Here is a 57671-nt window from a genome sequence, read left to right as displayed (position 1 = left end):
CTGACTACCTATATGGCAGATTATTATTATAAAGAACTCAAGGATAGTAATTCAGCGGTAACCGAACAGAATGATCTCCCGTTATCAAAATTTACCGGTAGAATAGACCCGATAACCCAGTCTGTCGGATACGGAAAGACAGCAATGGTATTCCATATGTTAAGACGCATGGTCGGTGACGAGTTGTTTTATACAGCCTTGAGGAATTTTTATAAAAACAAGATCTGGCAGCAGGCCAGTTGGAAAGATATCCAGCATACGTTTGAAGATATCGGCAAGACAGATCTGTCCTGGTTTTTTGAACAATGGGTCAACCGGAAAGGAGCGCCTTTTATTGAATTGGGTAAAACAGAGGTAGAGAAGGTTAGTGACGGCTGGTTGGTAAAGGCAGAGATCTTGCAAAAAGATACACCATACCGCCTCTCCATACCGGTCATTCTGGAATTGGAAGATGGAAATTTTTCTACAACTGTAGAACTAAAAGAAACATCGAATACCTTTTCCATACAAACAAAATCTCAACCTAAATATATTGCTATAGACCCTCAGCATGACGTATTCCGGCGTTTACATCCTGGAGAAATTCCTCCCACCATAGATTTAGTACTGGGAGATTATGAGAAGGTTATTGTATACCCAACAGGTGGTGAAAGCGCTTCGCAGAAGGCTTATAAAAAACTAGCAGAATCGATAGCAGATAACGAAGGAATGGTAAAAGCGGATACAGAAGTCACAGAAACAGAAATAACTCAAAAAAGTTTGTTCATTTTGGGAGGGTTATCCGAGAATAAGCTAACAAAGATGCTTTTAGGAGATTTGCCAGAAAATTTCTTGCTTGAAGAAAATGCTTTTACCGTAAACAGTACAACCTTTAATAATAAAGGTAACGCACTTCTGGTAACCTTGAGAAACCCCCAAAACAGAAAAAAAGGTATTGCCTTGTTCCTCACTTTCAATTCTGCTACGATTGATACCTTAGGCTTAAAGATTCCGCGCTACGGAAAGTATAGCTATCTTATCTTTGCTGACGGAAAAAATATCGATAAAGGAACCTTTACCGTAACAGATAGTCCATTACAACGGGATCTTCGAATCTTACTTTTTGGTAAATAAAATTATATTATGAAAACACCATTTCATCCATGAAATTTCTTATCTATAATCTCATGATAATAAAGCACATATTTATTAATATTTAAGTGGCACTGAAATTTACTACTTAGAAGATATTTTACGTTTTTTTAGTTTTTATTACCAAGTGGAACGTCTTTTGTTTTCTTTCTAAGGATTATTATTATTTATGTATTTAAAAGCATACAAAGTTTCATGAGACAATTACTTTCTTTTAGCGTTTTACTTGGACTCTTAAGTTGGAATATTATATCTTCAAAAGATATAGTAGCCGGTAAGAGTTATACCGAAACAGAAGTTGTAGATGGTGGCACCATTGAGGGAAATGTGAAATATGAGGGTGATTTGGCAGCGCAATCATTAAACCTGCAAGGTGGCTGGGAACTACCTGATGTCTCCAAAACTGTTTCTGAAAAACTTGTCGTAAACAAGGTCAATAGCGGCCTCAAAAATGCGGTTATCTCAATTACCGATATTACAGAAGGTAAGAAGAAAGAAATACCAGCTATTCATCCGATTATAGATCAACAGAAAAATACCTTCATCCCTCGTGTAACTGCGATTTTAGAAGGAACTACCGTAGACATCTTAAACGGGGATGAAGAACTCCATACGGTACATACCCGATCGGTTAAAAACCAACCCTTTAATCTTGGCACAACGTATAAGCAGAGAATATCAAAGAGATTTGATCATTCCGAGGTTATTAAATTATCTTGTGATATTCACAGGAGTTCGTATGCATGGATTATCATCCTGGATAATCCCTATTTTGATATAACAGATAAACATGGATATTTTGAGATTTGTGACATCCCCCCCGGAATATACAAATTAAGAGTGTGGCATGAGGAGTTAGGAAATCTAGAGAAGGAGGTAACGGTTAAACCCAAAGAAATTACAAACATAGAGTTGATGTATTCTCAGGATTAGAAATGTGGTAAAGAGTTGTAATAGTTAAAAATAGTTACATTTATAGTTAGGTTTGTAAAATGCAATCGAAAGGAGGAGGGCAGATATGAGACCTAAGGTTTTATTGGATAAGGTTGGCTTATGGAGCACTACGGCAGTGGCAAGTATAGCGCTGGCGCTAAATATTGCACCGACTACTGCTAAAGCAGTTACTATACCAACAGAGGTCACAGAATTGGGTAAAAATACCTACAAGAAATATTGTAGCGCCTGTCACGGTGAAGAAGGGCATGGGGATGGACCTTTGGCAAGATCCATGCTTCCAAAACCACGTGATTTTACCCGAGGAGCTTATAAATTTAGAACAACCCCCAGCGGTTCACTCCCTACAGATAATGATATCTATAGAACGATTTCCTTTGGAGTACCGAATTCGACGATGATCCCCTGGGATATTTTATCTGAAGAAGAGCGTGCCTCAGTAATTCCGGTTTTAAAGAGTTTCTCAGAGGCATTTGAATTCAGACAACCAGATGCACCTGTGAATGTCGGATTAGAGGTAAGGCCGACAGAAAGGACTATTGCAGAGGGAAAAAAGATTTATGAGGAAAAGTTAGAATGCTGGAAGTGTCATGGTGTTGAAGGGCGTGGTGATGGCCCCAGCGCAGCAGAACAAGAGGATGATTTTGGATTTCCCATAAAACCTTTTGATTTTACTACGGGAAAATTCAAGGGTGGAAATTCATCCACAGATATATATCTCAGATTTACTACCGGATTGAATGGCACTCCTATGCCATCTTTTGCCAAGGAGCTTACAGACGAACAAAGGTGGTATTTAACCCACTACGTAATGTCACTCGTAAAACCAGAGGAAAATCATAAAAATAAAGAATGTAAATAACATTTAATATGTTGATCATAGGGAGGTAAAGAGATGAAAAAATTAGGGTTAGGCATATGTTTGTCTGCAACATTGGCGTTTACTTCTCTGGCGTGGGCTGCTGACCAGACTCCCCCCAAGAAGGACACACCACCAGATTTATATGAAGGACTGCCCGATTGGTATAGGGCCACGTATAAAGATAATGTTGGCATGAACGAAGGCTCTGGTCCGTTTAAGGACTATTTCAAGCCACAGATGCTGGATATGTACTGGCAACCTAACAGGCACTATGTACCAATGGAAAATTTTGATCACGCTATCTTTATTGAAAAAGAAAGAAGAGACTTGTGTGTAACATGCCATGAGGAGGCAACACCTGGTGTCGTGAGAGATTGGAGAGAATCGGGACATAAAAATCCTAAAAGTACCCCCTATCTTTCCAGCAGAACAGCAGAAATCGAGAAGAACACAGGCAGGATTTTAGATGAGGTTCACTGTTTTGATTGCCATGCCGATACAAAAAAGAAACAAATCAGAATGCCAACAGGAGAAGTATGCGGAGAATGTCATAGAAAACAGTTTGATGATTTCGTGAGAGAACGGGAAGTAGGCCGTCCTAACCACGTTCAATCATGGGAAGCAAACACCATTGTACCATGGTATGCAGAGGCTGCACGAAGGGGTTACCTCTACGGACAGCATGGTTGTGATATGTGCCACTCCGGCGCAGAAAAATGTGACGTATGTCATACCAGGCATAAGTTCAGCGCTGCTGAAGGCAGACAGCCGGAAGCCTGTATCACCTGCCACATGGGTCCGGACCATCCGGATGCAGAATCTTATGGTGAATCAAAGCATGGTGTAATTTACCATCAGGAAGAAGAACACTTCGATTTTACCAGACCGTTATCTGAAGTAAGGCCTGGCAAGGATTATCGCACTCCAACATGCCAGTACTGCCATATGTATGAGAAACATGGACGGTTTATTCATAACCCGGTCATGAAAGGTATCTGGCGTATGGGTACAATACCGCCAAAGAATATAGAATATACCTCTTCCTTGAAAGATTACCCATATGGAATTAAGATCATCGGTGATAAAATCGATATCTATTCAGAAGAAAATATTGCGAAGAGATCGTATTGGTTAGAAGTCTGTGCAAAGTGCCATAGCGACCGGTTTGCTGATACCTATTTAAAATCATTAGATCAATTTATGTTCCAGGCACATACTTTAGCAGATCAGGCACAGAAGGTAGTCGAAGACTTAATTGCTGATGGGGTCTTATATCCCGATGCTTCAAAAAGGGACCCATACCCATTGAGCGATGGAATTGAAAAGATGCTCAGTCCGGCATTCCTTGGCGAGCCTGTTTACAATGCCTTTAAGACTCTGAAAGGTAAGTTCCCTGTAGTTGGTCCTATTCTCGGTGTTTATGGTATGTTCTTACAACAACAAGATAATCCATCCACCATCGAGAATATGTACAACAGGTTATGGTTCTGGTACAAACTGCAGGGTTACAAGGGAACAGCACACGCCCAGCAGGACGTTTCCTGGTGGTGGGGTCAAGCACCTATGATGATGGAGTTTACCAAAATACAGGCAGAGGCTGCCCGTTTACGAAGAGAGGCTGGTATCGAAAAAGCTGCTATGAAATAGTGGTTTTATAAAAGTTTTACGTTACCTTAGTTAAAAAAAGCCCATGATGTTTACCATCATGGGCTTTTTTATTTATTGCAAGGGTCAACCATAATTGTAATGGGTATCTTTACTATGTTATGCAAAATTAAACCACTATCGGCACATCTCTCCGCAAATTCACGTTATTTCATGTAAGATTTACACCAGGACTCAGTTATTTTTTTATAAAGAAAAATTTAGAATTGTGTATTTACCGGAATATACCGTTGCAGTTCCATATTTTACGTTGCGACCAGGGGCTGTTGCCTTGAGGCTGTATGTATTGGGCGGTAATGATGTTAATTCGTATTTACCACTTGAGTTTGTCTCATCATAGCGGCCAGTAAACGTGCCTTTCGTTATAGTAACTTTTGCCTTATAAATGCCTGTTTTTGTCCCAGACATATATACAAATCCTGTTATACCTCCCGGTGCCCAGACTATGTATAAAATTTTATCATTTAATTCTTCAGTAGCTTCATATACTGATTTCTGCACTTCACAATCAATAATCCAATCATTCTCGTCTGGTAACCCAAATACTTTACAACCATCTATTTTAGGTAAGATGTTATTTTCTAACTTATTTAAGGCATTCTTATAATCACCTATTTCAATATTTTTTATTATGATATCAAATTCATTTAAGAATTCTTTCTGCATGGTAGGAATTTTAAATACTTCCGGATTAAAGGTTATAATCTGACTTTGGAGACTCTTTACAAGGAGTATCACCTCTTCCTGTGGCGTTACTACTTTTACCTTAATTATACTGGGGTTGCTGTTCACATGGCCATCGTTTACAATCAACGTTACTTCATAAGTCCCGGCTTTATCTGGAATAAAGGTAGTTATCGCAGCCTTTGGATTTGCTATTACCGATAGACTCCCCTCTGGAAAAGAGGAAAGTGTCCAGGTATACATAAGAAAATCACTATCCCCGTCAGTACTTCCAATGCCATTAAGAGTTACAATATCATCAACCTTTACCAACGCACCTACCGCGGCATTAGCTACTGGTTGTATATTTTTGATAATTGAATTACCATAGGTATTCAGGTTTATACCCGATATACCACCCAATAAAAATAAGACCGTCGCCAACAAAGAACAAAAATATTTGTTTCTCATAGTTAATTTCTCCCTCCCAAAATTTATTTACAGGAAAGCCGGGTTTATGACTCAGGTCATTCTCATTAAAAATAAACAATAATGGACGCCAGGAAGAGGTGTTCTGTAATATCGAAATGGGTATCTGTCAAACCAAAATCCTCACCGTCAGCATCACTTGCCCATCTGAACTGGTATGCACCGTCAATACTCAATCTTTTGAATGTAATACCACTTCCTATACTAAAGCCGTATATGTCAATGAGATCATCTAATGATGGACGCGGGTCGTAAAAAGCTCCTCCACGGATTGGAATAATTATCTTTTGTCTGAATATGAGATACTCAGTACCGAATCTTACAGCATAGGTATCATCAATTTCCCTGTCTGTAGATACACCACCCAAAGGACGAGATTTCTCTTCCGTATCTTCATTCTTTTGTTCAAACTCTGACCAATCGGTCCACGTCATATCCATGGAAAATAACAGGGCATCGTTATAACGGAAGCCAAAACCAGCGCCGGCAGACATGGGATAATCCACCGTAAAAGATTCCCTCCTGTGATCTGAAAATCTTTCCGAAGAAATAATAAATACATTATCAGTAACGCGATCTACCGTCGCTCTGTATGGGGTATGGTAAACGGCGCCAAAGGTAAGACGTTTATCTTCTTTCTCCCATATATCCAGGAGCAAACCTGTTGTCACATTGACCGCCTGAAAGTTTTTAAATGTTGAATTAGCATCAATTGTATCTATGGATTCTGGATTTGCTACTATTACTTGTGTTTTTTCTTTCCATGCAAAGTTACCAAAAAATTCATCGGTATAGAAATTAACAGCTACGCCTATGGATAATTTCGGTAGAACAAGCATAGAGACAGCAGGGGTCAACGCGCCTACTCCGCCTTTTGACTCGAAATCGATTTCTTGTTGCGTAATTGATTGATCGAGCGGGTTTACAAGCGTTTGATCAAAATCTATTTTCATGTGGAAATCAAATTTCTGCTGATAGCTTAAGGCAGCAACCAGATTTTTCCCAAAGACTTTGAATGGATAAGCTATGCTGAAGTAATTTAAATCACTACGGGACACATCTTCATCCCCTAATGAGAAACCAGTATCCCCCGGATCAAAATCCTGATGTGTTGATAAAAAAGAGCCCACGACAGAAAGCTCCGGCCTTTCTAATTGTGTCAATGCGCCGGGGTTCCATGAAGCGGCTGTTGCATCGTCGGCAACAGCAATAAAGGCGCCTCCCTGCCCCAAGGCCCTTGCCCCTGAACCTATGGGAAGAGGAATGGCATTAATGGTAGTCTCTTGTGCAAAAGAAGGCGCGGTTAATTGCATAAAAATAAAGGTAAGTACCAACATAAAAAGAATATATCTTGGTCTCATATCTATCCTTGAACGCCTCCTCTTCGTTTCCTGCAAAAAATCATGATTTATGAATTACACTATTTTAAGTAATTACAAATCCAGTGCCAATGTACTTCTCAACTATGAGTACCTGAACATAAGTATTTGTATAAATACTCGAATATCAGTTTACATTGAGTGTTGCAAGTATGTAGGATATAAGGTTTCTGAAAGGCGTGATCTTAAAATTTTACCTTTGGCGCCTCTTTCTCAATTTCGGCGACTTCAAAATATTTTGCCTCAGGTACTCCAAGGCGAGCAGCAAAGAAGCGACCGAAGAAGCTCTTTGTATAAGTATTAAATTCTCTAACAGCGTCATTGTATCTCTTGCGTTCTACGGAAATGCGATTTTCACTGCCTTCTAAGGTGTCCTGCAGCTTAAGAAATGATTCGTTTGCCTTCAAATCAGGGTATGTTTCACGAAATGCAAGCAGGCGGGATAGAAATCCTTCAATCTGTGTTGCAGCCTCAGCTTTTTTTTCTACTGTCGGAGCAGTAAAATAACCTTTTCTTGCCTCAGCAAGATTCTCAAATATTTCTTTCTCGTGGGTAGCATAACCTTTTACTGTCTCTACGAGGTTAGGGATAAGATCGTATCGTCTCTTAAGCTGTGTATCAACTTGAGACCAGGCGTTTTTAACATTCTCATGCAGATTAACGACCTTGTTGTATCCCTTGACATACCAGACACCAAAGATAACGCCTAAAAATACCAGAATTGCGATAACGGGTAATATCTTTCTCATAGTTTCCTTTCTGCTTGCCCTTACTCCTACTACCTATAGGCGTTAATCTAAAAAGCAGTAGAAGTCTGAGCAAATCAAAGTTAAAACTTGTTTTCTAATCTAGATTACCATCCATTACCAACGTCCTGATGCCCCTCCACCACCGAATGAGCCACCTCCACCACCGCCAAAACTGCCAAAGCCTCCGAATCCACCAGATCCGTGTGAACCAAATCCTCCCCGGCCACCAAAGATAATGGGAGGACCGCCCCACCAGTTTTGTCGTCTGTTAAAGAAATAACTCAAAATAAATGGCAAGAGAATAAGCAGAAATACGAGTGAAAAAAGCGGATTTTCACGTCCCCTTGCCTTTTTTCTTAATTCAGCAATATTTGGCATTCCCGTGATCTGTAATCCGTGTTCTTCTGCAACCTTATGAACCATAATAACCACACCCTGGTATATGCCTTCGCCGTAGTTTCCCTTCCGGAAATTAGGTACAAAATACGTCCTTCCAACCGTACCACAAAAGCTATCCGGCAATGTGCCCTCAAGTCCATATCCAACCTCAATCCTGTAAGCACGGTCATCCTTTGCTATAACAACAAGGGCTCCATTATCTTTTCCCTTCTGCCCCAGCTTCCATTTTGTTGCAAGTTCTATTGCGTAAGTTTCGATGGGGATATCGCCCGTTGTATGAATCGTAAGAACAACAAGTTGTGCGCCTGTCTTCTGTTCTAATTCCTGAAGATAGCCGTTCAGATTCCTCTCTATCGTATCGCTCACGATACCAGCCCTATCTTCCACATACCTCTTAGGAACCGGAAGCAATCCCTGTGCCTGTACGATTGAACAAAGACACAGGAAAAATACCAATAATCCCGGATACAGGTAAAAACGCCTTTTATACACGCTCAATTTTAAATTCATCTATCCTTCTCGCAAGAGTATCTAATGTATGATACAGATTTTCAAAAATTACCTTCAGGGTTTCAACAGGAGGATAGATATTATTTGACTTCATTTCCAGGAGTTTTGTGAAGATGCCTGTATCGATGTCAAGATACTTTTCTAAAGCGCAAAGAACGTCGCTTTTTGCTTTAAGCGGTTTATGGTCATACAGGAAGAGTATCCCATGAAAGACGGGAAAATAACCAGAAACTGAACCTACAAACAAGTCTGTCAAGACCGTTTTATTGCCCATTGCTCTTATATAACCCTGACAGAGATTCTGCAACCTGCCTTTCAATTCCCGTTCGCATTCGAGTCGAACATGGGCCTTTTCAATCTTTATATCTTTTAAGACATCATCTCCGTACACCCGTTGATGTATCAATTTCATCTCCAGGAATTCTAATGGAAACTCCTGTAATGATCTGTTGATATAATCTAAAGTCATAACGAAAGGGGCGCGTATCTTCTTTTTACCATAACGCTTTCCTAACGTCGAAATAAAATCGAAAAATGAAATCTTAATCTCTTTTACGACAATGAGCGTATTAATATCAGAATATTTTGTATGGAAATCTCTTGTTACAGCGCTTCCAATGACATATACCGAAATAATATTCTCTTTACCATGCGATAAGATATCCTGGAAGAAAGGTTCTATAACCTTTTGTGCTTCTACGGGCATATTGGATAATACAAAACTTTCCATGTTATTATGTTATCTTCAATAAGGAATTTGGGAGGAATTACTTATTATTTCCCTGTTCTTCCAGTTTTTTTCTTAAGGCTGTATTCTCCTTTTTCGTCATGTCTAAATCAAAGAGCAGGTACTGTACGTTCAGCCGCAACGAATCGAGTGAATCCTGTAATACCATTAAACTAAGCTTGAGATCCTCATACTTCTTACCAAGTTCACCTGTCAACATCTCTAAACTCTCGCGCTTTATCTCTGGAAATCTTTTAATTTCTTCAATTAAATTTAACAATTTTTCATGGAATTTCTGATCATCCATTTTATAACCTCCGTAATAAATTATTGGCATCAAAAATAAACTTCATTCGCAATCTATCCATAATCTTAAAATGACACCATGAGAAAAATCTTTATTTTAGATAATTATATTTCTTAATACATTTAAAAATATAAGATTCATACCGTTAAATGTCAAGATTTAAAATATTTAGGAATACAGAGAATAAAAACCTCCCTTAAAAATTTCAAATTGACATTCATCCTTTTTACAAATATAATATTTAAGTTTGTAGTATTTATAGATATGATCAGTAAGTTTATGAAATAAATCGTTGATTTAAAAATTGCCTCAATTTTTTATTGTGGCAATTTTATTTTAAGGAGATTACTCTTGGAGTGGGATAAGTCTGCATCAATGCTGCTAGAAAAGGTACCTCCCTTTATACAAAAGATGGTTCGTGAAAAGGTTGAAGCCATTGCCCGTAATCGTGGAAAAAATTTAGTAACCGAGTCGGAGGTTCTCGCCGCAAAAGAAGGATTTATGGGTAAACCGAATCCACAGCCTGCTGTTACAAAACAATCCTTACCTATAAATAATGAAAAGCTCTCTATCCTCCGGAAGTATACCAAATATTTCGATAAAGATGGAAATCCTGTTCTTTATCAGGTGAAACCTTGCCGGGGCGCAGAGGTTAATTGTCCGTTTCTCATCATAGATTCCAGAATCTTAGCAAATAAACTCCAGAACAGGCTGGAGAAATCACATTTCACGGAAAAATTAATCGATAAGGTTGATGGACAAATTCTTCCCCACCATACGATGAAGCTCGCTGTATCGGGATGCCCAAATAGCTGTTCTATGCCACAGATCAAGGACTTCGGTGTTCACGCAATAGAACCTGTTTCCGTAGATACACATTCAAAATGTATTGAATGTATGAAATGTGTGGAGACCTGCCGGGAAAATGCCGTTACGGTAACCAATAATCAAGTTACTATTGACAAAGAAAAATGTGTACACTGTGGCCTTTGCGCTAAAGTATGCCCTACAGGCTCAATAAAAGCAGAAGAAAAAGAGTATCGGGTAATGATCGGTGGAAAAGTCGGAAGACACCCCAAATTTGCCATAGATTTACTCCCTCAGGCAGACGAACCCACCACATTAAAGGCTTTAGATGTTTGTGCAGATATTATCCTTTCAAATAAAACTGAGCACCGATTCAGGACGCTTATAGAACAACAAGGAATTGAGGAAATAAAAAAAAGAATATGATACTTTGCGATACCGATAGAAAAATACTTCACCGTTTACAATCCAACCTGCCTCTTGTATCAAGACCATTTCTGGCATTGAGCAAAGAACTTGATATCGATGAAGACACTATTATTGAACGTGTCAAGTTCATGATTGAGAAGGGATATGTAAGACGGCTTGCTCCAATTATCAACACACAAGCTATGGGCAGGGAGGCAACACTCGCTGCAATAAAGGTTCCGGAAGACCGCATAGAAGAAGTAAGTGCGATCATCAATGAATATAGTGGCGTATCTCACAATTACCTCAGGAAAGGGAGAAACACCCATATACCTTACAATATGTGGTTTACCATGTCAGCCAGGAACGACGAGGAGCTCCACTGTCTCCTGAAAGAAATTGAGGACAGGACGGGACTAACAGTCCGAAGTCTACCAACAACAAAGAAATTCAAAATCGGCGTACGCTTTAAAATTTATTAATCTTAATTAAAGGATAACATGAATAAAAAGGAAGTGGCAACCCGAAGGATCGTCTCTTCCGGATTATCCATGCTAACTTAAACTATGACAAACAAAAAAGAAGATATTGATGTAAAGCTCATTAAACATATCCAGGAAGGTCTGCCCGTCACCAAGACCCCATACAAAGATATTGGTCAGGCATTAGGGATGTCAGAAGAAGAGGTAATACAAAGACTTCAAAAACTTCTGGAATCCGGCAAGGTAAGACGGCTTGCAGCTTCCATTGCCCATCGTAAGATTGGTATTAATGCAAATGCCATGTGTGTATGGAAGGTGCCCAAAGAGCAGGTTGATGAAGTGGGCAAGATTATGGCTGATTTTGAAGAGGTCACGCACTGCTACGAACGGCCTATCTATTCCGATTGGGAATATAACGTTTTTACTATGATCCACGGTTATACTGATGCCGAATGCGAAGCTGTAATCCAGGCTATCAAAAAAAAGACAGGTTTAAATGACTACGTGATCCTTTATAGCGAGAAGGAATTTAAAAAGGTTGGGGTAAGGATATAACGTTAAACGGTGAATGAAACGAACCGATCCATCAAAATACGATTTTATTCCAAATCCATCTCATTCATAACCCATAACTGAAGGCTTTTTTAATCCCTGATCTGCTAAATACAACCTCTGCTTTATGGCATGCTGAAATGCTCTATAAAGCCAGCCCTTTGAGGAGACTTCAAATATAGCCATGCTTAACAGGGTTGTAATGTATGGAATTCATTATGAGTACGTGTATTCCTTTTGATTAGCTAAATAGCCTTTTCTCCCCTCTCACCGGTTCTGATACGGATAGCATCTTCGATAGGGCTAATAAAAATTTTTCCATCCCCTATACTGCCTGTTGCGGCCTCCCTTAAGATACATTTAATGATGTCTTTAACATCCTTATCGGGAACCACCATTTCCATCTGTATTTTGTTTACAAAATCAGTCTTAAAAGTCCTGCCACGCCATTGCTCGGTAATGCCCTTTTGACTGCCATGACCTTTTACCTCAGTAACCGTCATCCCCGGATATCCAATATCTAACAAGGCATCCTTTATTACAGCAAACTTTTCTTCCCGCACAATCGCTATAATCTTTTTCATATCTTATCCCCCCAATCATTCACTATAGGTTTCCTGCTGATTCCTTCGGAATTTACCAGAATGTCTGTGATGGATCCTTACCATTATTCTATATCTCCATCATCCAGCCGATAAGGAGCATTAATTCCAGGGCGGGAGACCAGCTTGCCTGTGTAGATAATGGTACGTCCTATTCTTATATCCATAACTTTTTCAAACATCTTCCAATCGAATATGACTTCCACTTCTGCATCTTTATCATTGTCATGACTTATCCCAATACGATTCCAGTCTACCCTTCCCATCCCTTTATAAGATACAATTCCACGCCATTGAACATATTTCCCCTTGTATTTCTTCCACAATTCATTCCTTTCGGAACGAGAAAGGGCACTCTCCCTTCCAAATTGCTTATCCATCTCTTCAAAAGAGATATGAATAAAGTCCTTGTCAGTTATCTCTGCAGGTCTTTCAGGCTTATCTGCAATCACAGCCTCTTCATTCGGTATATTTTCTGGTATAATCTGTTTTTCATCAGCAGTACGGGAATCAATTTCAGGTACAGAGGGATAGTCTTTTGCCGTCCTCTCATTTTGAGTTGCTGAGAGAGGAGCGACCTCCCCCTCAGTAAACAGCCGATAAAATGTATTCTTATAAACATGAATCTTATCAGGATCGTAGTAAAATAGCACATCGTTATAAATAATTCTATTCCGATAGGCAAGCCAATTATATACACCTATCGCCAGCATTCTATTATCAAATATAATAAAATCTTGTACAAGTTTATCGCTCAATTGCAAATCCAGAACCCTGACATCGAATCTCTTATCTATCAACGCCTTTGCCAGGAAGTCCTGTAAATTATTTCTGGTATGTTTTAAAACCACAACACGTACCTGAACGCCCCGATCCCTTGCAGCATTCAATTCTTTCTCAATATCCACTGCAGCAAAATCGTGAATACACATATCCAAAGAGCGTTGCGTATACTGAATCCCCTCTTTCAATTGCCCCTGAATGGTACCTTGAGGGGCATAATAAAGATTATTTGCTATACAGAGGGAGTTAAGAGCCAATCCCAGCATGATAATGAATATTTTTATACCCACATATTTTCCTTACAAACCTTCTTCACAGGCTAAAAACGCCTTGGGTAAACTATCGAGAATATCGGTAGCAATCAGTGAAATCTGACCCACCTCCTGTGCCGCAAGATCACCTGCCAGGCCGTGCAAATATACGCCTAACTGCGCTGCCTTAAAAGGGGTGTATTGCTGTCCTGAAAGGGCGGCAATTATACCGGTCAATACATCCCCAACTCCGGCAGTTGCCATTCCGGGGTTACCTGTCTCATTCAGATAAAATTGTTCTTCATTCATAACAATAGTCCTATATCCTTTTAATACCAGGGTCACATTCCGCCTGCCTTTAACAAACATCCGGGATATTTCCAGACGCCTCGATTGAACCTCTATCGTTGATACCCCAACAAGACGCGCCATTTCTCCGGGATGTGGTGTAAGAATAATGTGCCTCTTTATTTGATCTAATATTTTTGGGCTATCAGCAAGAGCATTAATACCATCGGCGTCTAATACAATGGGAATATCTAAAGACTGTAATAACCACAGTACCAATCTTTTTGTCTCCGGATATTGGGATAGACCGGGACCAATAGCAATTACATCAAATCGTTGTGAAAAATCGAGGATATCCTGACGGCCGAGATCGGATAAGGTTTTTACCTGCGTTTCCGGTAAGGGACGGGTCATGACGCAGGTCAACTGGGATGCTACAATCCCATAGAGACTTTCCGGAATACCCAGAGTAACAATCCCTGCGCCGGCACGCAGGGAGGCAGTACTGCACAGACATGCTGCGCCAGTCATGCCAATTGAACCCGCAAGCACCAATACTCGCCCGTAGTCGCCTTTGTGGGTGTCAGGCTTTCTGGAAGAAATTTTCGGTATATCGCAGATAATGAAACCAGACAAAATGAGCCAGGATTTCATTACACCATCACGGACAAACAAGTTTGTCCGTGCCACCCTATCTAAAATACTGTTCGGTTTTATCTATTGAGTACTATAGCATCGATAAGCATTCGAAATATCAGTATTCACAAGGAGTTTTGGATGCAAAAACAGGTTTGGGATAACTTCTCAACATAAGTCCGCTTTCTCATACTCTCTGGCGTCCTCTACGGCACACCATCATTCCCTTGTTCTATTAATCAAAGAGGCAACATAAGCAGCTCCAAAACCGTTGTCGATATTCACGACGGAAACCCCGGAGGCACAACTGTTCAACATAGACAAGAGTGGCGCAACCCCATAAAAACTTGCCCCATAACCAATACTGGTAGGCACACCAATAACAGGACAATCTACCAGCCCTCCCACTACACTTGCCAATGCCCCTTCCATCCCCGCTACTACGATAATTACATTGGCCTTGAGTAGTTCTCCATGACTTTTCATTAACCGATGAATACCGGCTACACCGACATCATACAAAACCTTCACCGTATTGCCCATAATCTCTGCTGTTACTTTAGCCTCCTCAGCTACAGGGATATCAGAAGTACCCGCTGTTATAATTAAAATCATTCCTTTGTGAGGTTTTCGGCGTGTCTTTTGTATCGTAATCGCCTTTGCCTGTTCATGATAAACGGCATCGGGAAACTCCCGGGAAACGGCATCATACATTTCCCTATCAGCGCGGGTCGCAAGCATATCATTTCCACCTGCAACGATATGTTCTGCAATTCTTACTACTTGATCGGGGGTCTTACCCAGACAAAAAATAACCTCCGGAAAACCGCAACGGATTTTGCGATGGCTATCCACCTTCGCAAAACCAATGTCCTTATAAGGTAATTCTTTAATTTTTTCAAGGACATCGTGTATCGGTACGTCTCCAGCCTTATAATTTTCTAATAACTTTTTTATTACATCAATATCCATATCTTATTTTCATAATTATTCTCAATACAACGGAAAAGCTATTAAATCTTATGGAATAGCTTCAAGAGTAAGATCGGCACTATTTCCCTCTAAATATTTCTTATAAGCCAGCCCTGCCACCATGGCAGCATTATCAGTACATAATCTGGCAGAAGGGTAATATACAGGGATACCTGTCTCTTCTGATTTTTCTTTTAATCTTTGGCGTAACCTTGAGTTTGCTGCCACACCGCCACCCACCAGTATTCCTTGAACATTATACCTGTGTGATGCCTGGACGGTCTTATCTACTAAAACATCAATGACTGCCTCCTGAAAACTTGCCGCAATATCGGCAATCTCCTGATTGGAGAGTGGCTTTGATTGAGAAACGTTTGCATCCTGTCCCCGATAGTAATATAATACTGCAGTTTTAAGCCCGCTAAAGCTGAAGTCAAGCGAGTCCTTTTCAAGATAAGATCTTGGAAATGCAATCGCACTTCGGTTTCCTTGCCTTGCAAGCTTATCAATAACAGGTCCTCCGGGGTAACCGAGACCTAATATTTTTGATACTTTGTCAAAAGCCTCACCCGCAGCATCATCGATTGTCCCTCCCAATGGAATATGCTTCGTCTCGCTTTCCGATAAAAAAAGGGTTGTATGCCCTCCGGAAACTACCAAACTTACTGTTGGATACTGTATATCCCCATGCTCGAGATTATTTGCATAGATATGGGAATGAAGGTGATTAATGGCTATGAGAGGTATATCCAGCGCCATACATAACGTTTTGGCAGATGTCACACCGATAAGCAAGGCGCCAATAAGACCAGGTGTATTAACAACAGCAATCGCATCGATTTCAGCAAGCTGCGCCTTCGCATCAACAACGGCATTGTTAATAACACTGATAACAGATTCCAAATGTGCCCGGCAAGCAATTTCCGGAACAACACCACCAAACTGACGATGTAAAACATCCTGGGATAGAATAATGTTTGACAGTATTTCATTTCCATCTTTTACAATGGACGCCGAAGTCTCATCGCATGATGTTTCAATACCAAGAATTAGCATACATAAAAAAAGCAGGAATAACTCCTGCCTTATCAAAATAATCTTAATGTAAAAATAACACAATAAATCCTTTAAGGAGTATTCGCGCCCTTCGCATAAACTTCTATACCTTTCAGAACATCAATAGCTCTTTCAAGCTGAACATCTCTATAGGGTGACTTCTCTTTTTTTACAGAAGAGCCTTGCGGTACAGGCTCTTTTCCCTTACCTTCGCTTTCCCTGACCTCATTAGTCTTTGTATCTCTGTCTATATCTATCATGGATAGATGTTCATGCAACGCCTTTGTCTCAGCAAAACTGAGGGGAACCTTAATATGCGGCTCAATCCCTTTCTCGTGGATACAAACCCCTGATGGAGTATAATATCGCGCAGTCGTTAATTTCAAGGCGGTTTTACCATCCCAAACGGGAATCAGGCTCTGCACTGATCCCTTGCCAAATGTTTTAATACCCAGTAGTAAACCCCGTTTATGATCCTTAATAGCCCCGGCAACAATTTCTGATGCGCTTGCGCTTCCGTTATTTACCAGCACCACTAAAGGAAACTTGGGATATGTCCCCTGTTTTCGTGCCTGGTACGTATAATTCTGTGTCGTATCTCTTCCTTTTGTAGAAACAATCAGACCTCTCTCCAGGAATTTATCAGCCATATCGACAGCAATATTCAATAACCCGCCCGGATTGAATCTCAAATCCAGTATCAGACTTTTCATACCCTTTTTCAACAAATCCTGAACGGCTACGTCCATATCCTTTGTGGTATTTTCCTGAAAATTTGTTACGGCAAGGTAGCCAATCTTATAATCATCATCTACTATTCTGGCGCCGCGTATGCTTTTTACATGGATCGTTGCGCGTTCCATAGTAATATCGACTGGAACTGTATCCCCCTCATGGACAACGGTCAGGGTAATTGTTGTTCCTAATTTGCCCCGGAGTTTCTTTATGGCATCTCTGACGCTCATGTTTTCGGTAAATTCACCGTCGATCTTAATAATCCGGTCGCCTACCAATATTCCGGCTTTAAAAGCCGGAGAGTCAATAATTGGAGTAATTACGGTTAACAGCCCTTCCCTTATAATTACCTCAATTCCCAGCCCCTCAAATTCACCCTCTGTCTCAATCTTGAGATCTTCTAATTCTTCAGAACTAAAATATTGACTATAGGGATCAAGCCCTGAAAGCATGCCGCGATATGCGTTGGTAAGAATGGTATTAACATTTATCTCATCAACGTATTTATCCTGCAATTCCTTTATGACTTTAATAAACTCCTCAAATTCTTCATAAATATCCTCTCGGGTCTCTTTAGCTTTTTCTTTAACTTCTGCATTAGGCTTTTCAAGAGGTTTATCTTGCCCGAACGAAACCGTTCTGACTGACAAAAGCGTTATACAGAATAAAAGAACATACACCCTCGTTTTCATTTTCTCTTACGCCCTATAGCTCGCCTGGCAGCTAAAACAATATCCTCCGGCTGGAGATGGTATTCCTTAAAGAGGATATCAGGTTCGCCAGATTGACCAAATCGATTATCTATACCAATCATCTCAACAGGCACAGGATAATTTCGGGATAATACGGATGCAACCGCGCTACCCAAACCACCATCCAGCACATGCTGTTCTGCAGTTACTACTGCATTTCCCTGTTTTGCAACACTCACAACAACATCCTGATCTATGGGTTTGATAGTATGCATGTTAACAACCGTTGCCTCGATCCCATCCTTCGATAATATATCAGATGCTGTAAGAGCATTGGCAACCAATGCCCCGCAAGCAACAATCGCCACATCTTTACCCGTTCTAAGAATATTTGCTTTTCCAATAGTGTAAGGATCCTCCTTTTTGGTAATTACGGGTACGGCCGCTCTGCCCAGGCGAATATATACGGGACCTTTATAATCTACAGCAGCCAGGATAGATTTTCTCGTTTCGAATGCATCGCAAGGTTCAATAACTGTCATGGTTGGTATTGTTTTCATCAAAGATATATCTTCTATACACTGATGTGATGCCCCATCCGGTCCCACAGATACACCACTGTGCGTGGCAACGATCTTTACATTCAATCCGCTATAACAAACGGTATTTCTGATCTGCTCCCATGTCCGTCCTGTAGCAAAAATACTGAAACTGCTCACAAATGCTATTTTCCCGCAGGTTGCTAACCCGGCAGCCGTATTCACCATATTCGCCTCGGCTACCCCCATATTAAAAAACCTGTCAGGAAATTTCTTGCCGAATTTAGCTGTGGTCGTGGATTTTGAAAGATCAGCATCCAGTACTACAATATCTTTATTCTTTTCGCCCAGTTCTACCAGTGCGTCACCATATGCCTGACGCGTAGCTATCATTTCAGCCATTGTATTCTTTCATCATTAAATTGTTCCTTATACACCCATTCATGAACTTCACTTCTTTTACGGTATCTTACATCCTTCCATACAAGCACACTATCAAAGCAATTTATCATAATATTTCTTCTTATAATAAATTATCTTGACGCTATACTACTAGTATCCGACTGTTACCTCATTTCAGCCAGCGCACGTTCGGTCTCTTCTCTCGATGGCGCCTTTCCATGCCAATCAACGTGGTTTTCCATAAAGGAGACCCCTTTCCCCTTAACTGTTTTTGCCACAATAACCGTAGGTTGACCTTTTATCTTCTCTGCATCATCATAAGCGGCTAAGATAGACTGGTAATCATGCCCGTTAATTTCTATCACATGCCAGCCAAAACCGCGCCATTTTTCAGGGATAGGGTGTGAGGACATAATCTCATGGATAAACCCATCAATCTGCAATCCGTTTTGATCTATGATTGCGCATAGGTTGTCTATTTTATAATGACTTGCTGCCATTGCTGCTTCCCATACCTGTCCCTCCTCAATTTCCCCATCACCTAACATAACATAAGTACGGAAATCCTTTTTATCCAGCTTTGCAGCCAGGGCGATCCCCAAACCAACGGAAAGCCCCTGCCCTAACGACCCGCCGGATATCTCAATTCCCGGCGTTGTTTTCATGCAGGGATGCCCTTGCAGAATACTGCCAAACTGCCGCAAGGTATCAAGGTTATCGACACTAAAATAACCCTGTTCGGCAAGGGTGGCATACAGCGCCGGACAGCCATGGCCTTTCGACAAAATAAACCTATCCCTGTCCGGCCAAGTGGGTAATTGCGGGTTATGTCTTAATTTCTTATAAAAAAGCGCAACCAGTAAATCTACTGTTGATAATGAACTACCGGGATGGCCGGAACCGGCCTTTGCTATCATCCTTATCACATGTCTTCGGATAACCTTTGCATGCTCTTCTAAAGATTGAATATCTAAATTTTGTAAATTCTTCATAATATAAATACCGATAAAAAAACAAAATATTCTAAGATATCATGGGTAATAAGTTTCGAGTAAAAATGGATCATCAAACAGGAAATGATAAAAAGGCGGGAGTAAACTACATTGAATAATTATCTTATAGGTGAAGTAGCACAAAATTTTGAGTTGATTATGTTAAACTACCATTCTCAATAAGTGGTGGGCAGAGGCGGGATCGAACCGCCGACACCAGGATTTTCAGTCCTGTGCTCTACCAACTGAGCTATCTGCCCTTTTTTATTCTCTCTGCAAAAAATATCTCTGCATAAGAAATACATTGTTTATTATTATAGAAATGAGGTAGAGATAAGTCAAGATTTTTTATTATCCCGTTCGTAAGGAGTACTTCCCCAATCCCAATCCTCAATTTTCTTGTAAAGATATTGATCAGTCAAATCGTAACGAAGAGGTGTAACGGAGATATAACCTTCATTAACGGCGCTGATATCCGTTCCCTCCTCGTGGTGAATGGATTTATTAGTACCTATTAACCAGTAATAATCCTTCCCGTTCGGGTCTTTGCGTTTTTCAAAGGTCTCCCTGAAATCATGAGCAAACTGCCGTGTTATCTTAACTCCTTTCATTTGACTGGATGGACAAGAAGGAATATTCACGTTGAGCAGCGATCCTTTCTGTAGTTTATGCCTGGTAATGCTTTCTATGACATTTCTCGCTACTTTTGACGCATCGTTAACATCATCATACCGCTCAGAAATATCAAAGGAGACAGCAATAGAAGGAAATCCCATAATAGCCGCCTCCACAGCCGCAGCAACTGTTCCTGAGTAGAGGATATGAATACCCACATTGGCTCCCATATTAAGCCCTGATATAACAATGTCCGGCCCTCCTCTCATAATTTCAAAAATAGCCAATTTCACACAATCAGCTGGCGAACCATTCACACCATAACCAATAAACTCATTATTTAAATGCACCTCACGAATGCGTAAAGGATGGCCGAAGGTAATCGAATGCCCTACACCGCTCTGTTCAATATCAGGCGCTACCACGGTTACTTGCCCCAGATCCTGAATACTCCGTTTTAAGGCGGCAATACCTGGCGCATAAATGCCATCATCGTTCGTCAATAATATCTTCATAATTTACCTCAATATTCATATCTGCCCAATAGGGCGGAACAATGGGTTATTCATCAATAATTGTTGTACTATTCTTTTTTACTGGTACTAGAAACAATTTACCCAGTAATACAATATTGTCAACAAAAATAATGGAAGTAGATTTTCTTAAAAATAAAGGTAAAATACAGTATTTAAACTATAAGCTTTGAGAAGTTTTAAGCTATCACAACAATCGAAAAGCGCGGATAGAGGGAGATTATTACATGAAAAAATGCATTGCTGTATTGGCAGGAGATGGGATTGGACCAGAAATAATGAAGGAAGGGCTGAAAGTGCTTGACGCCGTAGCAAAGAAATACGGCCATACCTTTGAATATAAAGAGGCATTAGTAGGCGGATGCGCCTACGATGCCTATGGTCACCCACTCCCTGATGAAACAAGAAAGGTCTGTGATAGTGCCGATGCTATATATTTTGGTGCGGTAGGCGGGCCGAAATGGGAAACGTTGCCAGCGGAATTGACCCCCGAGCGCGGGGCATTACTGCCCCTGAGGTCCATTTACGGCCTTTTTGCAAACTTGCGTCCTGCCGTAATTTTTGGCCCATTAGCAGATGCCGCGTCTCTGAAATCAGAACGGTTGAAGGGAGGACTGGACATCCTGATTGTGCGGGAGTTGACGGGCGGGGTTTATTTCGGCAGAAATAAGGTCACATCGCTTGCCCTGAAGGAAGGGACCGTTCAGGGAGAATACGCTGTCGATTACATGATTTACTCAGTACCGGAGATTGAAAGGATTGCCAAAGTAGCCTGTGAAGCAGCTATGAAACGCGGTAAAAAGTTAACCTCTGTTGATAAGGCAAACGTTCTTGAAAGCTCAAAACTATGGCGGAAAGTGGTTATTGATTACGTTCAAAAAAAATATCCGATGATCCAGTTGAATCATATGTATGTCGACAATGCAGCCATGCAACTCGCTACAAACCCGAAACAATTTGATGTTATTGTCACCGAAAATATGTTTGGCGACATCCTGTCAGATCTGGCATCGGCCATTACCGGGTCCATTGGCATGCTTCCCAGCGCCAGCCTTTCAGAAACAGGCTTTGGGCTTTTTGAGCCTATTCATGGCTCTGCGCCGGATATTGCAGGACAAGGCAAGGCCAATCCGCTGGCGCAAATCTTATCAGGGGCAATGATGCTCAAATACGCTTTCGGACTCAGTAAAGAATCAAACGCTATTGAACATGCTATTATGTCGGTGCTGGAGGATGGATATCGGACCGGTGATATTGCCTCTGCTAACACGCTAAAAGATAAAATACTTTCAACTTCTGGAATGGGAATCAAGGTAGCGGAGTATATAAGCAAGGTGGAGGGGAAGTAAAGCGAATAATCTCCCTCCATCAGTTCACCCGTAGCGCTGTGCACATACCACTCCTGATGAAAACGAAATTCATCTCCCGGATCAATCAACCGGTAACAACTCAACGCTTTCAGCATATTTAGCCAGCTTGGACGGCAAACGCAAGTCTGAGCTTGCCTTTAATGCGCCACAATCCGGCAATATACCAAAACAGAATTAATTCATGGAATGAATGCAGGGTAGAAGGACATCTATGATGGTTTATGAGATTGCTTCGGACAATACCCTCGCAATGACCCGCATTCCTACTTCTATCATGAGACTGAAGTTAATATGAAGTATTGGAGTAATGGTGATTTCCATAACAATAATCCATTACTTCATGCCGGTTGCTCCACAACTATAGCACTGAAAAAATGTGGATAAGAATGTGCAAAGATACAATTATACAATCCTCAAGACTATTGCATACAATAATTAATAGTATATAATATATCAATTTTAAAGAGATTGTTCTCGCATGATATCTTCAAAATACGATGAATTTTTCGGTAAATTATATGTAAAGGTTTTTTATGGAAATCAGGAAATTTAAAAAGCTTCTCGTTGCCAACCGTAGTGAGATAGCGATACGGGTCTGCCGGGCAGCGCATGAACTTGGTATTAGAACTGTAGCAATATATTCCCACGAAGACCGCTTTGCGCTTCATAGATTTAAAGCTGATGAAGCGTATCAGATTGGTAAGGGCAAAGAGCCTGTCAGAGCTTACTTGGATATAGAAGGAATTATTCAAATGGCTAAAGAGAAGGAAGTTGATGCCATACATCCGGGCTATGGGTTTCTCTCTGAAAATGCCAACTTTGCCCGTGCCTGTGAAAAGGCAGGTATTGCCTTCATCGGTCCCCGCCCGGAAATTCTTAGCATGCTTGGAGATAAAACCTCGGCCAGAATAATTGCTGAGAAAGCCCAGGTTCCCATACTTTCCGGATGTAACCATCCCATAAAAAGTCTGGATGAGGCTAAGTCCCTTTGCAATAAACTGGGATATCCGGTTATCATCAAGGCTGCCCACGGGGGTGGAGGTCGCGGTATGCGCGTGGTTCGCGGTGAGTTAGAGCTGAGCCATCGTCTGAACGAAGCACAGCGTGAATCCCTGACAGCCTTTGGCTCTGATGAGTGTTTCGTAGAAAAATACGTCGAAAAAGCGCGCCATATTGAGGTACAGATCCTTGGCGACAAGTACCATAATATTGTGCACCTGTTTGAGCGCGACTGCTCCCTGCAAAGACGCCACCAGAAGGTTGTTGAGATCGCCCCGGCACAGAATCTCGATAAAAACATCAGACAGAACATCTGTGATGCAGCCGTAAAAATATGTAAATCTGTGAGTTATGATAACGCCGGTACCGTAGAATTTCTTCTTGATACAGAAACCAATAAGTATTATTTCATCGAAATAAATCCCAGAATTCAGGTCGAACATACCGTCACCGAAACTATCACCGGTTTTGATCTGGTGAAGAGACAAATCTTAATCAGTGAAGGGTTTCCCCTCAATTCACCAGAAATCCGCATACCGAACCAGGAGGCAATTCATATCAATAGCATTGCCTTCCAGTGCCGGATTACCACAGAGGACCCCTCCAATGGGTTTGTTCCCGATTACGGACGTATCCAGCATTACCGTTCTGCCGGTGGCATGGGCATCCGTCTTGACGCCGGAACTGCCTTCTCCGGCGCCCTCGTAACTCCTTACTATGATTCTATGCTGGTGAAAGTTACAGCGTTTGGAACCTGTTTTGAAGAAACAGCACATCGTATGGACAGGGCATTGGATGAGTTCCGGATTCGTGGGGTGAAAACCAATATTCCGTTTCTCATTAATCTGGTTAACCATAAAGATTTCCTGGCAGGTAAATGCACCACGCGCTTCATTGACGAAAATCCGAGCCTCTTTCACTTTCCGCGCCGCAGGGACCGCGCTACCCTCATCATGCGTTTTGTGGGGGATATGCTGGTCAACGGCCATACTCTTATTAAGGAAATACCGAAGTCTGTATGCCGCCGTAAAGCGCCGGTTCCGGCTGTTGATCGTAAAAACCCCAGACCGAAAGGCGGTCGTGACCTTCTTCTGGAAATGGGACCGAAAAAATTTGCACAGCACATCCTCAGGGAGAAAAAATTATTGCTGACGGATACAACCTTCCGCGATGCACATCAGTCTTTACTGGCTACCCGTATGAGGACAGTAGATATGCTGAATATAACTGAGGCCTACTCGAGAAACCATGCTGATTTCTTCTCTCTTGAAATGTGGGGTGGAGCAACCTTTGACACTGCCATGAGATTCCTCTCGGAGTGTCCCTGGGAACGCCTGCGCTTCATGCGCAGACTAGCGCCCAATATACTCTTCCAGATGCTGCTCAGGGCCTCGAATGGTGTTGGTTATACCAACTACCCCGATAATGTCGTTAAGGCATTTATCAAACAGGCTGCGGAAAGCGGTATGGACATATTCCGTGTCTTCGACTCGCTGAACTGGGTTACGAACATGAAAATAGCGATGGATGCCGTTCTGGAAGAAACCAACGCCCTCTGTGAAGCTGCTCTATGTTATACCGGGGATATTCTGGACCCAAAACGGACAAAATACACGCTCGACTATTACGTAAAAATGGCAAAAGAGCTGGAAGGACATGGCGCCCATATCCTTGCAATTAAAGATATGGCTGGCCTCTTGAAGCCTTATGCTGCCTATGAACTTGTTCGTGCCCTGAAGTCCGAGCTAAAGATCCCCATACATCTTCATACTCATGATACATCAGGTGGTCAGATTGCCACCCTTATCAAGGCTGCAGAAGCCGGTGTAGATATTGTTGACGTCGCAATGGGGCCTCTTGCCGGCCTGACATCTCAACCCAATCTGAATACCCTGGTGGAAATGATGCGTTTTCATGAACGTGACACGGGTATGGACTTCAAGGCACTGGGATTGCTCTCGGACTATTGGGAAGTGGTCAGGGAGTATTATGCGCCATTTGAATCTATTCAAAAATCAAGCACTGCCGAGGTGTACCACCATGAGATACCCGGTGGCCAGTTTACCAATCTTTTCCAGCAGGCACACTCGATGGGGTTGGCGCACCGGTGGCATGAAATCACTGATGTTTATGCGGATGTCAACCAGCTTTTTGGAGATATTGTGAAAGTTACTCCATCCTCGAAGGTTGTTGGAGATCTGACACTTTTTCTGGTGACAAATGACCTCAATGCCCAGGATATCGTTAAAAATAACAGGGAAATTTCTTTCCCCACCTCTGTGGTAGAATTTTTTGAAGGTCGTCTCGGTCAGCCAACCGGAGGCTTCCCAAAAGAGGTACAATACAGAATTTTGCGCGGGGCGCCTGCTTTTACGGAAAGACCCGGCGCTAATCTGCCGCCTGTCAATCTTGACGAGATTAAAGAAGAAGTTGAGGGCCGGATCTCCAGGCCCATCACCAACGAAGAACTCATGTCCTATCTGATGTATCCGGATGTCTTCATTCAGTACGCTGAGCACAGAAAGAAATACGATGACGTGTCTGTCATTCCCACGGATGTATTTTTCTATGGTCTGCCCATGAATGAAGAGGTTGCTATTGACATCGAGGAAGGAAAGACCCTGATTTTCAAACTGGTAGCCATAAGCCCGTCAAATGTAGAAGGAAATTGTACCGTCTTCTTTGAGCTTAATGGTCAACCGCGTGAAGTAGTTATTGCCAATCGAAAAGCGGCAGCTTCAGTAACCAAACGTCCCCAGACAGAAGAAGGAAACACCAAACACGTCGGTGCTCCCATGCCAGGCATGATTGTCACGATAAAAGTGGCAGCCGGTGATAAAGTTGCTAAAAATGACCCGCTTCTCATCATGGAGGCCATGAAAATGGAAGCAACCGTTTACGCTGAACACGATGGTGAGATTGGACAGGTGTTGGTTAAGAAAAGAGACTGTGTTGAGGCAAGAGACCTGCTGATCGTTTATAAGTAATCATACAATTTCAGTAACTATTCAGCGTATTTTCGGTCACAATCGCTATGAGCGAACAAAATCGGGCAATTCGCCGTGAAACAGCATCCTTAATGCCTGACTTAAATTTACCTCTTGTTTTCGACAGGTCGAGAGATAACTGCGAATACGGCAGAACATCCTGGCTCCCTCCAATGAACGGAAACAGCCCGATATTTTCTGCTGAACCTTTGTCATCCGGATATCGTTTTCAGCCAAATTATTCGTGAAGGAAACGTTTTTATTGTCCATAAACCTCAGGACATCATCCTCATACTCTCGTAATCGTTCCAGAAGATTCCTGGCTTTTGTCCTTCTCAGCCGCCCCCTTTTCCCCTTACGGTTTGTTTCATCAGGGGGAGGGCTTTCTGCTTCTGCGTTTTGCAATATTGCCCGGTATCTTTGCCGGTATTTTTCAGACTCACCAGCTCCCAACACTCCCCCGGCATCGTTTGTTACACGATTTATCTCTTCAAGCAAGGCTTTCATCTCTTTCGTCCATTTCTGCTTATTGTCCTCTTCCCACACCCCCTCTAATTCTCTCATGTGGTGCGCATTACAGAGCACGTGCGTACAGGGATATGTGTAATACGACTTCAAAGGTCATGACAAAGAATCCCCAGAAATTGGGGCAATATCCCTATACTATCCATCGCCTCTGTCCCACGCTTTTGATGAGGGAAAAAGTATGTCCACCTGCTATTGGATGCGCTATGCAACCAATATCTGTCCCCATTCTTGTTAATACTCGTTTCATCCACATGCAACACATCTGACTTGGCCAGTTCTGCCTTGCTTTTCACCTCGAAAGTTCCCAGGTATTCGTAGGCTTCCTGATTAAAGTTGTAAAGGAAACCTTAACTCACCGGTATCGCCATCTGCTCTTCAAAATACTCCTGGATTCTTTTATAGGGTATCAATTGATACTGTGACATATATACTGCATGCGCCTTCAAATCCGCCCCATACTGTGCCGCCTTTGTTACTCCTTCAGGAAAGGGCGCAACAAATCGGTTCCCGTTCGTGTCCTCAACTATCTCTGCACGATACTCTGTTACCTCCCTTGAAATCTTCATATCAAACACCTGACGCGCTTCATAACCCACCTCCTTATATTCCCCACGCGGCAACTTCCTCCGGTCTACTTTTATCACTTCCACTTTATCAGGGTTCTCAACCCTTTCCAGCGTCACCCCCTCACGACCCTTTTGTCCTCCCGCCTTCCTCTCACCTTTCGCCTTACTTTCTCTCCGTCGGTTCGGATCGCTTGAGGGCGGCTTACTGCTGTTGCGACTGTTACGATTTAAACGACCAACCAGCAGCGTTATCAGTAATACCAATACTCTACCATGGACCTCATGGCTGGCGAGAGCCCTTTCTCTTCAGAAAGAAGCTTCTCTACTTTTTGGAGCGTTACCTCTATGTCTCTATTGTCTATCGTCAATGAATCCACCTGTATAATGAGCCACTCATTTATCTCCTGCAGCTATTATATCACAGGCTTTTTCATCCATTTTTTTGACGCTATAAGGCACGACAAAGGCACGAATTTCTCTTGCTGACATCAGTCCATCCATAGCTTTGCTATCGCCTCACATAGACTGTGTTAACCGCCTTTACAGGCCTTATATACCACAATCTATTCCCAATGCCTCTTTATCCCAAATTCCCTGTCAAACAAATTTTGAAATATTTTCGCTGAATAGCTACCAATTTCAAAAATTAATCAACATCTCTCAATACCCGTGAAAACCTCTTGAATGTCAGATTTAAGTGTCAGAATCGGGCTTAAAATCAAGGGATTCTACAAAAACTTTTCAAAAAATATATTTTTTTGACTATACTTTTTGATTTATTTATGTTGTATTTCTCCAGACTGCCCCTTGACATTACTAATTTGTACATATACTATATAAGTATAAATTATACATCTTATGTGGAGGTAATAGATGGGCTTACTAAAAAAATTGAATTTTTTTGTAGAAGAGGATATTCGTAAAGAGCTCGACGAATTAGTGCCAGCGGGACAGAAAAGTAAGATAATTAATGAGGCATTACGGAAGGAACTACTCAGAATAAGGCGAAAAACGGTTACAGAAAAGCTTGCATTATTAAAATCTAAAGGTCCAAAGGTTTCACAAAAAGAAATAGTTAAGCTTTTGAAGCAGGACAGGAATCGTAAAACGTGAAAATACTTGTGCCAGATGCCTCTGTAATCCTAAAATGGGTGCTGGAAGATAAAGAAAGCAACCGCGATACCGCAACGATGCTTCTCAAGGGATGGGTAGAACAAGAGCACGAGTTTATCGTTCCATCTCTTTGGCTTTACGAGGTTGGCAACGTTTTGGGTATAAAAAGGCCAAAAGATGCTGAAAAGATACTGGAAATTCTGCTTGAATATAAATTTAAGGAAGTAAAAATTACAAAAGACGTTGCCAACATTGCATTTTCATTGATGAGAGAATGTAGAGGAGTTACCTTTTACGATACCATATACCATGCTGTAGCTATAAAGAATAAAGGAACTATGGTAACTGCAGACAAAACCTATTATGATACGGCAAAGGATAAAGGTTCACTACTATTGCTTTAAGCCAACTCAATTTTCGTGTGGGTAAATAACCCGATAAACATATGCTGACCCGTTTACGTTATTCGTATTTCTGTAGGAATCGCACAGAAAGATTCTTCACGCATACATTCGGTCGCAAAAACAAAAACGGCACGTATATGTTCTCTTGTTAGCGTTGGATAGTTTTCAATGACCTGTAGTTCTGTCCATCCCTCGGCAAAAAGTCCCAAAATAAATTCCACTGACAGTCGCGTTCCTCTAACAACAGGCTTTCCCAGCAAAACTTCTGGATTCGAATGTATGTACTTTCTCCAATCTATAGTTGTCATTATTTTATCTCCTTTCAAGAGCCATGGGTCAATATTTAATAACCAAATTTTCCTTTAATGATTCAACCTCTTTTTGAAAATTTACATCTCTTTTTATTTCAGTCTCTACCCTCTTTAACGCCTTACTTACAGTTGACCCATTTATTTTAAAGTATCTTTCAATTTCTATGTTCTTCTCATTAGATTTCTTAGTCGTTGTCTTAAATTTTTCACTGCCAGGAATTATACCAGATTCTACTTCTTCAAAGGAGTTATTTTCTTTCTTTATACCTGCCTCCACAAATTCTCTATATTCCTTTATCCCTATACCTTTTGTTTTGAAATGCAAGAAAGGGTTTCTCCGGTATTGCGAAAGGAGTTTCGTCTTTACATGTATCCATATATTCCTTAACCTGAATAAGTCGTAAAGAAAAGTCTTTTTGTTTCCTCATACAGAGCAACTAAGACACTATTTTAGAGTTTCTTTCTCGTTTTATCATTTCAAACCAGAAACCCAAAATTCGAAATACATCATTTAAAAGTAAATTCAAAATGAACAGTTAATGCCTTTCTGCCTTATGTAGATTAGTCCAATCTGTGATTCAAATAAAAAATATGGAATTTTGGAAATATACACTTTTTACAAATTAATTTAATAATTTATTTTTAACATATTCTAGCACTGGCATTTAAATAAAATTAAAAATAAAATTGGGATTTTTGCTTGATTTATATATACAACGTAATATAATATAATATCCTTAGAATAATAAAAATTATACTATGTATATTATTGTAGGCTTTTGAAAGGAGTCACAATGAAAATCAAGAATTATGCTTACAAACGGATTCAACAAAGAGGCCTTGACACAACAGTGATCAAAATTATTGAAGAGACAGTCCCAATAAAATACATAAAAAAAAGCCAACAAGGCATTTTAGACCGAAGAACCACTCAGGCATATACTCAGATATTGAGAAAAATAGCCAATAAAATTGAAAAGTTTACAGGTACAAAGATAATACTAGATGGAAGCGGTTCTATGCTGCTTACTGCTTATAGATTGAAAAGAGATAAAAAAAAACACTACAAGCATTAATGTAGAAAGCTTTTTAAAATTTTAGCATGAAAGGAAAGATTTAATGGAATTTACTTATTATGGTGAATGCTACAGGTGTAAAGAAAGATCTTCAATTACTTCAGTTCCATTAGGAGGAATAAGAATTTGTCAGGAGTGTTTACTTAAAATAGGAGAATTATTTTTAGAGGTTGTTGGAAGTTCGAAAATAAGAAATGATTGGGAAAATTTAAGTATGGATGAGATTATTCCTAAAATTCTTAACATATGTTTTAATTCTGGTTTAGGAACATATTTAATGTTTAAAGAATTAAATGAACCTTGTGAAAGCAAACAAGAAATTCCAGATAAAATTCAGAGCAGACAGATTACTGAGTATTTCACAGATGTGTTATAAGAAGTATAGCCTTCTTTGTATTGGTAAATGAATGTTTTTTAGAAGGTAAAAAATTTGAATAAATATTTTATTTGTAAATTGAGGTTTTTATGGAAAAACAAAAAAGAACAACAAAATTAACACTTGATGTTATACCAAAAGTAGATTCACGTGATAGAGCAATGTTAATTAATAGTTTAACAGAATTAGATATATATAAATTAGCAGTAGGCAAAAATGCTGCACTGGGTTTTTCTACAGAGGAACTTAATGCAATTGAGGAGAAATACAAAGGGCAGAGAGGGCTATTTAATGAAGATATACAAAACGAAATAAATAAAAAGGGGTGGCTGTTAAAGCCAACCACTATCAAGCAATACATTCAAAGAGACCAACTACCCATGCCAAAAGAACGCAAAAAGGTTAAAGGGAAAGGAGCGGTTTCTTTATATCCACTTGACTTCATGCGACATCTAAATTTTGTTAGATTTATGCTCAATGCTGGTAGAGAAACTTTTATATCTTTGTTGGTACTAATTTCTACTGCCCAAGCATTGGGTAAAATAAGCGATCATAGTTTTATACGAAGTATGCACCATTGTGAAGAAATTTACGATAGTGATGATAACTCGTCTATTATAGATGATTATTGCGACGAAATCGAAGGCAATATAAGCTTTCTTGATAGCAGTGTTATGGCTGGTTTGAATTGCCTTATAGAAGATTTTAAGACTGCTATTAATATACTTGATGGTCAGTTTGAAAGGGTCCCTGCGTCTGAGCACAGGCTGAAAATACTCGAAAAGATAAAAGAAAAATTGCGGACCACAAAAAATATTGATGATGATTTTTTTAATACAATAAAATTGAGGTTAAATGAAGACATATCAGAGTTATATGAGATTAAAAAAGCGTTAGAAGATTCTTCAAGAAAACTAAAAGACTTAATAGCAGAAACAAAAAAGGCATTATGGACATAGATTTAGTAAATTTCAAATTGGAACAAATTATAGTTTTTGTAGGCATAATTTTAATTTAAGGAGAGAATAAAATGCAAATAGTGGATATAAATTTGCTTCAAAGAGGAATTAATTGGTGGCTTTCAAAAAACGCAAATTGGGATAAAGACTTCCTTAACTCTTTCTATTCCAGTTTATATTAAAGGAGACCTAAAGAATTGAATTTATCTTGGTGGAAGGAAACGGTTGACAAATTATGGGAATGGAAGGCAATACGTTCACAAAGACCACCAAATACCAAGAAAGAAATTTTTGAAAGAGGGTCAGAGAGGCTTTTAAGAATTAATGAGATTTATAAGCAAATACATATCAACAATAATCGAGAACCCACTATTAGAGACGTTTCATGGGAAGATATTAAAGAATTATTTCGATTAATGCGTGATATTAAGAATACTAAATCACCTGTATTTGCTAGTAAACTTGGGCATTTTCTCTTACCACGTGTCTTTTTAATAATAGACAATGAGGCGACAAATGTATTCAATTATGAGGATCTATGGAGAAAGTTAAAATTAGCTTGGCAAGAGTTTAATGAGAAAGAGAATGCCATCAAAATCCTTACTGATGTGATTAAAAAATATAATGCGATATCTTTGCATCCTGATTACCCTTTTGAAACAAAAATATTAGAATTGTGTATGATAGGTTATAAACATATAACTTTGTAATTAATCTGAAATAAATATGTAATGGAAAGTCCAATTTAAAAGTTAGGTAAGGTTAAAGGAGATTAGCTAATAAGTAACATTAACTCTTTGTGGCATAGTAAATCTGAATCAAGTTGAGTTGCGCTTTAGATAAGCATCATACATCAAGAGCAGTACGGTTGCCAGGCTCGACCCACTAGATCTCACGATGATTCACAATTTTATTCCGGAAGAATGGTACTCTTTCCTATACGATAAATACTTTCCATGGAAATATACAGTACCGAATCGGCTTGCTACGACTCGGAATAGTTTGGAGAAAAATAGTTTAGCTGATTTATATCAAATCAAGGAACGCCTGCTTTCTTTTGATAAGAATGATGTTAGAAAAGGGCTTAAGCTTGCAAAATCCATTAAAGGGCTTGGTATTGCAGGCGCTTCTGGCCTTCTGACACTCATGTACCCAGAATATTTTGGCACGGTCGATGAATTTCTGATATTGGCATTAGCAAATGTCAATGGATTATTTGAACAGCCACAATTAAAGGAATTAGCTAAAAGAATTAATGAAAGCAAGAAACCTCATGGTAAATCCTTTAGTATTAGCCCCCCAAATGGCATTATGCTTATTAATATCATGAGAAGAAAGTCTACTGAGAACAATGAATGGTTTCGAACATCTTTTTGGACACCACGAAAAATTGATAAGGTGTTGTGGGCGTATGGCCATCTATAGAACCGTAGCGAACATAAAACATCAAAAAAGTAGATAGTTGGAATTTTAGAAGGGAGTACCTTATGGGTGCAGAGGAAGTAGCCCTTTCCAGAGTAGAGGAACAAATCGAAGCACGTGGCTATAAAGTGATACGCCGTCCCCGCAACTACAAATATGGCGATTTGCTGGCATACAAGTCCGGCCGGGAAGTGCGAGTAGAGGTGAAGGGGCTGGCATCGAGGAATGGCATATGGCTGAAAAGAAGGCAAGTCGAGGTAGTAGATATAATGGTGATCTATATAGTTGATGAGAAAAATGTTTGGGTACTCTCTCCAAAGGACGCTCTATTTTTACTAAATGTCTATCAAACTGACTTTATTGCACGAAAAGGGTATCCACCTGCCGCAGAAGGTTTCAACAAAAGCCAATTTCCCCATCCGACTGGTTGGGTGCCGCTAGATAAGCTGCTTTGATAAAATGCTTCAGGGAAAAGGTATTGGGAAATTGGATTACTACATTAGGTGGGCTCTTGCCAGGAATACAAATGGATTAAAAGGTGCAAATCTTTTAAAATTGAAGACTGTAAAATACGGCAATTCCTTATATCTAAAGAGAGCAGGAAAGACAGGAAAATGCCTGAATTCCTGTCTTCCTTAACCATAAAAATGATTAAATAAAAGGAGAAAAACCATGAACACTATCTTTAAGAATTTAATACTCGCCTGCGGTATATGTTGTATTTTCTCAAGCGTAGTCTTTGGCGATTCCTCCATAAAACGACACTTCGACAGGGATAGTAACTACACTGGGTATTCTAAAAAGAGACCGGACGACTCAACTACAAAATATTACGACCGAAATAGCAACTATACGGGCCACTCCCACTCAGAGGATAGTAAAACGAAATACTACAATAGTAAGGAAAATTATACAGGATACTCCATCACCGACCCAAACAGATCTACCACAAAATATTATGACAGGAATAGTTCTTATACCGGATATTCAACCACCGATAAGTCAGGGAAGACCAGATTTTATGACAAGAAGGGGAACTACACAGGATATCATTCTGACAAATAGAAAGGAATACGGACACGGATTTGCGCAGCAGGATAAGCACGAATCTATTTTTTCTTATGCCAAACATCTCAAGTAGTTGATTCCACGTTCAGTGATGTGGTACTTTTGTTAGTGAATCTTGTGGCAAATATTCTGAATCTTTAGTTGTGATATACGAGAGGATATTTGTCAGGGTCTACCAATGATTCTATTTCAAGGTCTATATCGAGTTTCTCCCATCTCAGGTGGTTATCATGGAAAAGCTCTACTTCTAATATCTCACCTATCTTTGCTTCCTTAAACCACGGAAAATCTTCGAATGGTAAAAAATACTCAGTACCTTTGACATACAACCATATCCCATGATTTGATATGTTGGTTACTTCAACGTGAGAAGTGCTTTCTCCAACTTTCTTTGATTTCATGAATTCGTTCCTTTGTTATGTTAAGTAATTCACTGATTTCGTTCTGTTTCAATCCTTTATTTACTGATAATTTAATTATATAGGAATTTTCATTTTATTTAAGCGGGTTCGCGGTAGGGTGGATTAAGGCGTTGGTTTTTACGCCGAATCCACCAACAATATTTACAGAAAAGGTGGATTCGCTATCGCTTAATCCACCCTACTCATAACTTGATCTTGGGCTCCAACCATATTTTTGCCTCCCTATCAGAAGACCATACATGCACATGCATCCTTCGCTCTTCTCTTGGGAGAAATAAAAATCTATACCGATTGTAGCGAAACACCGTTGAACTCATTTATGTTCCTCCGTACATAGATACACCATAGGTCATTGTTTTGCCGTTGCACTGTTCATCTTTTCTCCATTACAGCATATATTGCTCAAAAGAAGAATAAGAATTTCCAAAATTAATAGTGTGGTGTTCCCTGAGATCATCCCTGAATTATTGGTTACTTTAAGCTCAAATATTCCTTTAAGCTTATAACCTTTATCCCTTTGTATTCTTTTAATTCTAACATTTCTTTATCACCCGTCACTATGGTATCGGCCTTTCCATAGAAAGCGCACTCAAGGATTCTGTTATCGGGATCATCTTTGAAAACACGAATTCTCTTCGATGGTTTTACCTCTTGTGCAATATCAGATAGATAAACTGCTACATGGCTAATAGCTTCTCTGTCACGCTGAAATTTCGTGGAAAGTACTTCTAAAATCTCCTTGATGATTTCCTTCGAAATTAAGAGCGTATCATTGCCTTCAATTACTCGCAAGATGGCCTTTTCTGCTTTACTGCCATGGATAACAAAAGCAGAGATGAAGATATTTAAGTCAAATACAATTTTCACTTTTTAAGATATTTCTCAAGTTCTTTCTCGGTGAGAATACCGTTTTCTTTTGCCCTGCGACTCCAATAGCCCTGAATTTCATAAAATTCCTTTTTTAATCTTTCCTTCCTTGTAATCCTCAAAGCATCTTGAATTACTGCACTTAATGTCTTCCCTTCCTCTTCAGCTATCATTTCTACCTCTTTTGCCAGTTTTGCCGGAAGAGAAATAGTCTTTTTTACTGTTGTAGTAGTCATATAAACATCTCCTATTATGGTATGAGATAATCCTACCATAAACAGTTTCACCAAAATAACTATTTTTGTTACAAAAACGACCTTTTCAATTACTTACTTTCTTTATCAGGAATGAAGTTTAAGTAGGGTAGGCCTTTCAATTCCCCGGGCCTCGAACTCCTCATAAATACGAAAATTAATCCTTTGCTGGATATCCATATACTTATTAAAGTCAGATCCAGTAATGTAATAAACTATCTCAAAAATCATGCTAGAGTTTTCATATGATTGAAAATGTGCGCGGCCAAATACGGCATCGTCAATATTCTCAATAATATTTTTTATAATACCGGGCATTTCTTTTAATTTTTGGAGAGGTGTTTGATATGTTACACCAATCGTAAAAAGGACCCGCCTCCTTTCCATCTGCTTATAGTTATGGATACGGGAACTTGTAAGGCGGGAGTTGGGAAAAACGATTTGCTCACCAGCTACGCTTGTGATTCTTGTTGTTTTTACACCGATGTTTTCAACAATTCCCATTTTATCATCAACAATGATAAAATCACCAACCTGGAAAGGACGGTCAAAAAATATCACAAAGTAACCAAAAAAATCACTTAATACCGCTTGTGCTGCAAAAGCTACAGCAACACCACCAATGCCAAGTCCCGTTATAATTGCTGAAATCCTGAAATCAAGATTATCGAGAAGGAAAAGAAGGCCGAGTCCCCAAACTACAATAGTTACAATAGTCGATATCCCCCTCAAGTTTCTCATACTTTCTTTATCGCCAACCCTCTTCTCCCAATAATATTTAAAGACATAGTGGGTAATCACAACAGTAAATCGAATGATAAAGAAAGCAACAATTATAACAAGAGCAGAATGAAAGATTTTTGCTACTGATGTACTCAGGTCTAAATAGGTTAATCCAAAGTAAAAAGCACAAAAATAAAGTAAGGGAATAATGAATTTTTCAATCCCTGAGATAATAACATCATCAATGATGATTTTTGTGTTTTCAATCCATGCCTTTAATCGCTTCTGAATAATACCTTTTAGAACCCTGATAGTAAGCACTAATACGATAATAATACCTATGCTTATGAGGTAATCTAAGAGGGTATTACCAAAATATTTTTGTTCCGAAATGAAGTGAATCAAATTTTTTCTCCTATAATTTTAGAATACTTCTCAGGTGTAGATTCAGGAAATAATCTTTAGAAACCGTGCTTCTTCCAAAGGTTTACAGTACATTTATAAACAAAAAAAGCCTATGATAGTAGTGTCATCATAGGCTCTCTTCTTCTTTCTCACAGAAAGAAAAATGTAAAATCGATACTCTTTTATATATGGTTTATATTTTTCTGAAATTCCTGCCGAATCTCATTCAAAATCTTCATCCCACCATTTTCTAACATCCTTTGAGCAAGTTCATTCCCTATCTTTACTGCCTGATTCGCAGGACCACGGTGATTATCTCTTACGGCAGTTATACCATCCACCGAGCAAATAATCGCTTCAAGATATACCTCATTCCCCTGCACCTGTGCATGTGCCCCGATAGGAACCTGGCATCCACCTTCAAGCCTTGCCATCAATGCCCGCTCTGCTTCTACGGCAATTCTTGTCTCAGGATCATTGATGCCAGAAACAACTTTCTCAATACGATTATCGTGTTTACGGATTTCTATATAAAGTGAGCCCTGACCCACGGCCGGCAACATGATATCGAAAGGTATTTGGCTGATTTGACCCGAATAACCCATCCTGATCAATCCTGCATGGGCTAAAATAATGGCTTCCATAGTATCTGTTTCGAGTTTTTTAAGCCGGGTATCCAGATTACCGCGCAGGTCCAGTACCCTGAGATCTGGTCTAAAAGCAAGCAACTGCGCCCTTCTGCGGAGACTGCTGGTACCAATACGTGCATTTTTAGGCAATTCTTTCAGGGTAGCATTATTATTACTGATAAGGACATCATGAGGATCCTTACGCTTGGGTGTTGCACCCACAGTTAATTCCCCGTGGATCTCTGTCGGTACATCTTTGGCGCTATGAACGGCGATATCGATTTTTTTTTCAATGAGGGCTACTTCCAATTCCTTCGTAAATAAACCAACTCCACCTAAACGCGATAAGGGAGCATCTGTAATCTTGTCGCCCTTTGTAGTTATCTTCTCAATTTGAAACTCAAATTCAGGATTCAATCGTTTTAGTTCAGATATAACCCAATTTGTCTGGATTAGAGCGAGTTTACTACCTCTGGAACCAACGACAATTTGTTTTTCCTTTGCCAATGCTAGTTCTCTCCATCTTTCATGAAATATAGTAATGATTGTAAATTTATTTAAATAAAGTGCTTATAATATCATAATGCATGACAGGTGTCAAATTCCTTTGGATATTTCATAATGAGCCATTAAGGGAAAAATATGATTACCCTTCAACCTAAATCATGAGATTTAATTTTCCCGCCAATTTTACTCTCGGTACCACGCAATAATCTTTCAATATTTGACTTATGCCTTACAATAAGAAGTATGGAAATGAATATTGAGAATAACGTCAGATAAAGCCCCTGACCAAAGGGATCTTTACCAAACAGTATTATACATACAACTAATACTATTGAGCTAAGCATAGATCCCAGAGATATGTAACGGGAAATGGTGATTATCAATAACCATGCCGCAGCCGAAATAATAAGTGGTAAAGGCGCCAACCACAAAAATACCCCGCAACTGGTTGCAGCAGCCTTTCCCCCCTTAAAATTAAGGAAGACAGGAAACGTATGACCACAGATTACACCCATACCACACAATATTAACGTCAGATTGTGTCCATATCCGGAAAATAATCGGTCAAAAAGAAAAACAGGCAGGAAACCCTTTAACATATCCAGGATAAACACTAATATACCATAAGGCTTACCTAATACCCTTCCAACATTCGTTGCTCCCGGATTTCCGCTACCGAATTGCCGGATATCAACACCTTTTACCATCTTTGTGATTAAAAATCCGAAGGGAATACTACCAATAAGATATGAAATAATTGGACTAAGAATATTTTGTATCATCACGATGACCTTTACTTTCCTGAAAGACCCAAAATCTGCCACCATAATTTATGGAGAGAATGATGAGACTGATATTGACGAATATATGCTTTCCAATCTCTATCAGGGGTATTACTATACCGCAGATACATTTTTAAAAACCGAACTCTATCTGTTTTAGAAATTAATTTTATTTTTTGGCCTAACGATACCGCTTTTATTTCCTCGCCTGCTACATCCTGGGATATCAATGCATTGCATGGATACCTTTTGTCTGAAAATCCCTGTTTCATGTTATCTATTCCCCCTGCCGAATGAGGCTTAGAAAAAGAATTATTCCTGTTTTTCTCCGCATCTTTATCAGTAATCCAACGTATTTTCTCCAGAGAGCGATCGAGACGTAATAAATTTTTAATTCTTTCATTGATAGGGAATGTGGGGAAAATAACCGATTTATCTAAATCTATGATATACACAGTAAACTCATCATGAGAATCATTTTTCAAAAGTATGTTTTTTATATGCAAATCTGCGTGATATATACCTGCATCATGCATATTCCGTATTGATCTCGCAAGGGCAGAAATTATGGATTTTTTGGACTTCCGGATATATAACAAGGAGGATTCTTTAAGAAATTGAGCAATATCGACTGCGCCGGATATTTCCTTCGTTATAAAATTTGCCTTATAAAATAAACCCCATACTCTTCTCTTGGTTACAGCAATCACTTCAGCAGATAGTACACCCTTTTGAGAAGCGTATTCATGCAGAGAGAATTCGTTGAAAGGTCTGGATTTATTGCAAAAAATACCCCCAAGAAGTTTGCCAAATAAACCACCGTGCCGATAATCCCTGATAATAAGTCTTTCTCCACTATTTCCCGTAACAGGGACTGATACATAACTTCCCCTTCCGGATTTTATGTTCGGTGTACCTGCATATCTCTCATGCACAGGTTTTGTATCGAAGATCATGTTCAGTATGGTCTCTTTGTACCCCGCTTTTACCAATATGGTTGTACCGCCCCTCCTGATTATTGAAAAAGATGCCGGTATCTTTTGCTTCTGTAGCATAATGATAATCTGTTATGTACCTTTCTTTGCAACCCTTGCTTTTTATTGCGGATATTATATACAAGGATATAAATGAATACAAACTTAATTGGAACTGGATTGCTATTGAAAAGATTTTTTATAAGGATTATTATAGCATTAACCTAAATCTTTCGCAGAAAATCTTTTCATGTACACATCAATGGAAAAACAACTCAACAATCCAGAAAATATCCTGGTTGTTCGCCTGGGAGCAATGGGCGATATTATCCACGTTATACCTGCAGTAAAGAACCTGAGAATAACGTTCCCTTCCGCCCATATTGCATGGCTGGTAGAGGATAAACTAAAAGACCTCATTGAATGTATCCCGGAGGTAGATGAAGTTATTGTCTTCCCCAGGAAACAATGGCAAACCGCTCTTAAACACCCTCAGAAATATGTTAAAACCATCTCAGAAATGCGGATGTTTTTTAAAAAATTAAGAAAAAAGAACTATGATATCGCATTGGATTTTCATGGCAATTTTAAAAGTGGATTATTAACCTATCTGAGCAGCGCAAGAACAAGAATTGGTTTTTCTCAAGGATATTGCAAAGAATTTAACTTTATTTTCACGAATTTACGGATTACACCGCAACAGAAACAGATGCACAGGATTGATAAATATCTCAACCTTTTACAGGGCTTACGTATAAAGGCGAGTTATCAAAGGCCTGTATTCTCAATTCCGGATACTGACCGCCTCTATATTCAGGATTTTATTCACCACAATTATCATAATCAAAAATCTGTTACAATAATTCACCCGGGAACAAGCATATTTGGTGAATATAAACGATGGCAACCTAAAAATTATGCCCTTCTTGCAGACCGGCTAATACAGGAACTTAATTATTCAGTCATTTTTACCTGGGGCCCGCTTGAATACAAAATGGTAGAGGAAATTATCTCTCTCATGCATTATAAGGCTACTGCTGCATGCAAGACATCATCGGCGAAGCAATTAATTGCATTACTCCGCTATGCGAATCTTTTTATCGGCAGTGATACCGGTCCCACCCATATTGCTTCATGCATAGGGATCCCTACCGTTGCGATTTTTGGCCCCAAAGACCCCGTTATTTACGCCCCTTATGGCAAAAACGCTGTAATTGTAAAGAAAGACATCCCCTGTCGCCCTTGTGAAAAAAGGACGTGTAATCATATTACCTGTATTAATTCCATCACTTCAGAAGATGTCTTTGATGCTGTTTGTAAATTACTTAAGACGCAAATACATTAATATCGAAAAGAAGTTTGACTTTTTCTCTATCGCTTGATAATATAAGCCCTTATTATCTTTACCAATATTACAAAGAAGGAGATCGTTAATTGTGGAAACAGTGGGTATCTTCGACTCAATCAAAGCCGATATGGAAGAGGTTGAAAATCGATTTTATAAAGAATTAAAACCCGAGAGCAATTCATTAGCTGATCTTATCTCTCATATCAGTAAATATAAGGGAAAAAGGTTGCGGCCCGCTTTGGTATTATTGTCGGGGAAATGCGCCGGTGATATATTGCCTCAGCATATTGACCTTGCAGTCGTAGTAGAAATGGTTCATACTGCAACCCTTGTTCATGATGATATTATTGATGAAGCATCTATGAGAAGACATGTTGAAAGTGTAAACTCGAAATGGGGAAGAGAGATATCTATCTTGTTTGGGGATTATCTGTTTTCCAGAGGCTTTACTATACTTTCTGCCCTTGATTCTCAAATTGCGACCCTTCTGCTTTCTCAAACCGTTAATATCATGAGTGAAGGAGAAATAATTCAACTTCAAAGGCGTTATGATATTGAACTGAGTGAAAATGATTATTTCGATATTATCGAGAGAAAAACAGCCTCCCTTTGTGCTGCAAGTTGCCGCCTGGGAGCTGCATTTGCCGGAGCTAACCGCAAGGTATTAGATATGTTATCCAATTATGGTTTAAAGATCGGTATTGCTTTTCAGATTGTTGATGACTGCCTTGATATGATGGGCACTGAGGACGAAGTTGGTAAATCGTTAAACACGGATATACAGAAGGGTAAACTTACGTTACCTCTCATACATCTCGTGAATCAGCTACCAAAAAACAAGCTCAAGACAACGCGAGAACTGATATTCCAAAACGATGTGAAAGAGACAAAGGCTGCTATTCTTGAATTGTTAACAGAACATGATGCCGTTGAATATGCCTTCAGCACTGCAAAAAATATCGTAAAGCAGGCACAGGAAGAAATTGCTCCGCTTCCGGATTCAAAATATAAAACCGCTCTCTTAGAATTGGCAGATTATATCGTTACCCGAAGGAAATAAAAGACAGGAGGATTATAATGATTTCTATGCCCGGTGGTTGGGAATGGATCGTGATTGGCGTCATTACTTTTATTATATTTGGCAAAAGACTACCCGGTACGATGAGATCACTGGGGAAAAGTTTTGCTAATCTCAAACAGGGTTTTAAAGGCGTCGAAGAGGAAATCAAAGAAGTTAAAGAAATAAAAGACGATATTGACACTATTACAAAACTTAAGATAAGTTAAAATGTACCCTACCAGCTTTCAATATCTGCTAAGTTAAATCTCATTCCATCTCCAGCAGCGATAATTCTTAACCCTGTTTCCTTTGCCAACTGCTCTGCAACTATATGGGGTTGCGCCTTGACCATAGTCATACCAAAGTGATTTAATATCGTTACTTTAGGCTTCAGGGCTGTTACTATCTCCTTCACGTCTCTTATGCTCAAATGGTAAAGCCATTTCTTCGTATCTTTATCTACCGTATAGCGAACTACATTAACAATCAAGATGTCCCCTTTATAATATTTCAATAATTCCGGAAAATAACAGGTATCTACGATCAGTGAGATCGTATACTTTGGAGTAGAAAAATTAATGCCGTATGTCTCGCTTGGATGATGGTGTTTTATTGGCGTCTCGAAAGAAACCGTATCAGATAATTGGTAACGCCCTCCCTCTTTCACAATTTCTATATGTGATATATAGCTCCTTACATACTGAAACACCACGGGGTCCTCTGTTAATGCATCTTCCGGTGCGTAAAGGATACCACGTTTTTTAAATCCGCCTTCAGTCATTGCCTCAATCATTACATTTACATCAGCAGCATGATCGAGGTGTCTATGCGTCAGGATTATAACGTCTAATCTCATAGGGTCCATCTTTGGCTTACTGGAAACACACCTGACTAAACATCCCGGACCAGGATCAACCAAAACATTCACACCGAGCAAGGAATACCACATCCCGCCCGAAGCGCGTAATTGTTTGGCTACTACAATTCTTGCGCCAGCGGTGCCAAGAAATTTTATAAAATCTGTTCCTATTGTATCTTCCATACGGATAATACTACCACGAACTCATAAAGGGAGAAATAGAAAAATACATGCTGCTCTGAAAAATACAGAGAATACAAGAGAAAAAATTCGTATCATACAACAGATTCTATGGTTGAGTATACCACCACTTTTTCTTTTCCGGGATGTCCGTCGTGTGAAAAGAAAAAAAGAAGAGCACCTTTCGAAAATTAAGGTATGCAAAACCGCTGATAGGTCCAACGGCAAGCAATTGCTCACCGGTAAACTTATCATAGATATTGATGGCAAATTTAGCAATGCCTGACTGCTTGACAGCTTTATAGAAGGCTATTTCCGGGGTCCCAAGATTTCCGGCAAGAGGGATTGGTAGGGTAAATGACGGCACACCCACAAAGGAGTCGGCGCGATCGATAGACAATGCGCCCGTAGTGATTGCGGCGATTACCCCGGCATCCTTTTTGTCTTCAACAATCAACGCACCGTGCTTCCCCAACAAGATCGATACCAGGCCAATCACGTATGCCTTTTCTGCATGTTCAAAATCCTGCGTTTCAAGAAATACCTCCTTGTATTTTAGGTATACATTGTCAGCGCCTTCGAGACTCCGCTCTTCAACAAATACCTTCTTTCCCTCCAGTTTTTTTAAACTTATTCCCATCAAAGCCCGGTCGGCAGCGGTACTCAAAAGCAACTGTTCTACTGCCGTTTCTTTTGGATCCGTAACGCGGGGAGTACCCATGCAGCCCTCAAAGAAAAGAATACTAAGTATTCCAGCTACTATATGCAATAACAGCTTTGGCATTCATATTTCCTCCTCAAGGAAAAAATAATAAATTATGAAAATGGTAAAAGTGTATCTTGCCACAGAAGTGTGCTGTCACACAATGTGATGTGTTACCTCTCACGAGAAGCTATCCCAAAACCTGTTTCTGTATGGAAACCTCTCTTTATCTTCACATGATTCTCCATACTAAATTAAGGTTTTGGGATGACCTCTAATAATTTTTCAATAAAGCTTTTAACAGATCTTTGCTATTTTATAACATCAGCTATAATTTCCGCAAATTAAAATAGACGTTGCAATAGGCTATACCAAATACACTGGATGAGGATGCACCAAACCATTAACAGTTTGTAAGAAAATACAATATATCCGTTACATATAGTACTCAAGATATGAAACCGAACGTATTTCTGATAGGGTGGCACGGACAAACTCGTTTGTCCGTAATGGCACAATCAAATCATGACTCATTGTATTTGGTTTCATTATATTCCGTCCGGTTTCATCTATTTGATACTATAATTATCCTAAAATTACAATACCTGCACTTGCCGTACCGAAAAAGGTTACCTGAGGGCTTATCGAAAATATGAGAAACCCATTGACATTACTACTATCAGTGTTACAATATTAAAAACCGTAGCATCAATAATAATGAGGAATACTATGTCAAGTTTAGTAAGATTTGGAGTCTCTCTCGAAAAGGAATTGCTGCAAAGGTTTGATGAGTGTATAAAAGAGAAAAAATACACGAACCGTTCAGAGGCCATACGAGACCTGATTAGAGATGACCTGGTTAAAAAAGAGTGGCAGGAAGGGAAAGAGGTTACCGGATCAATTACCCTTGTCTATAATCATCATAAAAGGGAATTAACGAATTTCCTTATCGATATCCAGCATGATTACCATGACATCATCCTCTCTACCCAGCATATCCATTTGGACCATGATAACTGTTTAGAGATCATTGTGGTAAAAGGCAAACCGAAAGCAATAGACGAATTGTACGGGAAGTTAAAATCTGCAAAAGGGGTAAAACACGGCGGGTTTGCGATGACAACAACAGGAAAAGAAATACTGTAAACAGGAGTAAGTCCCCCACCTTTTGCGAGGCAAAAGGCAGGGGACTTATTTTTTATAGCAGTAACACTAAAATAATAACTGTATTACCATTGGAGGAGGTTTTTGATGCATATCAGTGACGGGATTCTCTCCCCATATGTTGTTGGAATAGGCTGGGCAATAGCCTTACCCGCGTTGGTAATATCTGTTCGCCGTTTGCGAGCTGATCAGGTAGGCGCTTACGGGGTAGTTGCGGCTGCTTTTTTTGCTGGTTCAACAATCCATATACCTGTCGGGCCATTCAGTATGCATCTTGTGCTCAGTGGCATGGCCGGGCTGCTACTTGGTTGGGGCGCTTTAACCATAGTAACAGTAGGTCTTTTACTCCAGGCATTGTTAATCGGCTTTGGTGGCCTGACAGTTTTGGGAATCAATATTTCCATTATGGCATTGCCTGGCGCCATAATGGGAATGCTTGGACGTCATTGGATAAAACAATCTTCCCCTAAAAAACGTCCATGGATAGGATCACTTATCGGAGGAGGAACTATCCTGATTTCGGCTATTTTACTCTATGTAGCGCTATCCACGACTCATACGGCGCTTATGCCTCTCGCCAAACTAGTCTTTCTGGGTCATATTCCCATCGCTATCGTAGAAGGCGCTATCAGTTTTTGGCTAGTATTTTTTCTCCAAAAAGTTAAACCATCATTACTGGGAATTGTCATATGAAGATCGTTCTTTTCTGTATTTCTTCCCTCCTTTTTTTACTGCCTTCCGTGGCAAACGCCCACGGACTTTATGTATCTTCCGAAGGAGGAAAGTTACATGCCAATTTCAGCGATCATTCCCCGGCCTCTGGCGCTGTGGTTACTGTTGTGGATGAGAATGGTATCATACTTGCCAGAGATATATTGAATGAAAAAGGGATGTGGACGTTACCAAAAGACATAAAGGGAGAACCTGAATTTGTTATTGTCGAGGCACCAGGTGGGCACCTTACACGAATTGCATGGCAAGAAGTTTTCCATGAAACAACAAAAGGTTTCTTTGATTATTTCGGTATTCGCATTACAATAGGAATTGTCGTCCTTGCCGGAGGCGGTCTTATTATAAGACATCTGTTAAATCTAAAATCCAAAACCTGAAAACTGCAATGGATATATCTCCTCCTTCAACACGGCTTGGCACAATACTTATTTTACTAATTCTCACAGGACTTGGGTTGCTCAATAATCTCTTTTATCTTCTCATTTGTCTCGTGAGTATTAATGTATTAGCTGCGTTCGTGGTAAGAAAAACGTTTATCACCGCATGGCATTGTAAGGGTGTATTGATTTTTTTCCTGCTAACGGGTGTAACTTTACTTTGGACAGAGGAGGGACGTTCTCTTGCCCCTGTCTTGATAACGAAGATGTTGTCTATGTGGTTGTGGGTCGTCACCTGGATTAGCTGGGTTGGTTTCGAACGAATCTTGTTAACCTTTGAAAAGTTAAAGGTACCGTCTGTTTTGATACATATAGTAGCATTTACTGCGCGGTTTTTACCAATCTTATCAGAACGGTTAAAGATGATGCTTGCCGCACAAGCATCCCGTGGGGCAAAAAAGGGTATACATCCTTTACAATTGCGCAATATTGCGGAAGGAATCGGCTGTTTGCTATTAGCAAGTTTTGAACAGGCTGAAAACGTCGAACGAGCCATGCAATCCCGCGGGTTTAGCGGTATGTTACCTTCCCTTGCTGAAGATACCGTTGCAGTTCCTTATGGTAGTTTGTCTTTTCTCTTTATTCTTATGTGTATTGTATGGTTTGGAGTAATTTGCTATGTCCTGTGTTATCCGTGCCAGGAATTTATCTTTCAGATATCAAGATGGAGGGCTGGCGCTATCTGATCTGTCATTATCCGTTCATCAGCATGAGAAAGTGGGAGTAATCGGACCAAGCGGGGCTGGCAAAACTACTTTCTTCTGGCATCTGAATGGTTTGCTAAAACCCAATTCAGGATATGTGGAAGTGCTAGACCGCACTCTTGCTGAGCATAAGAACATTAATGAAGTCAGACGTCACGTAGCACTGACGTTTCAACAGGTAAACGATCAGCTCTTCTGTTCTTCCGTCTGGGAAGAAATTGCCTTTGGTCCGAGAAATTTAGGTTGGTCAAAACAAAAAACCCACGAGACGGTAGAAAAATGGTTGGCATATTTTGAATTGAAGGAAGTAAGCCTTCGGCCTCCGCATCATTTATCCGGCGGGCAGAAACGGGGTGTTGCTTTAGCCGCTGCAATGGCTATGGAACCGCAATTGTTGATCCTTGATGAGCCGGCAAACGATCTTGATCACAAGAACCGGCGCAGATTAATTACCTATCTCAAAGGTTTACCAATAGCCATTATGGTGGCTTCTCATGATTTACATTTAATTCTGGAAGTTACACAACGATGCGTTCTCATGGACAAAGGAAAAATCGTGGCAGACAAACCTACCAATGAATTAGTTCATGATGAATATGCATTAAAACAATATGGAATGGAGGCAATAAGGAGATAAATAAATATTTTTTTTGATGTTAGTAGCACGAATATTATAAATATGTTACCTATGTGTCTTGTGTATTTTTCTCAGATGCCATTGGAAAAGAGAAGATTTTGATAATTATCATTACCTAATTTAAAGATATGGAGATAGAATGTTAGCAGGAAAAAGACACCATCGTTATTTTGTATGTTTTATTTTTTTCATTTTTATCTTTATAATACATTTACAGAGTAGTTTTGCCCATCATGGCGGGGTTTCTACGGCGTTTGGGCCTGGAGCGCCTATTGAAACGGCTTCTCCGTTAGCTCTGGGTAAAGGAAATTTTTTACTATTCGAAAAGTTTGAATACGTACCATTCGAACACAGGGACCATGCGGAACCGGAAAACATTGATACCTTTACGTTTTTCAATACCCTTGTTGGTTATGGTTTTACTGATGCTTTAAGTGTTTATGCCACACTACCAGTAGCCATAAAGGATCAGGACAACCTGGGCATGTCGAGCGGTTTGGGAGATTTGGGATTTATTGTTCAGTATGGCTTTAAAATTGGCGAAAGAGATGGTATCCGCGGTTTATATAGCTACGGGCCGGAAGACTCTTATGGTGAAGAATACAGTACAGACGATATCAAGATGTCATTACTTGCAGGCTTTACCGTACCGAGTGGCACTACCTCTAATCGTAATGATAAAGGAAATACTTTTGATATGGGCATGCAACCTGGATTTGGCGCCCCCAGCTTTAATTTCGGCTTTGCCGCATCGAAGATGATCTTTCCTCAATTTACCCTTACCGGGGATACATCGCTTACTACCTTTACCGAGCATAATGATGGCAAACCAGGCAACGAAATCCGCTTTAACGTAGCAGGCGGTTATGAAATTTACGAGAAAGAGAACGGATTTCTCTCCCGACTCGATATTATTGCAGAATCGAACATGCTTCATCTGACGAAAGATGAGAACGAAGACAGAGAAAAAGAGGATGACACGGGTGGAACAATCCTTTATTTTTCACCGGGTTTAAGGGCAACGTTTAGCAAATACGTCAGTGTTGGAGTGCTTATCAAGCTGCCAACATGGAAAGACCTGAATAACGAATCCGATCAACAAGGCGCTGAGGGTCTGGAAGAATACAGGGCAATAGTTACCTGTTCAATATCTTTTTAAATCCAACCTTCGGCAATTAGGTAAAATGTAGGGCAAGGCTTTAGCCTTGCTCCCCCACCAGAATATATACGCCGGGATAGCAACCCTGAAGGGTTGCCCTACAGAATTTAAATTCCTATACATTACATGAGAAGGAGGCAACGATGTTTAAAAATAGTTATTTCAAAAAATACATGACAACCCTATTGTTTTTTTATTGTTTTTTCATGTACGATCATACTATTTCTGCCCATGAAGGCCACGATCACTCTCATGAAGCTGTAATTACCATCGGGAAAAAGACCGTTGTTCATCTTCAATCGATCATCGCAACGTATCAGGAAGTTTATCATCATTTAGTAAAGAAAGATTTGCATGGCATTACAGATTTAGCCCAAAAATTAACAGATGCAGCCCGGCAAGCCATGCAAACCGAATCAAAAGGCGCTGGCCATCATATGATGCAGCATATCTTTGCAGGCGCAGAGGATCTGGAGAAAGTACAAAGTATTCAGGATGCCCAAAAGGCGTTTGCATCGACGAGTAATGCCCTGTTGCCATTTTTTACGTCCTGGCCTAACCAGCTCAAACGGAACGGATTGAAGATATGCCAATGCAAACATGATGGACAGTGCTGGCTTCAGCCACAGAACTGTTCTTCTGCCTGTCCCTATTCTGCGGATCAGGCAAAAATGTGTTCAGACATTGAAGAGATAAAGTAAGTACCTGACCACAATTTTTGTATAATTTCTGATATAATACTTTAATTATCTTAATTACTATCCTCAAAGAGGAGATCGAACATGGACCAAATACTTATCGGTAAGGGTGAGCAGCCCATTCACTTGCTTGTTAAATACGGCAACCGTCATGGCTTAGTGACCGGTGCTACCGGTACCGGCAAGTCGGTGTCACTGATGGTGATAGCGGAAGGCTTTTCGCGTCTGGGAGTGCCAGTGTTCCTCGCTGATGTGAAAAGCGATATCGCCGGCCTCGCTGTTGCCGGTACTTTGAACGATAAGATCATGCAACGCGTACAGCAGATCGGTGTCGAAGGCTACGTTGACGAACCTAACCCGGTGGTATTCTGGGATCTCTATGGCAAATACGGCCATCCGGTGCGCGCCACTGTATCCGAGATCGGCCCTACCCTGCTCAGCCGTATGCTGGAGCTCAACAATACCCAATCCGGCGTGCTCGATATAGCCTTCAGGCTGGCCGATGACTATGGCTGGCTACTGCTCGACCTTGACGATCTGCGTGCTTTGCTCAGCTTCCTGCATCAGTATGCCTTCAGTCGGCGCAATCCAGCGCGCCCTTTTACGCCTGGAACAGGACGGCGGTGACTGTTTCTTCGGCGAACCGGCGCTGGAACTCACCGACCTCATGCGTACTGACCTTAATGGCCGCGGCATGATCAACATCCTCGTCGCTGATCACTTAATCCTGAAGCCACGCCTGTATTCAAGCTTCCTGCTGTGGTTGCTGTCGGAGCTATTTGAAAACCTGCCGGAAGTTGGCGACCTTGACAAACCCAGGCTGGTGTTTATGTTCGACGAGGCGCACCTATTATTCGACGATGCACCGCCGGCGCTGAAACAACGAGTTGAGCAGGTTGTGCGCATCATCCGTTCCAAAGGCGTAGGAGTGTACTTCTGCTCGCAGTTCCCCGACGATGTACCCGGCGACATCCTTGGCCAGCTCGGTAACCGCATTCAGCACGCATTACGCGCCTTCACTCCGCGGGACCAGAAAGCGGTACGCACGGCGGCTGAGACCTTCGTGGAGAACCCAGGCATAGATGTAGCCAAGGTAATCTCACAACTTGGCACTGGTGAGGCGCTGGTCTCGACTCTGCAGGAGAAAGGCATTCCAATGCCGGTACAACGCACTCTCATCTGCCCTCCGCGCTGCCGCATGGGAGCGATTACGCCGGAAGAGCGTGCTGTAGTGCGTTCTCGCAGTCCTGTTGGAGCTAAGTATGACAATGCAATCAATCGGGAATCGGCGCACGAAATTCTCGCCCGTAAAACGCAAGGCGTGACCGCTTCAGCGCCTGATGCCGCACCCCCCGGCCCTTCCACCCCGCAAACTGAAAAAAGTAGCGACATTGGCGTCAGGCTGAGAGAATGGTTGTGGGGTACCAAGCGTCGTCAGGGGATGATTGAGACTATGGCAAAGCAAACTGCGCGAGCTGTTGGCAGCCAGATCGGCCGGAAAATCCTGCGCGGCGTGCTGGGAGGCATCCTTAATGAATCCCACCGCCGTTAGTGCGGACATCTTGTATCCTGTGGCATATCGCCGCCCCAACAGCCGATGAGGTTAACGGTTGCCTTCGGCTGCCCACTGCTTTATGATCGATTCTCTACCATCATAACTTTAAGATCCCTAAACAGGGAATTGTGAGACCCAACCCTATGTGATTGATTCTCCTGATAAAATGCGGAACACAAAGATACCTCATACAAAGATGATACGTCCGTAACTATTTCCCTGTAGTCTTCTGTTTTAAACCGTGCTACGTCTTTGCAACCGCGTTAAATATCGCGTATGCAATTTCGTTATGGCATATATCAGAATGGTCTTTGATGACCGCATCGGAATTCAGATTATACAGTTTACCCGGCTGGAACTGATAAGAATCCTGGCTGTTAAGATTAAGGAGGATACCTTCACTGGCTTCGGGCGTTTTCTGGGCGCCGTTACGGCCAATGCCACCGTACTTATCATTCTTGTCGCCAAGCGCTGCTGCAATCTGCCCTGCAATTAATGAAGCAAGCGGATACATCTTCCCAACAGCCTTATCATTTCGGGTACAACTGATCACGATCGGTCCTGTTACCGTTTTGTTTATTATCACCCTGCGGAAGAATCCATCATTCACTCCGTCATAATGCTCCGAGAAACCATAATGCGAAAAGGCCGCCTGCAAGAGTGTCATCGTACTCACCTTAACAGGCAATTGACCTTCAGACCCGGCAGCGGCAGCAGTGACCAGGCGGCCACCAAAACTATGACCGATTAAGTGAGTCTTAATATCCGGATTCTGAGCAAGGATTTTTCTGAGCACCTGATTTACTCCCGTACTGCCAACGATACCTGATCGCTCCTTCATCTCATAGTACGTCAAGTAGTTGAGCAAGTTAAGCACACCCGATTTAATTCCGCTAAAGAACTGTATGAGTCCAGCCGCGCCTCCCATGCTTACAGATGAACCGCTCCCGCCTGCTGCGGCCCTGCCGCTTGATATCGGTTTTGACTCCACGATCGGTACAGGCTTACTCAGGCGGTTGATGACCTCATCGCCGGGAAGCTTAAAAAAATCACTCGATGCGTCAATATCTACAGAGGTTTCTTTCGGCAGTATTGAACGCAACAAATCAGTAAACTCTTTCCGGGCTTTCGGGCTATCTTCAAGTTTTGGCACCAACAGCTTTGCCTTATCGAGAACCGCATCTGCCTGGGGATCATCAAATACACCCTTCATTTCTTCAAGCTCTTGCCTGAGGAGATCGTTGGTTATCGGCGATTCAGCGCCTGCAGCGCCGCTTGGAATGAGGTCTTTCTCAGCAAATTTCTTTGAGGGCCAGAGTACAGCCATAATGGCAAACTTACGCGCGTCGATACCGGCCATTATCCCCGAATTTATCACATGGCGCATACAGCCGAAGAACCGCGTATAAAGATTGCGGGCATCGCACATATCATTATTCCATCCATGCGAGATGACGAACAGATCAGAGGTACCGCTTTGTGCGAGAAAATCTATCAATTCTTTCACCTGATTCTGATCATGCACCTCACCCCTCTTGCTAAATTCCACTTCAAAATAAGGAAAACCTTTCAAGTCTTGCATACTATCCTCCCTTCATTATACAGATTGAATAGCCCTCATTAAATCTACAAGGCCGTATCCCTGAAAATATCGCTCACGCTTCAGGTCAGTAGCGGTGGACAGGAATATCTCTTTAACCTTTTCTGGTTGCCCAATGAATTCGCGCCTTATTGAAAGGAATGCGGCAATCACACCCGAGACATGCGGCGCAGCCATACTTGTGCCGCTCTCCTCCAGATAATCGCAATCACCAATCTTTTCTCTCATTTCTGCGCGCCGCTTACCCGCCGCACAGGATAAAATTTTTTCACCGGGAGCTACAAGATCAGGCTTGATCCGTCCGTCGCCAGTTGGGCCTTTCGATGAGAAATAAGAAACACCGTAGACATGCGGCATATCTTTATGCGTCGAACCAACGGTAATCGCAAGCTCAGCATTACCCGGATCATTGATAGTCAAGTCCATACCGGCTGAGATAACTCCCCGAAACTGGCTTTGTGCAACTCCATAACCGGTATTGCCTGCTGCAACGACAACGACAACGCCCGAACGAACGAGTCTGTCTACTTCCACACAGAGAGGGCTCTGTCCACAGGCAAACCATTCAGGCTCAAAGTCATAACCAACGCTCATATTTACTCCATGAATCAGCAGGCGGCGACCATATCCGTTAATCTCCTGTATCATTTCAATTGCCGCTATAAGATTGCTTGCCAGACCATCTCCTTTTTCGTCAAGCACCTTGAGGCTCAAAAGCTTACATTTAGGCGACATTCCCGAAATAGCATCGAGGGTAAGTTCGTTGTAGGATATCTCTCCATCTTCATTGCGCAATCGGGTATACGCCCGGATTTTCTCCGCTTCCCCTTCCTTCCCACCTTTATTCTTAACTCTCATTTCACCCGCGATGATACCTGCCACATGTGTACCATGACCGAAAGCATCTTGCTTCGCATCTTCCGGGTTTGCAGAACCTAATTTGGTGAAATCTGTATGGATGAGCGGATCCTTAAGATTGAGATTATCATGCAAGGTAAAATGCGGATGAGTCGCATCTATTCCTGAATCAAGCACTGCCCACACAATACCCTCGCCATAGGCAGAAAATGAAGTTTGTGCAGCGTCGGCCTTCACGGTACTGATTGATTTATTGATGAGAGATTTAACGGGAAAATCAGGCCAGATATGATAAATCGCCCGTTCCTTTACTCTTGCTCTGCTATCCCGCTTTACCAACTCACGTATCACATCGCCTTCAAGGCTTGCAAACAGGTATTGCTGGCTGCGTTTACTTTTCACCTCGTTGATTCCCTGATGTCCGGGATCTTTATCGTTTCCTATTTCACTGATTATCTCTTTCGTTGTTTTCATAACCCAATCTCTCGCCCCATCACGCCCAGTAGGATGCTCTAAGTTTAAATCAATGATCACCGGGAAGACTTTAGGTTTATGCGCCGGACCTTCTTTAAGTTTCTTCTGCTTCTCTTTGAGCATTTCCTCTCTAAGCATCTCCTCTTTGAGCATTTTGAGAAGCGGTATTGCGATTACCGTTGAATCCAAAGTTTCCGGTGTAAATGGTTTTTTCATAGGATCTTGTTGCGTCAATCCATCCATACCGGTTTTCTGTTTAGCCATAGATATCCTCCGTAATAGACTTCAATACGTAGTCCGTTCCAATTATTATTGGGTAAGAGAAAACTTTTATTTACCAGACGACATTATCTGGCAGCAATGAGGGTGTGAATGTATAATAAAATAGACTATTCTGTCAATAGTAATTTAAAATGAGGAGATTACTATGCATAAAACTGAATAGTAAATATCGCTCTGCATCAGATTCTTGAAATCACTTCAACGGGGGAAATATAGAATGGATATAAATAATACTCCTTTTAGACGGGCGTTTTGGACTTTTTTTGTACTTCTTCAACTTGGCCTTAATGGGAATTCTTTCCACCATTTCGTAGCAACGAAGACCAATGCTACAGGGACAACGGACGTTTTTGTTTTCTCCGCACCTTTGAGAATGATGCTGCATCCTCAGGCGACCTTTTACTTTTCGGGCGTGGCTGCTGTTGCAGTTTCCGGCTACCTGGTAGACTCCGAATAGAGCCCCGAATCATTTCACCCCTTCGGGATTATTTACTTGTGGTTGCGCATTCTCTATAATCATGACAGCCCTCCGGGCTTGCAGTATAGAAATCAACCGTTGAAATACAATATAAAGTGCGTTGATAGTAAATCGACCCTGTTAAAAACCTGATTATTTTAAAATCTCTTTTAAAATATTGCCTACGGGTGACTCCTCGCCCTGTTGGTCTTTATCACCTTTTTTGGGTAATCCTATCTTATCGCCTAATTTTTCCAGTTCTTTCCTGCCATAATATTTCGCCATGGCGCTGGTTATATAGGGTATGTCCAAAATAGGTCTTGGCTTGTTTATACTTCCCGTTACCGTAATGGGAAGCACCATGCGGTTTTCCGGATTAAAGAGGGCATTGAGAGGGTCCGCCTTCTTGGCTAATTTAGCAGAATATTCATGGGAGAGAACAACCTTGCCCTTAAGGTCGAGACTGCTGGTATTATAGTCAATCAACCCTTCTATAAATGCATCAGAATCCGTTGCTTTTGCAGTATGAATATTATGTAACGCAATCTTCTTTACATTGATTTTATTACCGGTCATGGAAAAATCACCATCCAGATAATCAAACCGTGTGACCTTTTGTTTATCCAGTTCACCACCCTCTTTCCCCAGAAATTTAGATACACTCTTTATACCAAAAAGCGCATCCAGGACTGTATCTACAAGATTTACATTCATAATTTCCCCCTGATCGATACGGAATGGCCCACGAGCATGAATCGCTCCTTTCTGGTTATCATCTCCGGCATTGTTTGCTGTGAAAGATCCGGAAAATCTCCCTTTGAATAAACCCTTGTATTGTGTGAGGGTATCTATAGCTTCTGCCACATTCATATTTTCAACAACCGGTTTCACGTTCCATTGAAATTCACGGGGTTTTACTTTACCGTTCATCGAAACGTTTCCCTGGAAGGCATGAACTTGAAATTTACGAATATCAAGCATATCGTTCTGGTAATCAAACTGTGCCTGTATATTCTCAAAAGGAGCAGCCATCACATTCCCCTTCTTGACATCGAGGCTGCCATTGCCTGTGATGTTATTCTGCTTTTTCCCGGCTTGAACTTTCATATCTATAGATTCAAAAAAACTTTGAGAAGTTGTTGCTTTCTGGTTATTATCCGATGTTTGAGATAGATTACACATAAGTCTTGGAGACGAGAACTGCAGATTAACAGAAGCGTCTTCCATCGTTCCTTTCAAAGAGCTCTGAAGAACAAAGTCCCCTTCCGGTTCATACTCTTTCAGTGCAGGAACCAGTGATCCCCAACCTTTCAGGGATGTTTCTCCGGTGCCCATGAGAAGATCAAAATACGGGTTCGTTATACCGGTAATTTTCCCTGATGTCTTGAGAGACAAGGTATGCATACTGATAACACACGGATCTAAATGAATATCATCTCCTGTCTTAGTTACCTTCATAGAAATTTGACAAGGGACAGATTTTGGCTTGTGAAATGTTTCGCCATACATAATCTCAAGGTCTTTCATATCCACGTTACAATCAGCCTTGAGATTATCAATATTTCCTTCCAGAACCATTTGCATGCTTACTAAGCCTAAAAAGCTCATATCCGGTAAAGAGTTCCTGACAGAAAAGTAAGATTTACCTGCATCCGGATTAAATTCATCGAGAGATAATGTAACATCCATAAAAAGCCGTTTTATATCCAGGGTATCGCCTAAAGGACCCACAGTACCCTTAGTCACGAAGTTTTGCTTCGAACTCCCAGGCAGCCGGGCTGTTATATACATTTGAATCGGTTTATTCGTGGATACATCAATGAATTTCATGTCTAATAAATCTATCGTTGTCGTTGTGGTAGTTCCCTGCCGGGTGAACTCATCAGTAAAATCGATATGGCCCTGGTTCACCGTAAATGTAGAAACCAGCAGTCCTGCAAAAAGGTCGCTTCCGCTTTTCACCTCATTTTCACTACCATTCTTTTCATTCTCTTTTTTCTCCGGGCTTTCCGTATCTTCATGCGCTTCTATCCCGGAACCCATCAGGTCTGCGATATTAAGCTCTCCTTTTGAGTTCCTTATCAGTCGTACTACCGGCTTTTCCAGGATTAATTCCTTTACCTGAATTTGCTTTTTTAAAAGGGGAAGTAATTTTACTTTTATCCGCAGGCGTTCTAAATTCAGAAAATCATGGGTACCAAAACCCAGCTTTTCTGCAATATGAAGTCCCTGAATCTCCGCTCCCAGCCCTTTCAAAATGGTGAGTTTTATGCTGTCAAAATCCAAATCTCTCGCCACGTGCGGTTTCGCAATATCGATAATTTTTGCTTTATATTTATTTACATCAATAAGAAATGGCGTAACTACTGCGCCTATCACAAGAATAAAAATCGAACACAGAACAATAATAATGATCTTTTTCATAATTTTATCCTCTATAAATAGGTTGGGTTGTACAAGACAAAACCCAACGACTTTTTTACCCACCCCTAAATCCCCTCCCGAGAGGGGACTTTCTATTCCCCTCTTGGGAGGGGTTAGGGGCGGGTTTATTCTCATATGCATCAAGCTAAGAATAGTGCTCCGTGAAAAAGGAGATATTCCTTTGGAGAAAGAGCAATGTGTGTCCATGTACCCCTCTAATCCCCCCTACCCCCCTTTAAAAGGGGGAAAAGAAGGAAGGATTTTTTCCTGAGAAAAGTTTGCCTGATCAAACATATCAAACTTTTCCCCCTTTTCTAAACTCATCCTTACCCACATCTTTTCAATCTTTTTTTTATGTGTAACTTATCGTATCATTTATGTTTCGTAGTAATTTATACGTTTTCTTTATTTTTTCATT

At 40.8% G+C, this 57671-nt stretch carries 60 protein-coding genes, 1 tRNA gene and 2 pseudogenes (1 of these 63 running past the window's edge); 30 read left to right on the top strand and 33 right to left on the bottom strand.

Translation table 11 applies throughout. The features are described 5' to 3' along the window. From FBQ94_RS11410 to FBQ94_RS11395, 4 genes are all read left to right on the top strand, one after another. Window positions 1–1113, top strand: partial view of a M1 family metallopeptidase gene (locus FBQ94_RS11410; protein WP_285442139.1) — the 3' portion only. The gene continues 978 nt to the left of window position 1, outside the view; 1113 of the gene's 2091 nt are visible here — the last part of the coding sequence; the start codon falls outside the window, past its left edge; the stop codon is at window positions 1111–1113. A gap of 213 nt (window positions 1114–1326) precedes the next feature. Further along, entirely contained in the window at window positions 1327–2064 is a 738-nt protein-coding gene (locus FBQ94_RS11405; RefSeq protein WP_007221543.1) for a cupredoxin domain-containing protein, read from the top strand. A gap of 85 nt (window positions 2065–2149) precedes the next feature. Further along, on the top strand, window positions 2150–2947 hold the full coding sequence (locus FBQ94_RS11400) for a c-type cytochrome (RefSeq protein WP_007221542.1): 798 nt from the start codon (window positions 2150–2152) through the stop codon (window positions 2945–2947). 33 nt (window positions 2948–2980) lie between these two features. Next, entirely contained in the window at window positions 2981–4594 is a 1614-nt protein-coding gene (locus FBQ94_RS11395) for a multiheme c-type cytochrome (protein WP_007221541.1), read from the top strand. A 204-nt stretch (window positions 4595–4798) separates the two neighbouring features. On the opposite strand, the gene FBQ94_RS11390 is transcribed toward FBQ94_RS11395, so the two are convergent. From FBQ94_RS11390 to FBQ94_RS11365, 6 genes are all read right to left on the bottom strand, one after another. Next, window positions 4799–5746, bottom strand: coding sequence for a carboxypeptidase regulatory-like domain-containing protein (locus FBQ94_RS11390; protein ID WP_007221540.1), 948 nt, complete (start codon window positions 5744–5746; stop codon window positions 4799–4801). A gap of 65 nt (window positions 5747–5811) precedes the next feature. After that, window positions 5812–7125 carry an OmpP1/FadL family transporter gene (locus tag FBQ94_RS11385; RefSeq protein WP_007221539.1) on the bottom strand — a complete coding sequence of 438 codons (1314 nt, stop codon included), beginning with the start codon at window positions 7123–7125 and terminating at the stop codon, window positions 5812–5814. Window positions 7126–7328: 203 nt separating this feature from the next. Continuing rightward, window positions 7329–7892, bottom strand: coding sequence for a LemA family protein (locus FBQ94_RS11380; RefSeq protein WP_007221538.1), 564 nt, complete (start codon window positions 7890–7892; stop codon window positions 7329–7331). 114 nt (window positions 7893–8006) lie between these two features. Continuing rightward, complete coding sequence (locus FBQ94_RS11375; protein ID WP_051006172.1) at window positions 8007–8801, bottom strand: TPM domain-containing protein; 795 nt, start codon at window positions 8799–8801, stop codon at window positions 8007–8009. Continuing rightward, window positions 8776–9531, bottom strand: a complete 756-nt coding sequence (locus tag FBQ94_RS11370) for a hypothetical protein (protein ID WP_007221536.1) — start codon at window positions 9529–9531, stop codon at window positions 8776–8778. The genes FBQ94_RS11375 and FBQ94_RS11370 overlap by 26 nt, the downstream gene beginning before the upstream one ends. Before the next feature lie 37 nt (window positions 9532–9568). Beyond that, a complete protein-coding gene (locus tag FBQ94_RS11365; protein WP_007221535.1) occupies window positions 9569–9835 on the bottom strand; it encodes a hypothetical protein in 267 nt (88 codons plus the stop codon). A gap of 351 nt (window positions 9836–10186) precedes the next feature. Here FBQ94_RS11365 and FBQ94_RS11360 point away from each other — a divergent pair, with 351 nt between their 5' ends. The 3 genes from FBQ94_RS11360 (at window position 10187) to ahbB (ending at window position 12087) form a co-directional block, all read left to right on the top strand. Continuing rightward, entirely contained in the window at window positions 10187–11068 is an 882-nt protein-coding gene (locus tag FBQ94_RS11360; RefSeq protein ID WP_007221534.1) for a 4Fe-4S binding protein, read from the top strand. Next, window positions 11065–11532, top strand: a complete 468-nt coding sequence (locus FBQ94_RS11355) for an Lrp/AsnC family transcriptional regulator (RefSeq protein WP_007221533.1) — start codon at window positions 11065–11067, stop codon at window positions 11530–11532. The genes FBQ94_RS11360 and FBQ94_RS11355 overlap by 4 nt, the downstream gene beginning before the upstream one ends. A gap of 84 nt (window positions 11533–11616) precedes the next feature. Next, window positions 11617–12087, top strand: a complete 471-nt coding sequence (ahbB, locus tag FBQ94_RS11350; RefSeq protein ID WP_007221532.1) for a siroheme decarboxylase subunit beta — start codon at window positions 11617–11619, stop codon at window positions 12085–12087. 242 nt (window positions 12088–12329) lie between these two features. Here the strand turns inward: ahbB and FBQ94_RS11345 are convergent, their stop codons facing one another. The 11 genes from FBQ94_RS11345 to surE all read right to left on the bottom strand — a co-directional run bounded on the left by FBQ94_RS11345 (window position 12330) and on the right by surE (window position 21162). Next, window positions 12330–12668: a P-II family nitrogen regulator gene (locus FBQ94_RS11345; protein WP_007221531.1), complete on the bottom strand. Its 339-nt coding sequence runs from the start codon at window positions 12666–12668 to the stop codon at window positions 12330–12332. Between the two features lie 83 nt (window positions 12669–12751). Then, complete coding sequence (locus FBQ94_RS11340; RefSeq protein ID WP_007221530.1) at window positions 12752–13759, bottom strand: phospholipase D-like domain-containing protein; 1008 nt, start codon at window positions 13757–13759, stop codon at window positions 12752–12754. A gap of 9 nt (window positions 13760–13768) precedes the next feature. Beyond that, window positions 13769–14698: an NAD(P)H-hydrate dehydratase gene (locus FBQ94_RS11335; RefSeq protein ID WP_285442138.1), complete on the bottom strand. Its 930-nt coding sequence runs from the start codon at window positions 14696–14698 to the stop codon at window positions 13769–13771. Window positions 14699–14863: 165 nt separating this feature from the next. After that, entirely contained in the window at window positions 14864–15616 is a 753-nt protein-coding gene (gene larB, locus FBQ94_RS11330) for a nickel pincer cofactor biosynthesis protein LarB (protein ID WP_007221528.1), read from the bottom strand. Between the two features lie 48 nt (window positions 15617–15664). After that, window positions 15665–16672: a tRNA (adenosine(37)-N6)-threonylcarbamoyltransferase complex transferase subunit TsaD gene (tsaD, locus tag FBQ94_RS11325; protein WP_040543662.1), complete on the bottom strand. Its 1008-nt coding sequence runs from the start codon at window positions 16670–16672 to the stop codon at window positions 15665–15667. Between the two features lie 71 nt (window positions 16673–16743). Next, window positions 16744–18099 carry a S41 family peptidase gene (locus FBQ94_RS11320; protein WP_007221526.1) on the bottom strand — a complete coding sequence of 452 codons (1356 nt, stop codon included), beginning with the start codon at window positions 18097–18099 and terminating at the stop codon, window positions 16744–16746. Beyond that, the gene (locus FBQ94_RS11315) at window positions 18096–19040 is read right to left on the bottom strand and encodes a transketolase family protein (protein WP_007221525.1); all 945 of its coding nucleotides are present in this window, start codon (window positions 19038–19040) and stop codon (window positions 18096–18098) included. The genes FBQ94_RS11320 and FBQ94_RS11315 overlap by 4 nt, the downstream gene beginning before the upstream one ends. Then, entirely contained in the window at window positions 19028–19150 is a 123-nt protein-coding gene (locus FBQ94_RS11310) for a hypothetical protein (protein WP_285442137.1), read from the bottom strand. The genes FBQ94_RS11315 and FBQ94_RS11310 overlap by 13 nt, the downstream gene beginning before the upstream one ends. A gap of 54 nt (window positions 19151–19204) precedes the next feature. After that, entirely contained in the window at window positions 19205–20032 is an 828-nt protein-coding gene (locus FBQ94_RS11305) for a transketolase (protein WP_007221524.1), read from the bottom strand. A 184-nt stretch (window positions 20033–20216) separates the two neighbouring features. After that, window positions 20217–20292, bottom strand: a tRNA-Phe gene (locus FBQ94_RS11300). A gap of 78 nt (window positions 20293–20370) precedes the next feature. Then, complete coding sequence (gene surE / locus FBQ94_RS11295) at window positions 20371–21162, bottom strand: 5'/3'-nucleotidase SurE (protein ID WP_007221523.1); 792 nt, start codon at window positions 21160–21162, stop codon at window positions 20371–20373. A 245-nt stretch (window positions 21163–21407) separates the two neighbouring features. Here surE and leuB point away from each other — a divergent pair, with 245 nt between their 5' ends. Together leuB and FBQ94_RS11285 are read left to right on the top strand one after the other, a co-directional pair. Beyond that, complete coding sequence (gene leuB / locus FBQ94_RS11290; protein ID WP_007221522.1) at window positions 21408–22529, top strand: 3-isopropylmalate dehydrogenase; 1122 nt, start codon at window positions 21408–21410, stop codon at window positions 22527–22529. A 554-nt stretch (window positions 22530–23083) separates the two neighbouring features. Beyond that, window positions 23084–26536, top strand: a complete 3453-nt coding sequence (locus FBQ94_RS11285) for a pyruvate carboxylase (RefSeq protein WP_285442136.1) — start codon at window positions 23084–23086, stop codon at window positions 26534–26536. Window positions 26537–26581: 45 nt separating this feature from the next. On the opposite strand, the pseudogene tnpC reads toward FBQ94_RS11285, so the two are convergent. After that, window positions 26582–27998: pseudogene (gene tnpC, locus FBQ94_RS11280) on the bottom strand (IS66 family transposase). A gap of 505 nt (window positions 27999–28503) precedes the next feature. Between tnpC and FBQ94_RS11275 the strand changes: the two are divergent. Together FBQ94_RS11275 and FBQ94_RS11270 are read left to right on the top strand one after the other, a co-directional pair. Beyond that, on the top strand, window positions 28504–28743 hold the full coding sequence (locus FBQ94_RS11275) for a hypothetical protein (RefSeq protein ID WP_007221516.1): 240 nt from the start codon (window positions 28504–28506) through the stop codon (window positions 28741–28743). Next, entirely contained in the window at window positions 28740–29147 is a 408-nt protein-coding gene (locus FBQ94_RS11270; protein ID WP_007221515.1) for a type II toxin-antitoxin system VapC family toxin, read from the top strand. The genes FBQ94_RS11275 and FBQ94_RS11270 overlap by 4 nt, the downstream gene beginning before the upstream one ends. 53 nt (window positions 29148–29200) lie before the next feature. Here FBQ94_RS11270 and FBQ94_RS11265 read toward each other — a convergent pair whose 3' ends face one another. Continuing rightward, window positions 29201–29446: a DUF433 domain-containing protein gene (locus tag FBQ94_RS11265; protein ID WP_040544069.1), complete on the bottom strand. Its 246-nt coding sequence runs from the start codon at window positions 29444–29446 to the stop codon at window positions 29201–29203. Window positions 29447–29483: 37 nt separating this feature from the next. Next, window positions 29484–29783: a hypothetical protein gene (locus tag FBQ94_RS11260; RefSeq protein ID WP_007221514.1), complete on the bottom strand. Its 300-nt coding sequence runs from the start codon at window positions 29781–29783 to the stop codon at window positions 29484–29486. Between the two features lie 469 nt (window positions 29784–30252). Between FBQ94_RS11260 and FBQ94_RS11255 the strand changes: the two genes are divergently transcribed. From FBQ94_RS11255 to FBQ94_RS11225, 7 genes are all read left to right on the top strand, one after another. After that, window positions 30253–30534: a hypothetical protein gene (locus FBQ94_RS11255; RefSeq protein ID WP_007221513.1), complete on the top strand. Its 282-nt coding sequence runs from the start codon at window positions 30253–30255 to the stop codon at window positions 30532–30534. A gap of 43 nt (window positions 30535–30577) precedes the next feature. Next, entirely contained in the window at window positions 30578–30910 is a 333-nt protein-coding gene (locus FBQ94_RS11250; protein ID WP_007221512.1) for a hypothetical protein, read from the top strand. Window positions 30911–30999: 89 nt separating this feature from the next. Beyond that, window positions 31000–31869 carry a hypothetical protein gene (locus tag FBQ94_RS11245; RefSeq protein ID WP_007221511.1) on the top strand — a complete coding sequence of 290 codons (870 nt, stop codon included), beginning with the start codon at window positions 31000–31002 and terminating at the stop codon, window positions 31867–31869. Between the two features lie 197 nt (window positions 31870–32066). Next, the gene (locus tag FBQ94_RS11240) at window positions 32067–32579 is read left to right on the top strand and encodes a hypothetical protein (protein ID WP_007221510.1); all 513 of its coding nucleotides are present in this window, start codon (window positions 32067–32069) and stop codon (window positions 32577–32579) included. 187 nt (window positions 32580–32766) lie between these two features. Continuing rightward, a complete protein-coding gene (locus tag FBQ94_RS11235; protein WP_051006171.1) occupies window positions 32767–33294 on the top strand; it encodes a hypothetical protein in 528 nt (175 codons plus the stop codon). A gap of 62 nt (window positions 33295–33356) precedes the next feature. Further along, window positions 33357–33746, top strand: coding sequence for a hypothetical protein (locus FBQ94_RS11230; protein ID WP_007221508.1), 390 nt, complete (start codon window positions 33357–33359; stop codon window positions 33744–33746). 217 nt (window positions 33747–33963) lie between these two features. Further along, on the top strand, window positions 33964–34356 hold the full coding sequence (locus FBQ94_RS11225) for a hypothetical protein (protein ID WP_285442134.1): 393 nt from the start codon (window positions 33964–33966) through the stop codon (window positions 34354–34356). A gap of 140 nt (window positions 34357–34496) precedes the next feature. Here the strand turns inward: FBQ94_RS11225 and FBQ94_RS11220 are convergent, their stop codons facing one another. The 8 genes from FBQ94_RS11220 to FBQ94_RS11190 form a co-directional block, all read right to left on the bottom strand. Next, window positions 34497–34760 (bottom strand): DUF2442 domain-containing protein, encoded by a 264-nt coding sequence (locus FBQ94_RS11220; protein ID WP_007221505.1) that lies wholly within the window; start codon window positions 34758–34760, stop codon window positions 34497–34499. A 203-nt stretch (window positions 34761–34963) separates the two neighbouring features. Beyond that, complete coding sequence (locus tag FBQ94_RS17480; protein ID WP_352246690.1) at window positions 34964–35098, bottom strand: DUF4160 domain-containing protein; 135 nt, start codon at window positions 35096–35098, stop codon at window positions 34964–34966. A 154-nt stretch (window positions 35099–35252) separates the two neighbouring features. Then, complete coding sequence (locus FBQ94_RS11215; RefSeq protein ID WP_007221504.1) at window positions 35253–35648, bottom strand: putative toxin-antitoxin system toxin component, PIN family; 396 nt, start codon at window positions 35646–35648, stop codon at window positions 35253–35255. Next, window positions 35645–35884 carry a ribbon-helix-helix protein, CopG family gene (locus tag FBQ94_RS11210; RefSeq protein WP_007221503.1) on the bottom strand — a complete coding sequence of 80 codons (240 nt, stop codon included), beginning with the start codon at window positions 35882–35884 and terminating at the stop codon, window positions 35645–35647. The genes FBQ94_RS11215 and FBQ94_RS11210 overlap by 4 nt, the downstream gene beginning before the upstream one ends. A 105-nt stretch (window positions 35885–35989) precedes the next feature. Next, window positions 35990–37030 carry a mechanosensitive ion channel family protein gene (locus FBQ94_RS11205; protein WP_007221502.1) on the bottom strand — a complete coding sequence of 347 codons (1041 nt, stop codon included), beginning with the start codon at window positions 37028–37030 and terminating at the stop codon, window positions 35990–35992. 182 nt (window positions 37031–37212) lie between these two features. Next, a complete protein-coding gene (hemC, locus tag FBQ94_RS11200; RefSeq protein ID WP_007221501.1) occupies window positions 37213–38166 on the bottom strand; it encodes a hydroxymethylbilane synthase in 954 nt (317 codons plus the stop codon). Window positions 38167–38312: 146 nt separating this feature from the next. Continuing rightward, on the bottom strand, window positions 38313–38948 hold the full coding sequence (plsY, locus tag FBQ94_RS11195) for a glycerol-3-phosphate 1-O-acyltransferase PlsY (RefSeq protein ID WP_007221500.1): 636 nt from the start codon (window positions 38946–38948) through the stop codon (window positions 38313–38315). A gap of 11 nt (window positions 38949–38959) precedes the next feature. Further along, complete coding sequence (locus FBQ94_RS11190; protein ID WP_083849247.1) at window positions 38960–40003, bottom strand: lipopolysaccharide kinase InaA family protein; 1044 nt, start codon at window positions 40001–40003, stop codon at window positions 38960–38962. A gap of 169 nt (window positions 40004–40172) precedes the next feature. Between FBQ94_RS11190 and FBQ94_RS11185 the strand changes: the two genes are divergently transcribed. The 3 genes from FBQ94_RS11185 (at window position 40173) to FBQ94_RS11175 (ending at window position 42557) form a co-directional block, all read left to right on the top strand. Next, window positions 40173–41267, top strand: a complete 1095-nt coding sequence (locus FBQ94_RS11185; protein ID WP_007221497.1) for a glycosyltransferase family 9 protein — start codon at window positions 40173–40175, stop codon at window positions 41265–41267. 91 nt (window positions 41268–41358) lie between these two features. Beyond that, window positions 41359–42330 carry a polyprenyl synthetase family protein gene (locus tag FBQ94_RS11180; protein ID WP_007221496.1) on the top strand — a complete coding sequence of 324 codons (972 nt, stop codon included), beginning with the start codon at window positions 41359–41361 and terminating at the stop codon, window positions 42328–42330. Window positions 42331–42347: 17 nt separating this feature from the next. After that, window positions 42348–42557, top strand: coding sequence for a Sec-independent protein translocase subunit TatA/TatB (locus FBQ94_RS11175; RefSeq protein WP_007221495.1), 210 nt, complete (start codon window positions 42348–42350; stop codon window positions 42555–42557). Window positions 42558–42565: 8 nt separating this feature from the next. Here the strand turns inward: FBQ94_RS11175 and FBQ94_RS11170 are convergent, their stop codons facing one another. Both FBQ94_RS11170 and FBQ94_RS11165 read right to left on the bottom strand, forming a co-directional pair. Continuing rightward, entirely contained in the window at window positions 42566–43372 is an 807-nt protein-coding gene (locus tag FBQ94_RS11170; protein ID WP_007221494.1) for an MBL fold metallo-hydrolase, read from the bottom strand. 106 nt (window positions 43373–43478) lie between these two features. After that, window positions 43479–44153 carry a DUF6655 family protein gene (locus tag FBQ94_RS11165; protein ID WP_007221493.1) on the bottom strand — a complete coding sequence of 225 codons (675 nt, stop codon included), beginning with the start codon at window positions 44151–44153 and terminating at the stop codon, window positions 43479–43481. 648 nt (window positions 44154–44801) lie between these two features. On the opposite strand from FBQ94_RS11165, the gene nikR reads away from it, so the two are divergent. The 8 genes and pseudogenes from nikR (at window position 44802) to FBQ94_RS11125 (ending at window position 51155) form a co-directional block, all read left to right on the top strand. Further along, on the top strand, window positions 44802–45218 hold the full coding sequence (gene nikR / locus FBQ94_RS11160) for a nickel-responsive transcriptional regulator NikR (RefSeq protein WP_007221492.1): 417 nt from the start codon (window positions 44802–44804) through the stop codon (window positions 45216–45218). A 105-nt stretch (window positions 45219–45323) separates the two neighbouring features. Further along, window positions 45324–45929, top strand: a complete 606-nt coding sequence (cbiM, locus tag FBQ94_RS11155) for a cobalt transporter CbiM (protein ID WP_007221491.1) — start codon at window positions 45324–45326, stop codon at window positions 45927–45929. After that, entirely contained in the window at window positions 45926–46345 is a 420-nt protein-coding gene (locus tag FBQ94_RS11150; RefSeq protein WP_007221490.1) for a type 2 periplasmic-binding domain-containing protein, read from the top strand. The genes cbiM and FBQ94_RS11150 overlap by 4 nt, the downstream gene beginning before the upstream one ends. Window positions 46346–46353: 8 nt before the next feature. Beyond that, window positions 46354–47091 (top strand): energy-coupling factor transporter transmembrane component T family protein, encoded by a 738-nt coding sequence (locus FBQ94_RS11145; RefSeq protein ID WP_007221489.1) that lies wholly within the window; start codon window positions 46354–46356, stop codon window positions 47089–47091. Then, on the top strand, window positions 47024–47746 hold the full coding sequence (locus FBQ94_RS11140) for an energy-coupling factor ABC transporter ATP-binding protein (RefSeq protein WP_040543656.1): 723 nt from the start codon (window positions 47024–47026) through the stop codon (window positions 47744–47746). Before FBQ94_RS11145 ends, FBQ94_RS11140 begins: the two co-directional genes overlap by 68 nt. Before the next feature lie 139 nt (window positions 47747–47885). Beyond that, complete coding sequence (locus tag FBQ94_RS11135) at window positions 47886–48905, top strand: transporter (protein WP_007221487.1); 1020 nt, start codon at window positions 47886–47888, stop codon at window positions 48903–48905. A gap of 143 nt (window positions 48906–49048) precedes the next feature. After that, complete coding sequence (locus FBQ94_RS11130) at window positions 49049–49606, top strand: DUF3347 domain-containing protein (protein WP_007221486.1); 558 nt, start codon at window positions 49049–49051, stop codon at window positions 49604–49606. An 81-nt stretch (window positions 49607–49687) separates the two neighbouring features. Then, window positions 49688–51155, top strand: a pseudogene (locus FBQ94_RS11125) (helicase HerA-like domain-containing protein). Window positions 51156–51402: 247 nt separating this feature from the next. Here the strand turns inward: FBQ94_RS11125 and FBQ94_RS11120 are convergent. After that, window positions 51403–52740 carry an alpha/beta hydrolase family protein gene (locus tag FBQ94_RS11120; RefSeq protein WP_007221484.1) on the bottom strand — a complete coding sequence of 446 codons (1338 nt, stop codon included), beginning with the start codon at window positions 52738–52740 and terminating at the stop codon, window positions 51403–51405. A gap of 15 nt (window positions 52741–52755) precedes the next feature. Then, a complete protein-coding gene (locus tag FBQ94_RS11115) occupies window positions 52756–54354 on the bottom strand; it encodes a S8 family peptidase (RefSeq protein WP_007221483.1) in 1599 nt (532 codons plus the stop codon). A 235-nt stretch (window positions 54355–54589) separates the two neighbouring features. On the opposite strand from FBQ94_RS11115, the gene FBQ94_RS11110 reads away from it, so the two are divergent. Next, window positions 54590–54829, top strand: a complete 240-nt coding sequence (locus FBQ94_RS11110) for a hypothetical protein (RefSeq protein ID WP_040543655.1) — start codon at window positions 54590–54592, stop codon at window positions 54827–54829. A 153-nt stretch (window positions 54830–54982) separates the two neighbouring features. On the opposite strand, the gene FBQ94_RS11105 is transcribed toward FBQ94_RS11110, so the two are convergent. After that, entirely contained in the window at window positions 54983–57253 is a 2271-nt protein-coding gene (locus FBQ94_RS11105; RefSeq protein WP_007221482.1) for an AsmA family protein, read from the bottom strand. Window positions 57254–57671 lie beyond the last annotated feature (418 nt).

Source organism: Candidatus Jettenia sp. AMX1 (genome assembly GCF_030263775.1).
Lineage (GTDB): Bacteria > Planctomycetota > Brocadiia > Brocadiales > Brocadiaceae > Jettenia > Jettenia caeni.
This window is presented reverse-complemented; position numbering and strand designations above follow the sequence as displayed.

What these genes read in the sequence shown, in the direction of transcription:
- FBQ94_RS11405 (WP_007221543.1), top strand. Translation starts at nt 1,327, where the DNA reads ATGAGACAATTACTTTCTTTTAGCGTTTTACTTGGACTCTTAAGTTGG.
- FBQ94_RS11400 (WP_007221542.1), top strand. Translation starts at nt 2,150, where the DNA reads ATGAGACCTAAGGTTTTATTGGATAAGGTTGGCTTATGGAGCACTACG.
- FBQ94_RS11395 (WP_007221541.1), top strand. Translation starts at nt 2,981, where the DNA reads ATGAAAAAATTAGGGTTAGGCATATGTTTGTCTGCAACATTGGCGTTT.
- FBQ94_RS11390 (WP_007221540.1), bottom strand. Translation starts at nt 5,746, where the DNA reads ATGAGAAACAAATATTTTTGTTCTTTGTTGGCGACGGTCTTATTTTTA.
- FBQ94_RS11385 (WP_007221539.1), bottom strand. Translation starts at nt 7,125, where the DNA reads ATGAGACCAAGATATATTCTTTTTATGTTGGTACTTACCTTTATTTTT.
- FBQ94_RS11380 (WP_007221538.1), bottom strand. Translation starts at nt 7,892, where the DNA reads ATGAGAAAGATATTACCCGTTATCGCAATTCTGGTATTTTTAGGCGTT.
- FBQ94_RS11375 (WP_051006172.1), bottom strand. Translation starts at nt 8,801, where the DNA reads ATGAATTTAAAATTGAGCGTGTATAAAAGGCGTTTTTACCTGTATCCG.
- FBQ94_RS11370 (WP_007221536.1), bottom strand. Translation starts at nt 9,531, where the DNA reads ATGGAAAGTTTTGTATTATCCAATATGCCCGTAGAAGCACAAAAGGTT.
- FBQ94_RS11365 (WP_007221535.1), bottom strand. Translation starts at nt 9,835, where the DNA reads ATGGATGATCAGAAATTCCATGAAAAATTGTTAAATTTAATTGAAGAA.
- FBQ94_RS11355 (WP_007221533.1), top strand. Translation starts at nt 11,065, where the DNA reads ATGATACTTTGCGATACCGATAGAAAAATACTTCACCGTTTACAATCC.
- ahbB (WP_007221532.1), top strand. Translation starts at nt 11,617, where the DNA reads ATGACAAACAAAAAAGAAGATATTGATGTAAAGCTCATTAAACATATC.
- FBQ94_RS11345 (WP_007221531.1), bottom strand. Translation starts at nt 12,668, where the DNA reads ATGAAAAAGATTATAGCGATTGTGCGGGAAGAAAAGTTTGCTGTAATA.
- larB (WP_007221528.1), bottom strand. Translation starts at nt 15,616, where the DNA reads ATGGATATTGATGTAATAAAAAAGTTATTAGAAAATTATAAGGCTGGA.
- tsaD (WP_040543662.1), bottom strand. Translation starts at nt 16,672, where the DNA reads ATGCTAATTCTTGGTATTGAAACATCATGCGATGAGACTTCGGCGTCC.
- FBQ94_RS11320 (WP_007221526.1), bottom strand. Translation starts at nt 18,099, where the DNA reads ATGAAAACGAGGGTGTATGTTCTTTTATTCTGTATAACGCTTTTGTCA.
- FBQ94_RS11315 (WP_007221525.1), bottom strand. Translation starts at nt 19,040, where the DNA reads ATGGCTGAAATGATAGCTACGCGTCAGGCATATGGTGACGCACTGGTA.
- FBQ94_RS11310 (WP_285442137.1), bottom strand. Translation starts at nt 19,150, where the DNA reads ATGATAAATTGCTTTGATAGTGTGCTTGTATGGAAGGATGTAAGATAC.
- FBQ94_RS11305 (WP_007221524.1), bottom strand. Translation starts at nt 20,032, where the DNA reads ATGAAGAATTTACAAAATTTAGATATTCAATCTTTAGAAGAGCATGCA.
- surE (WP_007221523.1), bottom strand. Translation starts at nt 21,162, where the DNA reads ATGAAGATATTATTGACGAACGATGATGGCATTTATGCGCCAGGTATT.
- leuB (WP_007221522.1), top strand. Translation starts at nt 21,408, where the DNA reads ATGAAAAAATGCATTGCTGTATTGGCAGGAGATGGGATTGGACCAGAA.
- FBQ94_RS11285 (WP_285442136.1), top strand. Translation starts at nt 23,084, where the DNA reads ATGGAAATCAGGAAATTTAAAAAGCTTCTCGTTGCCAACCGTAGTGAG.
- FBQ94_RS11275 (WP_007221516.1), top strand. Translation starts at nt 28,504, where the DNA reads ATGGGCTTACTAAAAAAATTGAATTTTTTTGTAGAAGAGGATATTCGT.
- FBQ94_RS11255 (WP_007221513.1), top strand. Translation starts at nt 30,253, where the DNA reads ATGAAAATCAAGAATTATGCTTACAAACGGATTCAACAAAGAGGCCTT.
- FBQ94_RS11250 (WP_007221512.1), top strand. Translation starts at nt 30,578, where the DNA reads ATGGAATTTACTTATTATGGTGAATGCTACAGGTGTAAAGAAAGATCT.
- FBQ94_RS11245 (WP_007221511.1), top strand. Translation starts at nt 31,000, where the DNA reads ATGGAAAAACAAAAAAGAACAACAAAATTAACACTTGATGTTATACCA.
- FBQ94_RS11235 (WP_051006171.1), top strand. Translation starts at nt 32,767, where the DNA reads ATGATTCACAATTTTATTCCGGAAGAATGGTACTCTTTCCTATACGAT.
- FBQ94_RS11230 (WP_007221508.1), top strand. Translation starts at nt 33,357, where the DNA reads ATGGGTGCAGAGGAAGTAGCCCTTTCCAGAGTAGAGGAACAAATCGAA.
- FBQ94_RS11225 (WP_285442134.1), top strand. Translation starts at nt 33,964, where the DNA reads ATGAACACTATCTTTAAGAATTTAATACTCGCCTGCGGTATATGTTGT.
- FBQ94_RS11220 (WP_007221505.1), bottom strand. Translation starts at nt 34,760, where the DNA reads ATGAAATCAAAGAAAGTTGGAGAAAGCACTTCTCACGTTGAAGTAACC.
- FBQ94_RS17480 (WP_352246690.1), bottom strand. Translation starts at nt 35,098, where the DNA reads ATGAGTTCAACGGTGTTTCGCTACAATCGGTATAGATTTTTATTTCTC.
- FBQ94_RS11210 (WP_007221503.1), bottom strand. Translation starts at nt 35,884, where the DNA reads ATGACTACTACAACAGTAAAAAAGACTATTTCTCTTCCGGCAAAACTG.
- plsY (WP_007221500.1), bottom strand. Translation starts at nt 38,948, where the DNA reads ATGATACAAAATATTCTTAGTCCAATTATTTCATATCTTATTGGTAGT.
- FBQ94_RS11190 (WP_083849247.1), bottom strand. Translation starts at nt 40,003, where the DNA reads ATGCTACAGAAGCAAAAGATACCGGCATCTTTTTCAATAATCAGGAGG.
- FBQ94_RS11185 (WP_007221497.1), top strand. Translation starts at nt 40,173, where the DNA reads ATGTACACATCAATGGAAAAACAACTCAACAATCCAGAAAATATCCTG.
- FBQ94_RS11175 (WP_007221495.1), top strand. Translation starts at nt 42,348, where the DNA reads ATGATTTCTATGCCCGGTGGTTGGGAATGGATCGTGATTGGCGTCATT.
- FBQ94_RS11170 (WP_007221494.1), bottom strand. Translation starts at nt 43,372, where the DNA reads ATGGAAGATACAATAGGAACAGATTTTATAAAATTTCTTGGCACCGCT.
- FBQ94_RS11165 (WP_007221493.1), bottom strand. Translation starts at nt 44,153, where the DNA reads ATGCCAAAGCTGTTATTGCATATAGTAGCTGGAATACTTAGTATTCTT.
- nikR (WP_007221492.1), top strand. Translation starts at nt 44,802, where the DNA reads ATGTCAAGTTTAGTAAGATTTGGAGTCTCTCTCGAAAAGGAATTGCTG.
- cbiM (WP_007221491.1), top strand. Translation starts at nt 45,324, where the DNA reads ATGCATATCAGTGACGGGATTCTCTCCCCATATGTTGTTGGAATAGGC.
- FBQ94_RS11150 (WP_007221490.1), top strand. Translation starts at nt 45,926, where the DNA reads ATGAAGATCGTTCTTTTCTGTATTTCTTCCCTCCTTTTTTTACTGCCT.
- FBQ94_RS11145 (WP_007221489.1), top strand. Translation starts at nt 46,354, where the DNA reads ATGGATATATCTCCTCCTTCAACACGGCTTGGCACAATACTTATTTTA.
- FBQ94_RS11140 (WP_040543656.1), top strand. Translation starts at nt 47,024, where the DNA reads ATGTCCTGTGTTATCCGTGCCAGGAATTTATCTTTCAGATATCAAGAT.
- FBQ94_RS11135 (WP_007221487.1), top strand. Translation starts at nt 47,886, where the DNA reads ATGTTAGCAGGAAAAAGACACCATCGTTATTTTGTATGTTTTATTTTT.
- FBQ94_RS11130 (WP_007221486.1), top strand. Translation starts at nt 49,049, where the DNA reads ATGTTTAAAAATAGTTATTTCAAAAAATACATGACAACCCTATTGTTT.
- FBQ94_RS11120 (WP_007221484.1), bottom strand. Translation starts at nt 52,740, where the DNA reads ATGCAAGACTTGAAAGGTTTTCCTTATTTTGAAGTGGAATTTAGCAAG.
- FBQ94_RS11115 (WP_007221483.1), bottom strand. Translation starts at nt 54,354, where the DNA reads ATGGCTAAACAGAAAACCGGTATGGATGGATTGACGCAACAAGATCCT.
- FBQ94_RS11110 (WP_040543655.1), top strand. Translation starts at nt 54,590, where the DNA reads ATGGATATAAATAATACTCCTTTTAGACGGGCGTTTTGGACTTTTTTT.
- FBQ94_RS11105 (WP_007221482.1), bottom strand. Translation starts at nt 57,253, where the DNA reads ATGAAAAAGATCATTATTATTGTTCTGTGTTCGATTTTTATTCTTGTG.